The organism is Terriglobales bacterium, from assembly GCA_035651655.1.
Lineage (GTDB): Bacteria > Acidobacteriota > Terriglobia > Terriglobales > Acidobacteriaceae > DASRFG01.
The window spans coordinates 57,672-115,342 of the sequence record DASRFG010000002.1; the positions used below are offsets into that span (position 1 = coordinate 57,672).

The window sequence follows — 57,671 nt, forward strand, 5'->3', positions numbered from 1 at the left end:
TAGGCGCCGCGTCTTGGTCAGAAAGGAAAACGGAAAGCGGGTGGCCAGTCCGAACGTGTCCTGCAGGTAAAGTCCACGGCTCGCGAACACCAGTTGTACGTTGGCATTGACGGGGCTATGAGCGGGAATATACGGAAAATAAACTGGGCCCTCAAAGATGCGCGGCTGGTCAGGCGTTTCGTTCACCCGGCGGAGGACGCGATCGGGAAGCCTTATCCACTGCTGCTGCGGCGGCCGGTCCGCCGGAAATGCAAAAACGCCGGGTTCCCACCGCCACTGCTGGGTTGGTCTTTTCTTTGCCTTCGGAGGCACCACGCTCACCGAAAATGCCGGCAAGAACCGGCGGCCGTTCCGCACCACCATGCGGGCGAGCGCCGAACGTCCCGCGAAGATGTGTTCGGGCAGTCGGACATCCAATTCCAACCCGTTAAGTACCACTGCCGAAGCCACGCCGGAGATCAAAATCGCCGAGAGCATCGCGGAAACAATTACGAAGAGCAGATTGTTGCCGGTATTAAGCGCAGCCACCAGCAACACCAACGTCAGGGCGAGGTAGACAAGACCGGTACGTGTGACTTCGTACTCAAAAGCCCGGCGCACCCGTTCAAGCGCAACTCGCCTCGCAAGGTACGGAACCGTGGCCAGGCCAACTCCCCCAGCGAGCAACAACGAAACCGATGCCAGCACAGCCGTGGCCAGGACCTCGCCTGACTGGCGCGCCAGGGTGGAGAATATGGCCGCGGCGAATGCGAGGACCAGGCCGAAAATCGCTAATAGAAATCTTACCCAGACTTCAGGCAGCCCAAGCCATAATTTGGCGAGTGGTGACGAGTTCGAGCGCTGGCTCGAGAGAATACGCGGTGCAGTATTCGCCATCTAGTTCTTTGGGCGAGCGTAGCATCAGCGGCCACGAGGATCAACGTGTCTTTGGCCCGTCACTAGAACCAGCGTGCCAAATACTCTTTGGCGCGGGCGGTGCCCTCGTCGGCATATTTGCCGATTTTGGGAAAGCGAGTGCGCAATTTGGTCAACAGGCGATTCGCCCATGCATATTCCGTGGAGAGGATGACCAGACCGATAACGATGAACAGTATCCCCTGAAGAACCGGGAGAAACAGTCCCACGATTCCGATCAGAATGAAGGCCCAGCCCACGATTAAAAGCGCTACCTGCTTGAATCTGGTCTTCATAAGTAATGCGGAACTATCGGCCTGAGTTCTGCTGCGGGCTTCGCCGGCTGCGCAACCACAGGAAAATCATCGCCATAACCACCGCGGCTGCGATGACGAGATCTGCTCTCTTCAATATCTGGATGAGGGCGTCCCAGTGGCCCCCAAATACATAGCCCAAACTGGCGACTACCGTGACCCAGAGTGTGGCGCCTAGAAAATTGAAAAGTACAAACTTCCGCCAGGGCATTTCGAGGACGCCCGCCAAGGGACCGGCAAGGATGCGCATACCAAAAACAAATCGAGCGAAAAATACCGTGAATGTGCCATACCGCTGGAACAAGCGCTCTGCTTTCGCAAAATGCGCTTCAGAAACGTGGAAGAAGCGCCGGTGGCGCTCGAGCAAACGACGGCCACCGCGATGTCCGATGATGTAACCGAGATTGTCTCCCAAGGTTGCCGCGACGATTCCTACCAGGATTACGTAGGGCAGGCGCAAATTGTGCTCAGAAAAAGCAAGAAAGCCGGCCAAAAGAAGGACCGTCTCTCCAGGAACGGGGACGCCGGCGTTCTCCAGCAGCAACATCACTGCCACCGTGAGGTAGCCGTGTTGGTTGAAGTGCTGCCGGAGGATTGCTAAAAGGTGTTCTCCCATGCTTATTCCAGAACTGCATCTCGCAACAGCTTCTCATAGTTGCCGCGGCTTACTGTCTAATGTCTCGGTGCCGCTCTTGTTGACCACAAAATCAATCAAGGCGCGATTGAAATCGTGCGGCATTTCTTCATATGGTAAGTGACCCGCACCGTGCAGCATTATGAGATTACAATTTTCGAACTGCTCCCTGAGGCGGGACGCCGAACTGGGAAGAACGGCGCGGTCGGCCGAACCCCAGATCAGTAAGGTGGGGATGGATGCAATCTTTGGTAGAAGGAATTGCAATTCCTTCAGGTCTTTGCGCCAGGTACGCACCACCGACAGGGGATATTCGATTGCACCGGGAATTTCGAAGGGGGCGGAGTAGCCTTCCAACGTTCCCGGCGGGATGCGGCTAGTGTCCCCATACAATCGCTGGAGAACCCGTCCATAGGCGAATTGGCTGTGCGGAGCTACTGCGCGGACTAGCGACGCGCCAGTCGCGGTCCCCAGAACTCGCGTAATCCACCGCCCGTGTGACGACCAGGGATTCACTGGCGCGACCAGTGTTAGTCTCCCAACCTTTACACGATCTTGTTGGGCGCAGATGGCGGCAAGCATCATGGCAATCGCGCCTCCGTGGGAAGTACCGACTACACCACAGGCAGTAATTCGTAATGCCTCAAGGAACTGGAGCACCCGCAATGCGGTTGCGCGCAGGGAGCAATCGAGTCCCGGCGGGCGATCTGAAAAACCCGCACCCAGCAAGTCGGGAGCGTAGACAGTCCTGTGCTTCGCCAAGACAGGTAAATTAAAACGCCAGGAGAATGAGTACCCCAGAAGTCCGTGGATAAAGAGAAGCGCGGGACCAGTTCCGCCACACAGGTAGCGGATGTGCGAACCTTGAAGGTCCAGACCGAGTTCCTCTATGCCTTCCGGAAGGTTGAGCCCGGTATGCGAGTGGCCCGCGGGTGATGACATCAATTTCCGCGGGCAGCTGCGGCCTTTGCTGACTTGGCTTTGCCCAGGAGTTTGCGCAAGACGCGAATGCCGCGGTCTACATGCTTTTCCTGCAGCAGGAAAGAGGGCAGAAAACGCAACACCGTATCCTGGGTGCTATTGAAGACAACACTTTCCGCGAGCGCCTGTTCTACGATCGGCCTGGTAGGAACGTCCAATTCAATCGCCTGGATGAAGCCTCGACCGCGCACTTCCTTGATCATCTTGAACCGGTCTTTGAGTGCGGCGAGGTTTTGCTGAAGGTAATTTCCCACCCTGGTAACCTGGTCGAGCAGATGTTCTTCTTCGAGAACCGAGAAATACTCGAGCGCCACCCGGCAGGCGAGTGGACCACCGCCAAACGTGGTTCCGTGCTGCCCGGTAGGGATTGCGCCGGCAAGCTCTTCTCGCACAATAAATGCGCCTAGCGGTAGCCCGGCGGCAATGGGCTTGGCGACAAGGACGACGTCCGGCACCACTGGCGTCTGCTGAAAAGCAAATGTGCTACCGGTCCTTCCGAGGCCGCACTGAATCTCGTCGAAAATAAGTACGGCGCGGCTTCGGTCGGCCGCCGCCCGAGCGGCTTGCAGAAATTCCGGCGAGCACTCACGGATGCCACCTTCTCCTTGAATCGGCTCAAGGACAATGGCACAGGTGTCGGCATCGACCGCCCGATCCAGCGCAGCGGCGTCGTTCAACCGCACAAAGCTCACGCCGGGCAGCAGAGGCTCGAAAGGACCGCGATATTTCTCTTGACCGGTGAGTGAGAGCGCCCCAAAGGTGCGCCCGTGGAATGACCCATCCAGTGCAACGACCTTGCTTTTTTGGTCGCCGCCCCGACTGTGCCCCGCGGCACGCGCCAGTTTGAGTGCACCCTCCATCGCTTCCGTGCCGCTGTTTGCGAAGAATACCCGGTTCAGTCCGGAGAGTTGGCAAAGCTTTTCTGCGAGTCGGCCCTGAAATTCGTTGTAATAAAGATTAGAAACGTGAATCACACGCGCGGCCTGCTCGCGAATGACTTTTACAATTCTGGGATGAGCGTGGCCGAGTGCGTTGACCCCAAGGCCTCCGACAAAATCCAGGTAGCGCCGGCCATCCATGTCATAGACAAAGACACCTTTGCCACGTGCGATCGCCAGAGGATAACGGCTGTAAGTCGCCAGGAGATATCGGCGCTCAAGGTTGGCAATTTCTTCGAGAGTCGGCATAGGGTTGCAATTACCGGAGACTACGAAATTCGCAATCGCTAATCTTCTTCCACCCAACGACAATTAACTTCGCCGGCGCGCATCTCACGGAAGATCTTTTCTGCGATTCCATCCAACTCCGCCAAAGGGTGCTGCTCGCCCTCGTAGTAAACAGCGGGTGGGTTGGCAAAAGGCTCGGCCCAAACCTCGTAGGCGCCTCCTCCGGTTGAAATTTCGAGGTAGTCGCCCTCACGCAGTCGCTTCTTCAGTTCGTCAAGATTCAGGTCGGACGGCACGGGCGCCTCGCTTGATGGTTTACTGGTCGATTGTGATCCGCGGGACAATTCTAAACAGGGTTCGTTGAAACCGTCTACCCGCCAGCCACAATGGCGTAAATGGCGGGTGAAACGTCCTTCCAAGGACGCAAGTCTTTCAATTAGAGCATCATAGACATTTTTTGTGTTAAATCCAGAAACCCGAAGCAAGCTTCCAAATATTGTAGGCTCAGTCCCGAAATGGTTTTATAATCGGGTAACTGTTGTGATTGCACGGTTTAGCTAGTCTCCCATGGGAATGAAGCTGGCACCCGAGTTGCTTACCACAGATACGCCCGGCCCCAAAAGGCAGCGTCGGGTGGTTTCGGCGCCATCAGTCTGGCACACGAACGTTCGGCCCATGGATAAGCATCTCCAGGTTCGGTTTACGGCAGTTGTCCTTGCCCTCCTCACAGTAGCAGCGGCTACGCTGGCGGCGATCAATTTCCAGAAGGAAAGTGAATTTCAGGTCCCCTATGATGGTGTGTGGTGGGTGGAGCGCGACGGGCACCTAACCGCCCAACGAGTTGACTCCCAAGGTCCGGCACAACGGTCTGGGATCAAAGCGGGCGACGAGCTTCAGTCCATTGATGGCTACGAGGTCCGCACCGCGGCTGCACTAGAGCGGCAGCTTTATCGTCACGGAGTATGGACCCGGGCGCGTTACCAGTTAACGCGGGGGGCGATTTCGCTGGAGCCCGAATTGGTTCTAGCGCCGGCTGACCGCTCACTCAATACGGGGCTGCGCTTGATCGCCCTGTTTTTCCTGGGCATCGGGCTTTATGTGCTCTTGCGCCGTTGGACTGCGCCAAAATCCACGCATTTTTATGTGTTCTGCCTGGTTTCGTTCATCTTCTACTCGTTCCGCTACACCGGAAAGTTGAACGATTTTGACTGGATCATCTACTGGTCGAATGTTGTTGCCTGGCTGCTACAGCCGGCCCTGTTTCTGCATTTCGTGCTGACTTTCCCGGAGAGCAAACAGTTTATCCGGCGCCATCGCTGGGTGCAGGCCAGCATCTATTTTCCCGGTTCGCTGCTACTGGGGTTGCACATCGTGGCGCTGCGAAAGCTCCAGGCCAGCGAACTGCTGCGCTGGGACCTTGACCGCTTGCAAATGCTTTACCTGGCAGTGTTCTTCATCGCAGCAGCGGGCGTGCTGTGGCACAGCTATCGCAATGCCAGCACCATAATTCTGCGCCAGCAGATGAAGTGGGTGACGCGCGGCACCATCCTGGCCATCACTCCTTTCACATTGTTCTACGTCATTCCGTACCTGCAGGGCGCGCTGCCGACGATGGGGATGAAAGTGTCGGTGCTGTCGCTGGTGTTCCTGCCGCTGACCTTTGGCTACGCCATCTTCCGTTATCGCTTGATGGACGTAGACCTGATATTCAAGCGCGGTATGGCGTACACCCTGGCTGCGGCGGCGATTGCAAGTGTGTACTTTGCCATGGTCGCGGTGGTCGCTGAGCTAGTGCATCTGCGACTGCCGAGCACCGGAACGACAGGATTGATCGCCGCCATCGTCGTTACCGCGCTGTTGTTTGATCCGCTGAAGAACTGGATCCAAGACCGGATGGATAAAGTCTTCTACCACAAGCAATATGACTACCGCCGCACCCTGATAGCCTTTGGCCGCGAGCTCAGCTCCGAAGCTGATTTGGGCAAGATGCTGATCGCGGTGGTGGATCGGCTTTCGCGAACCTTGGCGGTGGATCGCATCGCCATCTTCCTGGCGAATGGAGAACAGCCCAGCCGCTTTGAATTGGCAAAATCGTTTGGTATCGCTCCCACGGGTAACCTGGACCTTAGCTTCCTGAGCACTCCGCGGCCGGAGAGCGGCGCTGGACACCTTTTCTTTGAGAACACGCACCAGGTACCGCGTGAAACTCCTGCGGCGCAGCAGACCATCGCTCGGCTCGATCTGAATTACTACATACCATGCACATCCCAACAGGGCACGGTGGCAATGCTGGGCTTGGGAAAGACCATGGACGGTGACTTCCTCTCCAGCGAGGACGTGGAGTTGCTGGAGACGCTGGCCGGGTATATCGGCATCGCGATCCAGAATGCCCACCTGGTAGCGTCACTGGAGCAAAAGGCCTCGCAATACGAACGGCTGAAGGAATTCAACGAGAACATCGTGGAATCCATCAGCGTGGGGGTGCTGGCGGTTGACCTCGCCGACCGCATTGAGTCCTGGAACTCGCAGATGGAGGTCATGTACGCGCTGCCACGCTGGCAGGCTTTGGGCCGGTCCTTGAGCGACGTATTCCCATCCGCCTTTGTGGAGGAGTACTACCGGGTGAGGCAAACTCCAGGAATCCACAATTTATACAAGTTCCGGCTGGGAACCCCTTCGGGCGAGAGCCGCGTGACGAATATCGCCATCGCGCCGCTGGTCACGAAAAAGTTCAACGTGATCGGACGGTTGATCATTGTTGACGACATCACTGAGCGTATCGAACTGGAGTCGCAACTCTCGCAGGCGGAGAAGATGTCTTCCATTGGGCTGTTGGCCGCGGGAGTGGCGCATGAGGTGAACACGCCGCTGGCAGTAATTTCTTCTTATGCCCAGATGCTGGGAAAGCAACTGCAGGGTGATGAGCAAAAGACCGCGCTGATGGAGAAAATTACCCGGCAAACATTCCGCGCCTCGGAGATCGTTAACAATCTGCTGAATTTCTCGCGCACTCAAGGCGCTGAGTTGGGCCAGGTTGACTTGAATAAGGTGATCCATGACACCCTGGCGTTGCTGGAACATCAGCTCAAAGTTGCTCGCGTGACAGTGGAACCAGATTTATTGGACGGCCTGCCGCTCATCCACGGCAATGGGGGCAAGCTGCAGCAAGTATTTCTCAACCTCTTCCTGAACGCCAAGGACGCTATGCCGGGAGGCGGGAGGCTGCGGGTCGAGACCCGGAATGGCTCCGGCGTGAGTGTGACTATTTCTGATACTGGCATGGGCATTGCGCAGGAGCACATCCAGCGTATTTACGATCCGTTCTTCACCACCAAAAACTCCACGCGGGAAGGTCAACCTCGGGGCACCGGGTTAGGTCTTTCGGTGACCTACGGCATCATTCAGGAACATGCAGGAAAGATCCAGGTATTAAGCCGGCCGGGCGAGGGAACCACGTTCTATCTTGAGTTTCCGCTGATAAGGAAGGCCGTGAATGCGTAAGTTAGACAATTTAGAAGACTCAAAGCGAGAGATATGCCATGGCTGAAGCTGCTCTTATTGCGCGCCGCCCGCTAGGCGATGCCCGCGAGTTTAGCTCCGGATCCGTCCTGATCGTGGATGATGAGGCGGAAATCAGGGAGTCCCTACAAACTCTATTGGAGTTGGAAGGCTACGACGTGGACTCGGCCGGCAGTGCTGAAGAAGGACTTCTACGGCTGGGCGAGCGCACCTTCGATCTGGTTTTGCTGGATCTTGCCCTTCCCGATCGCAATGGTATGGAAGTGTTGCAGCAGATCCGCTCGCGCGACCCCGAGCTTTCGGTGGTGATGATCACTGCTTACGGCACCCTCGAGAATGCGGTCAAGGCGATGCAGGCAGGCGCCACCAATTTCATCCAAAAACCGTGGGACAACGAGAAGCTGCTCGCAGATGTGCGCGCCGCAGTGGCGCGTCGTCGTGCAGAAGAAGAGAACGTTCAGCTCAAGCGGGCCCTCAAGCAGCGTTACAATTTTGAGAACATCGTAGGCAAGAGCGAAGCCATGCTGCGCATCTTCGATCTGATTGCGCAAGTGGCGCCTAGCCGATCAACCGTGCTGTTGCAGGGAGAAAGCGGCACTGGGAAGGAGTTGATCGCCAAGGCCATTCACCTGAACTCTCCACGGAGCGACCGCGCTTTTGTGCCGGTGAATGCCGGTTCCATGCCCACCGACTTACTGGAATCAACCCTGTTTGGTCACGTCAAAGGCGCATTCACCAGCGCCATTGCGTCCAAGAAAGGATTGTTTGAAGTTGCCGACCGGGGCACGCTTTTCCTGGATGAAATTGGCACCATGGGCGTTGACACGCAATCCAAGATCTTGCGGGTGCTGCAGGACCGTAAATTCATGCACCTGGGTGGAGTGCAGGAGCTCCAGGTTGATGTGCGCATCATCGCCGCCACCAACGTTGAGCTTAAGCAACTGGTGCGCGAAGGCAGGTTTCGCGAGGATTTGTTCTACCGCCTGAACGTCATCAGCATTGAGCTGCCACCTTTAAGGCGGCGGCGCGAGGACATTCCGCTGCTGGTGGACTTCTTCCTGAAAAAGTACGCCCAGGAAAATGAGCGGCCGGTGCGGCAGATCAGCTCGGAGGCCTTGCGTCCCTTGCTGAACTACTCGTGGCCGGGAAACGTTCGCGAATTGGAGAATGTGATTGAACGCGCCGTGGTGCTCTCCTCCGGTCCGACCATCGGACTCGATTTGTTGCCAGACCACATTGTGGGACGGGGCGCTACATTGCCGGTGTTGGAGCACCGTTCTGACGCCTCTCTGTTTGACATCATTGAAGATTGCGAGCGGCGGGTGATCAGCGAGATGTTGGAAAAGTGCGCGTGGAACCAGACCGAAGCCGCGGAGCGCTTCCGGGTGCCACTTTCCACGCTTAACCAGAAGATCAAGCGGCTCAATATCGAAATCAAACGGAAAAGCCGAGAATGAGTCACGCAGACTTCTCGGCCTCGAGGACGGCTCAGCTTTCCCGCAATAGCCCAGACTCTAGCCATACGATGGTTCCCTACCGGTAGCTCTGTTATATTTCGTTGCGGGACGCAAGTTGCGCCCCAACACGCATGGAGCTTATCTCCCCGTCGGATTACGCCAAGCAGGCAGTACTCGCAGTCCAAAATTATTCCATCCTTGCGGGTCGCTCCGTCGCCAATATCTTTCGACATCCCCGGTATGTTGCGGACACGGTTCAGCAGATGGACCTGGTGGGTGTGGGGTCGCTACCTATTGTGATTCTGACCGGTCTTTTTACCGGCGCGGTATTGGCGGTGAATGCGTCGCGGACGTTGCAGCAGTTTGGATCGCTGGCACTAACGGGAGAGCTGGTATCTATCTCCATGGTGCGGGAGTTGGGTCCGGTGCTGACCGGGCTCATGGTTGCCGGACGAAACGCCACCGGGATGGCCAGCGAATTGGGCTCGATGCAGGTAAGCGAGCAGATCGACGCCATGCGCGCCCTGGGCACGGATCCGACCAAGAAGTTGGTCACGCCGCGGGTCTTTGCCACGGTGGTGATGTCATTCTTTCTGACGGTTATTTCTGACCTGGTAGGGCTGTGCGGCGGGTGGGCGGTGGCTTACGGTTTTTTGCATCTCGACTCCCGGCAGTATTGGAACAATGCGTACCAGTCACTGGTTTTCGGGGACGTGTTTCTCGGCTTAGTCAAACCGGTTCTGTTCGGGTTCATAATCGCGACGATTGGGTGTTATTACGGCCTTTCCTCTCGAGGAGGCACCCAGGGAGTAGGCCGGGCCACTACCCAGGCGATGGTCGCGGCCTCAGTGCTCATTTTGGTGGTGAATTACTTCGTAGCGCAGTTGTTATTCCCCTTGCTCTACTAGACGATGCCGACGCTTGCCCCAACCGAAGTGTTGTCAAAGGTCAGGCAGGTTTCCCAGGAGCCTGCGATTGTGTTTGAAAGTGTCAGCATCAGCTTTGAAGGCAAGCAGGTCCTGGATGGAATTTCGTTTTTGCTGGAACGCGGCGAGACGAAAGGAATTTTGGGAGTCGCCGGCTCCGGCAAGAGCACAATTCTGAAGCTCGCGTTAGGGCTGATAAGGCCGGACAGCGGGCGCATCCGGGTGCTGGGTCAAGACGTGACCAGCATGAGTGAAGAAGAATTGTTTGAAGTGCGCCGCAATATCGGAATGGTTTTTCAGGAAAGCGCGCTTTTCGACTCACTCACGGTGAGAGAGAATGTGGGCTTCCGGCTGATCGAGGAGGGCGTTCCTGAAGAGGAGATCACCCAACGCGTCCAGGAAGCGCTCCGTTTCGTTGAACTCGAACACACGATGGATATGTTTCCCGCGGAGCTGTCCGGTGGTATGCGGCGGCGAGTGGCCATAGCGCGGGCAATCATCACCCGGCCGGAAATCCTGCTCTACGACTCCCCTACTGGCGGTCTCGACCCGGTGACCTCGACCACGATCATCGAGCTAATTCTCAAACAGCGTGATGTTTACAAAACGAGCTCGCTTCTGGTGAGCCACCGGCTGCAGGATGCGTTTACCATGGCCACCCATTATTTCGATCGTCGCTGCAATCAGATGCTGCCCATCCCACCCGGTGAGATTGATGTCCGCACTACGTTTCTAATGCTGCGCGATGGCAAGGTGATCTTCGACGGAACGGCGCAAGAGCTTGCCGCTTCGCGCGATGAGTACATCCGCGAGTACATTTCGTAATCTCGGCAGGTAAAGCAAAGCTCCGTCCTGCTTTACTTGCCGGTAATCGCTAGTCGGCAGCGCTGGTTTTGCTTCCGGCAGCCGCCTGCATGGCCGACAAGCGCGCAAAACGTTTTTTCATAGTCTCGACGCGCTCCCGACCCTCGGGCGTGCGCTCGGCGACTTTCTCGATGTTCCCCAGGAACTCCGGCATTTGCATCTTTTCCCGGATTTCCTTGATGAACGGCTTCAGCTTGGCATAAACAAACCAGAGCTCAGCGGAGTTGTCGAACATCAGACCCTCGTGCAGAGTCCCGCGAAGAACCAGGGATGCGACCATGTTCCAATATCCGAGAACCTGCCGGAGCCAGGCATTCTCCTGCGTGCCAAAAGCCTGAACGACTTTCAAGACGTCTTCTGTACTTTGAGGCCAAAAATTGGTGATAAAGGTTCGCGCCTTGCGCATTTCCGCTTCGCGGCGCAAATCGTAAAGTTGCAAGATCAATTCCGCGTCGTGATGACTTGCATTTTGGTGATCTGACATGACAACTCCTGTTCTGACTGAAATTCAGGTCAATAAATACAAAGAAAAAATTGGGGGCCCCCTATTATCGCCCGCGATGGCGCGGGTTTCAAGGTGAGGATAAACAATTCGGGGTAAAGGAAAGGTTGGAGGAGCAGAAAACTAAGTTCCGGCAGTTGCTGCTTTGGCTTTCCCGGGCGAGAGCGCGGCGTTAGCTTCCTGAATGCCCATCTGGATATTGGCTTCCAAATCCAGATGTGGAACGGGTGATGCCGAGGCTGCATGGAAAAGCTTGAGCGCATCCTGTGGGCGATTGAGCCGCTTCAGATATATTCTGCCGGCCGCAAGCTGCGCCATGAGAGCTTGCCGTTCTTTCGGGTAGGTAGCAGCCAGCTTTTCGTATTCGCCCACGGCACGCTCGAAGTTCTGCTGCTCCTCTGCTATCCGACAAAGATCGAACCAAATAGCCGGCGGAATCTGGGAGCCTCCAGAGGCAAGGAACTCTTCGTAGACCTCCCATGCCGCTTGTGATTCGCGAGCTTTCAGATACAGAGCACTCAGCTTAATGCTGGCATCTTGAAAGGCCGGGAGGTCATTCTTCTTCTTGTGGATCTGTCGCAACAGGCTGCATGCATCCACGGAATCAGGTTTCAAAGCAAGGTGGTTGTTCAGGATTGTGGCGGCCTGGTCAAGCTGGCCCTTCTCTATCAAATCGGTAGCCTGAACAATCTCAGGATCAGTTTTCCACTCAACCTTCGCTTCAATGGCCTTGGTAGCTTTCTGCTCGAAACCGGATTCGCGAAGGCCAACCGCCGCCAACGCACCAAAGGTGAACCCGCCCACGTGGGCCCAGTGCGCAACCCCGCTCAAGCTTCCAAATAGGGAACCGTATAAGATCTCGACTCCCAACCACATAGGCAGGAGCCAGTAAGCCGCCGCCTTGAAGCGGTATAGGCGGAACATGAACAGCCATGCCATTTCAATTTTCATCTTGGGGAAGCGGACTAAAAACGCTCCCATGAGTGCCGCCACCGCTCCCGACGCTCCCAGGGTCGGAATCACACTGCCGGGGTTCGACCATGCATAAAACTGCAAAGCTGCAACGCCAGCTATGAGATAGAACGCCGAATACAGAGCGCGGCCCCAGACGTCCTCCAATACGAACCCCGCCAGCCATAGGAACCACATATTGCCGATCAAATGCATCCAGCCACCGTGAAGAAAATTTGCCGTCAAATACGAGAGAGCCTTCGGGTGGGCGGGTATGAAGGCGTACTGTTGAGAAATAGATGCTGCGGAAAGTTCGGAGTACTTGGCTGTAAGTGAATCCATTTCAGATTGCAGCGCCTGTGGGTCTTCTACAAGGCGCATCTTTGCATCCCAGCCGTCAATTACCTCATGGTTCGGGTTCTGGAGTCGCTTCCAGGTATCCGGCTTTTGCCGACGAAAACCTTCCACCAGTTGCTGTTCTTCGGGGCGAAGATTAAGTTCAGGGTGGGCCGCCGCGAGTATCAGAATGTGAACCTTGACGCGTCCGAGTTGCGGCTCTTTTTCCTCCATCTCCCAGTGGGTTCCCAGAAAGACGAGAACGTTGATCGCAATCAACGCGATAGTGATCACCGGCCATCGCCGCGCGGACATATTCTCGTGCCGGATTGGGATGAGCATTCTGAGTTCCCTAAGTGCTATTCACAACGCCTTGCTGCAAAATTTCGTAAGTTTAGGCTGCATCAGGAACAGTTAGCCAGATAACAGGAGGGAAACAACCACTCTTTGGTAACCCGAATTCGTGTTAGGCGGGAGCTTTCAGCTTGCGGCGGGAGCGACTTCGAGCGGGCGCTCGTATTCGCACTCTTTATTGGGACAGGCAATTACCGGCCCGGCTTTCAATGTTTTCTCTACCAGATATTCGCCGCCACATTCCGGGCACTTCTCCGCGAGGGGCTTGTTGGCAGAGGTAAACTTGCACTTGGGATAGTTAGAGCAACCGTAGAAGGTGTTGCCCTTGCGGCGGGCACGCTTCTCCACTACTTCCCCGTCCTTGCACTCCGGACATTTCACGCCGATGAAGTTTTGCTTCACGTACTTGCATTCGGGGTAGCCGCTGCAAGATGTGAACTCGCCGTACCGGCCATGGCGCAACACCATGTTGCGACCACATTGGGGGCAGGTTTCGTCCAGCGGAATGTCGGGCACTTTGCGCCCTTGGTCGAGCCGGCGCGTGGTCTTGCAATCGGGATAGCCAGTACACGCCATGAACTGCCCAAAACGTCCGCGTTTGAGGACCATGGGCCGCCCGCAGTTCTCGCAGTATTCTTCCTGTGCGGTACCTTGCACATCTGCTGTATCGAGGTCCGGCAGATCAATAGGATTTTCCTTGGTGAAGGTGCAGGTGTTGGGATCCTCTTTGTCGTAAGAGCTGCACGCAAAGAAAGACCCATGCTTGCCCCACTTGATCACCAGCGGTGAGCCGCAGCGCTCGCACTTCTCTTCCGTAGGCTTCTCCATACGCTTGATGTTTTCCATGTGCTTCTCGGCGTAATGGAGGTCCTTCTCGAATTTTTTGTAAAACTCATGCAGGGCGTCAGTCCACTTCTCCTGACCTTCCTCGATTTCGTCCAGCTCTTCTTCCAGCCGAGCGGTGTATTGAGGATCAAAAATATCTTTGAAATTCTCGACCAGCAAATCCGTCACCACCAGACCGATTTCAGTAGGCGCGAACTTGCCTCCGGCCTTCTGCACGTACTGGCGCTCCTGAATGGTGCTGAGAATGGTGGCGTAGGTTGATGGACGGCCAATGCCGCGTTCTTCGAGCTCTTTGACCAGCGAAGCTTCGTTGTAGCGCGGAGGCGGTTCGGTGAAGTGCTGCTCCGGCTTGAGCTCGCGCAAGGTGAGTGACTGGCCCGTTTCCAGCGGCGGCAGCTTGTGCTTGAGCGCCTCGTCTTCTTCGTCCTTGCCTTCTTTGGATTCCTCGTAAATCTTCAGGAAACCGTCAAACTTCAGTACTGATCCGGTGACGCGGAACCAGAAAGTATCAGCCGCAGTTTTGGCGTCTATATCCACCGTGGTCTGATCGAAAACCGCCGGGTTCATTTGCGACGCAACGAAGCGTTGCCAGATGAGCTTGTAAACCTTGAACTCGTCTTCCTGCAGGTATTGCTTGACCTGGTCGGGATGGCGCAAGGCCGAGGTGGGACGAATCGCCTCGTGGCCTTCCTGCGCGCCTTTCTTACTCTTGTAAGTATTAGGCTGCTCCGGCAAATACTCGGGGCCGTATTGTTGGCCAATCATTTCGCGCAACTCCGCCAATGCATCCGGCGACACGCGCGTTGAATCCGTGCGCATATAAGTAATGAGGCCGACCAGGCCTTCGTCGCCCAGTTCAATTCCTTCATAGAGGCGCTGCGCGATCATCATGGTCCGCTTGACGCTGAAGCGCAGGCGTCGCGAGGAATCCTGCTGCAGCTTGCTGGTGGTGAATGGCGGCGTGGCATTGCGGCGGCGCTCTTTCTTTTCAGCCGAGCGGACAGTCCATTTCGCCGCTTCCAGCCCGGCGCGGATCTTCTCCGCTTCCTCACCGTTGGGAATTTCGATCTTTTCTTCGCCTCGACCCAGGAAGCGAGCGTCGAACGCCGGAGGCTTGTTCGCAGCCAGATGCGCGTCCAGGGTCCAGTATTCCTTCTTTTCGAATGCCTTGATCTCTCGTTCGCGTTCTACGATCAGGCGCAATGCCACAGTCTGAACGCGTCCGGCTGAGAGTCCGCGGCGGACTTTGTCCCAGAGCAGCGGCGAAACCTGATAGCCGACCAGGCGATCGAGCACGCGACGGGTCTGCTGCGCGTCCACCAGGTTCCAATCAATCTCTCGCGGATGATCAAAGCCATCGCGCACGCCGCGTTGCGTAATTTCGTTGAAGGTGACGCGATGAATCGGAATACCACCTTTTTTCTTCTTCTTGCCCCCGCCGTTTGGCCCGAGCTCTTCGGCCAGGTGCGCAGCAATGGCTTCGCCTTCGCGATCGGGGTCAGGCGCCAGGTAGATGGCAGCAGCGTCCTTGGCCAGCTTTTTCAGCCTGGCGACAACCTTCTCCTTGCCAGGAATGACAACGTATTCGGTCTCAAAATCATTGTCGATATCAACCCCAAGCTGGCTCTTCGGCAGGTCTTTGACGTGGCCGAGCGAAGCCTCCACGTCGAACCCTTTGCCTAGATATTTCTTGATGGTTTTCGCCTTGGCAGGCGACTCGACAATTACCAGATTATTAGCCAATATCTCCTCAAAATTAGCGCCGCACCAGTCGGCGGCGTCGTTCTACCTCTTTTGAAACTAGCACGGAACACCAACTCTCGCCATGCTGCTTGTGGGGGATCAGCGGATTCGATGCTCCACTCGGCCTGCCGGATGCAACCGGCAGCAAGTCACAGGCACTCCCTCTCCAGCCGGGGAACCGTAACTTCTGCTCGAGGCCACTTCGAGGTGAATTGCGGGTACTATAGCACGCCCGCCCTCCCGACACCCCGTGAGATGTCGTGACGAAGGTAAGTAGCTCAAAAGGCTTTCACGAAGTTCTTTCCCGGCAGTTGCCGAACCTTCCCCGCCAACTCAAGCTCGAACAGCGCTGCGAAGATTTCAGACGATGACAATTCAGGCTCGAGCTTTTCCACAATTACATCGATCTGAGTGGCCTCGTCCTTTTTAAGCAGGCTGAGGATACGGCGCTCGTGCGGCGCCATAGCGTGATCTTCAAACAGATTTCCCGTCCCAGGCACATCCGCCGCGGTTTCCGGTGGAGAGAGTTGAACCCGAATCTGTGTCGGCAAATCTTCCCAAACGTCCTCCCATGTCGCCACTAACTTGGCGCCCTGCTTGATCAAGGTATTGGGCCCCCAGGAGTTGCGGTTTGTGACGTTGCCGGGGACCGCGAAGATTTCACGGTTTTGCTCCAGCGCGCAGCGGGCAGTGATGCGGGTGCCACTGTACTCTCCAGCTTCGATGACTAAGACGCCCACGGACATGCCGCTGATGATGCGATTGCGAATGGGAAAATTCTGGGGCGCGGCAAACGTGGAAATGGGAAATTCAGAGACTTGCGCACCGCCGGTGGCCAGGATCTGCTCCGAAAGCCGCTGGTTTTCCCGCGGGTAAATCACATCTATTCCGGTGCCAAACACGGCGATGGTCTTACCTCTTGCGGCGATGGCGCCGCGATGCGCTGCGCTGTCAATGCCGCGCGCCATGCCACTGGCTATTGCCAGACCGCGCGCCGCAAGATCAGCACAGAGTCGCTCTGCCATGCCAAGGCCGTAAGGGCTGGGATGACGCGTGCCCACAACGGCAATGGAAGGCTGCGCCAGGACGGCTACGTCGCCGCGGGCATACAGTACCAGCGGCGGATCGTAAATCTCACGCAGGCGTTGCGGATATTGAGGATCGTCCAGCGTCAGAATCCTGATATTGAGCGCCGAGGCGCGGGCAAGTTCCTCCCCCGCCAGTTCCATGGACTTGCCCGTCGCCAGTGACTGGGCGGAGACGGCGGGTATGGCTGCGGCCTCCAGCTCCGTCAGGGAAGCCCGGAAGATGTGATCTACGCTTCCAAACCGTTCAAGCATCCGCCGCGCCCGAGTGGGACCAAGACCGGGTGTCAGGAGGAGCGCGAGCCATTGCTGGACACAGGTCTGCAGGACTTCGCCCGGGATGGGAATGGCGCTGGCCATACGTTCGGAGAATGGGCGGACTTTATACGGGAGGCAAAAAGAGTGTCAAGGAAGGAGGACACACACGATTGTGACCACGAGACCGGGCCCACCAGCAAAGCGGGGGCCATCTCACGGTTTAAGAGCGCCGGATAAGAGGGCTTCGACCAGCGCCGCCCATTCGGCTTCAAGGGCGGGGCGGTGAAAGCTGCGCCCGGCACGCTGGTACCAGTACTCAGCATTGGACGCCGACCCCTCCTTGCGGTGCAAGTAGGCGTGGACAGCCATGCCGTCTACGGTTTCCAGTTCGTCAATCAGGTCGTGAGCGCGAGCCCAATCACCTTTTGCGTCCCACCAGAGCGCCGCTAGCGGGGCTGATAGCCCTGGGCTCGGCGCCTCTCCCGTAACTGAACCTCTGAATTCATCTGGATTCATGTGGGCCCACCTTCTCCTCCGGGTTGGCGATTGTCTGCCAGAATTATGGCAGCCGCAAGTGCCGCGTTTTTTTGATCTTTGGTCCAGGGCGGGCCCATAGAACGCCCCAGGGTTGAGATCCCACGCTGCACCTCGTTTGCCGCATTCCCGAATGCGGTGTTGATGCGCGCATCGAGGTCACGTTCTTTGATTGCTGTGACTGGAATTTTCAAATGTTCACAAGCTTGCCTTACGGCATTGCGAAAGAATTCGCCTTCCGCGGTATGAATCAGCGGGTGCGACGCGAGAATCTGTGAAACAGCCTGTAGAGGACGACCCGAGGCTAACAGAACAGCAGAACCTATCACTCGATACTGGTGGGCTTCCAATTCTCGCGCCAACTCTCCCACGGCCGCTAAGGCCAAGCGCTCTGAGACGGCGGCACAGTCAGCGAGGTATTTTTCTTTTTCTGCCAATCCAAGAAGTTCAGCACTCGCCGCGTAGTGATAGGGCTGCCTCGCACCGGGAACCTTCGAGTCGGTGATTTCGATTCGCCTCCGATCTATTAGCTCTATCGCGTTGGCATCTCCGGAAATTGCCACGAGCACTCCCCAACCCGAATGCATTCGAACCCCGAGGGCTGCGCGCTTCATGTTTAAAAGAATACTAACCCTCCGGATGACGTTCCGCGGTGTTGGCCTCTCACATCCGAGATTGTGCCCTGACTGTGCTGCTAGAATGAGCCTTCTGCGCATGCGCCGCTTCCGAATTGCCGCAATCTCATACCTGAACACGGCACCGCTGATGTGGGACTTTATCCACGGCAAGGCTGCGCGCGACTTCGATATTTCCTACACCGTGCCGGCGACTTGTGCCGCGGCATTGCGTGAAGGTTCAGCGGACATCGGCATAATCCCCGCTATTGCGTACACGAGTATTCCCGATCTGGTGATCATTCCTGAGGTCGCCATCGCTGCCAAAGGCCCGGTACGGTCAATTCTGCTGGTCAGCAAGGTCCGGCTGGAAGAAATAAGGACGGTGGCGACTGACCAATCTTCGTTGAGCTCGGTCGGATTAGCGAAAGTAATCTTCAACAAATGGCTGGGAGGCAACCGCGACTTCCGTTCCCTGCCGCCTGATTTGCCATCAATGTTGCAGGCTTGCGATGCCGCTTTAATTATCGGCGATCCGGCCCTGAAGGTGGATCGGTCTCGCTATCACGTGTTCGATCTTGCGGAGCAATGGCGGCAGTTTACCGGAAAACCATTTGTTTTCGCATTCTGGGCGGTGCGCCAAGATGCGCTCGCAGGCACAGAAACTTTGGAACTGGCCTCGATTTTTCAGCAGTCACGCGATCACGGCCTCGAGCCTGTACACCTTGATTCGATCGCCCGCGAGTGGGCGCCCAGAGTGGGAATCAGCGAAGATGAAGTCAGAGCATACCTGACCAGGAACATCCACTATGTGCTCGATACCGAATGTTTGGCCGGCATGCAGCTGTTCTTTCGCTATGCTGCCGAGTTAGGCGTCGTACATCGGGTGCCGCCGCTTCGCTTTCTGCAGCCGCTCACAGCGTCTTCCATTTCTCGTCTGGCATAGGCCCGAATGGCCGTCTGGCAAGGAGAAACGGCTGTTCTGAGTATCTTTCCGCGCGCTGAGCGCTTCTAAGCTGTGTCGGTCGCGTAAAGGCGCACATGCGAATTCTGCTCTCAGCGTTGCTGATCAACCCCATCTGGCAATGGGTTCACCGCCTGGGTGGCCCGGGTCTGATCCTGCTCGGATTGGCCGACAACTCCGTGGTTCCCCTACCGGGCAGTATGGACGTGTTCGTGGTGCTGCTTTCAGCCCGCAATCCTGAATGGTGGCCCTATTACGGAGTAATGGCGACATTGGGTGCGGTCTTTGGCGGTTACCTGACCTATCGCATCGCAGAAAAAGGCGGCAAGGAGACGCTGGAAAAGAAAGTCGGCGCACGCCGGGCCGCGAAGGTATACAAGAGGTTCGAGGAGCACGGATTCGTCACCGTCTTCATTGGGTCAATACTGCCTCCGCCATTTCCCATGGTCCCTGTGCTGATGACCGCCGGGGTGTTGCAATATCCTCCGAGAAAGTTCCTGTCTGCACTCGCCGCAGGCCGCGGCTTGCGTTACTTTGCTCTGGCTTTTCTGGGCCGCAGCTATGGCGGAGCGATTATCGGCTTTCTTTCGCGGTACTACATGCCTTTGTTGTATACGCTGCTGGCGCTGGCGGTGATCAGTGGAATCGGCGCGCTGCTCTACTTCAGGTGGTATCGCCCGAAGTATCGCGAGCAGAACCAGGTCGACGATCGCCTGCCGCGCCGCGAAACCAGACGCACGGCATGAGTTCCTCTTGGGCTGCCAACGGCCGCCACGATACAATTACAGGTTATGTCGCTGACCAACGCACAGGCCATAGAGCTGTTCCGTTCCGATGACCTGATCGGCATTGGCATGGAAGCGGACGCGGTGCGGCGAAAGCTGCACCCCGAAGGCGTGGTCACCTACATCATTGACCGCAACATCAATTACACCAACTTCTGCACCGAGTACTGCACTTTCTGCGCCTTCTACCGCCCCCTGAAAGGCCCTCAGGCCAAAGAGGGTTACATTCTGGATTTCGAAACCATCTACGAGAAGATCCGCGAGACGGTAGAACTCGGGGGGACGGGTGTGCTGATGCAGGGCGGACTGCATCCTGACTTAAAGATTGACTGGCATGAGCAAATGCTGCGCGGCATCAAGCAGCGTTTTCCCAAGGTTCACCTGCACTGTTATTCGGCGTCTGAGATTATCGCGATCGCGGAGTATAGCGGTCTCACTATCCGAGACACCATCGCACGGCTGCGCGATGCCGGCCTGGATTCGATTCCCGGCGGTGGCGCCGAAATCCTCGACGACGAAGTGCGCTACAAGATCGCCCGCTTGAAGTGCCTTACAGACGATTGGCTCAACGTGCATCGCACCGCCCACCAACTCGGCATGCGCACAACGGCCACCATGATGTTCGGGGTTGGTGAAAAGCCTGAGCACCGGGTCAACCACTTCAAGCGCTTATATGATTTGCAAGAAGAGACCGGCGGCTTCACGGCGTTCATTCCCTGGAGTTTCCAGCCGGCGAATACGGCATTGGGCGGGCGTCACTGGGATGAAGCAACCTCGGTTGAGTACCTGAAAGTCCTGGCGATTTCGCGAATCTTCCTTTCGAACTTCCTGAACGTGCAATCCAGCTGGGTCACTCAGGGTTTGAAGGTCTGCCAGATGGGGCTGCGATTTGGTGGCAATGACGTCGGTTCCGTGATGCTGGAAGAAAACGTCGTCCGCGCCGCCGGGGTGAATAACTGCACCACGGAAGAAGAGTTGCGGCGCATTATCCGCGATGCAGGCTTCCGACCTGCGCAGCGAGACACTCTCTATCGTGCCTATTTCCTGAACTGAGTTTTGGGCCTCAGGGGCTAAAGCCCGCTTCTCTCTTGCGCTTTATCGTGGGCCTGAAGGCCCACGCTTCCACGGTGTTCCAGGCTTTTCGAATTGTATGCGACAAGGCTAGGCCGCTACTTTGTTGGAAACTCTTCGGAAGTTCGTGTTCCGCGCCCCTTAGGCACACGTCCGACGTAGTTTCCCGCTCCTCCGAGTTATTCCGGAACCTTTTTGTCCGCGTCCTGCAGGATCGATCGCCCTAACGTGGAAGAGCACGGCTTTAGCCGTGCGGCTAGCAGCAAGGGATGAGGCCTTTAGCCCCTGTGCACTAAAAATCCGCAGGGGCTAAAGCCCCGCTTCTTTCGTGCGCTTTATCGTGGGCCTGAAGGCCCACGCTTCCACGGTGTTCCAGGCTTTTCGAATTGTTTGCGACAAGGCTAGGCCGCTTGCCACTCATTGGAGACTCTTCGGGAGTTCGTTAACCGGGAGTGCCTTCTTGTAGGTACACGTCCGAAGTCGCTCCCCGTAACTCCGAGTTATTCCGGAACGTTTTGCTTCACGTCCTTAAGGCTTGCCCTAACGTGGAAGAGCACGGCTTTAGCCGTGCGGCTAGCAGCAAGATCATGAGGGCTTTAGCCCCTGTGCACTCAAACTTTGGTCCCCGTACAGAACTCAGGTAAAATGAATAGTTTGCTCCGCTAGTTGCAAGAGAACATGTTAGCCAGCCCTTTTTTTCTTGATAAGTCCATTTCGGGAATGGCCCTGCTGCTACAGCCGCGCGGGCCGATGCAATACATCCGCTCCCATTTGCTTGATAAAACTTTCCTGGGGCTTTACCACGCCAACGCCTTTGACTTGGCTTTGCTTATACCTTATTTCATTGTCTTAGTGTGGCTCGCCTCGTACGGAATCCATCGCTACACGCTGGTATATCTCTATTACAAGAACAAGAAGAATCGCGCGAATGGTCCGGCTGGACGTTTTGCCGATCTACCGTCTATTACGGTGCAACTGCCGATTTTCAATGAGCAGTACGTGGTGGAGCGCTTGCTAGATGCCGTGTGCAAGCTGAACTATCCGCAGGACAAACTTGAGATCCAGCTGCTCGATGATTCGGTGGACGAAACCAGAGTGGTCGCTCATAACTTGGTGCAGCAATATGCCAAGCAGGGACACCCGATCACCTACCATCATCGAACCAATCGCGAAGGGTTTAAAGCGGGGGCTTTGCGCGAGGGGATGAAAACGGCGAAGGGCGAGTTCATCGCCATCTTTGACGCCGACTTTGTTCCGCGTCCGGACTTTCTGCTACAGATGGTCCACTACTTTACCGATCCAAAAATTGGTATGGTGCAAGGCCGCTGGGAGCACATTAACCGCAATTATTCGTTCCTCACCAACGTCGAGGCCATTCTTCTGGACGGGCATTTTGTCCTTGAACATGGCGCCCGGTCGCGCTCAGGCGTGTTTTTTAACTTCAATGGCACGGCGGGCATGTGGCGACGCGCCACCATTGAAGAAGCCGGCGGATGGCAGCACGACACGCTCACCGAAGATACCGATCTTTCTTACCGCGCGCAATTAAAGGGATGGAAGTTCGTTTACCTGGAGGACGTAGGCTGCCCGGCGGAGCTTCCGGTTGAGATGACCGCATTCAAGACCCAGCAGGCACGCTGGGCGAAGGGGCTGATCCAGACGGCGAAGAAAATCCTGCCGCAAGTGATGAAGAGCGATGCGCCGCTAAGGGTGAAGGTAGAGGCGTGGTATCACCTGACGGCCAATATCAGCTATCCACTGATGATTGCGCTTTCCGTGCTGCTGCTGCCGGCCATGATCATCCGCTTCTATCAGGGCTGGTTCCAGATGTTGATAATTGACCTCCCACTTTTCCTGGCGTCCACTTTTTCAATTTCCAGTTTTTATCTGGTCTCGCAAAAAGTGCTGTACCCGAAAACATGGTGGAAATGCATTATTTATTTGCCGTTTCTGATGGCGCTGGGGATCGGGCTCACGGTCACCAACTCAAGAGCGGTGTTGGAGGCACTGTTTGGCCACCAGTCGGCCTTCGCGCGGACTCCCAAGTATCGGGTGGAATCGAAGAAAGACCGAGTGCGGGCCAACAAATATCGGCGACGCCTGGGTTGGGTGCCCTGGGTGGAAATGCTGATCGGCGGCTATTTCGCCCTGACCGTCTACTACGCCATACAGAACGAGAATTTCATCACTGTACCTTTTCTGCTGCTGTTCGTCATCGGCTATTGGTATACGGGAGCGATGTCGTTGTTCCAGGGAATGCTCTCCGGGTTCTCGTTGAGCGCGGAGCCGCAGAGCAGCAAGCCGTATCCGGTTGGGGTATAGCCCAGCGTATAGTTTGATATTCTAGTCGGCTGAAAGTCTGGCTCGAAGCTGAACATTTCAAGTTTTCGTCAAGAGACCATACAAATGGTTAAATCTGCTGTTGGACGTATCGAGAGAAACTTCCCCGATCAGGTTCTCGCCACCGTACACCAGGGCGCGATCATCGTCGCCGCCAGTTTGTTTGTCGCACTCTGCGCCCGGATAACGCTACCGCTGCCCTTCACCCCTGTACCGCTGAGCCTGCAGAACTTTGGTGTGCTGCTGGTGGGATTACTTTTAGGAAGCCGGCGTGGGTTCGCAGCAGTGGCGCTCTATCTGGTGGAAGGTGCTTGTGGCCTGCCGGTCTTCACTCCGGGGTTGGGTGGCATTGCGCAGCTACTGGGACCAACCGGCGGCTACCTGATCGCCTATCCGGTAGTCGCGTTTTGTGCCGGGTGGATCTGGGAACGCGGCAGCAAGACTTTCGGCCGAGCGCTTGCCGCGACGCTCTCAGCGGAAGTCATTCTGTTCGCAGGTGGAATCTCCTGGCTGATGCTGCTCACTCACACTTCTTTCGTGCAGGCGAGCCGTTTCGCGCTCTACCCGTTCGTCTTTGGTGAAGTCATCAAGATTCTGTCGGCCTCCGGCATCGCCAATCGGGTACGTCGTTATCGGACCCAGTCGTGAACCCACTCCCCCGACCATCCGCAGCTCCAGCGCTCGACGACGCGGATGCAGTGCGCGAAATCAGCGTCGCGCACAGTCCGGACTCCGATGATGCCTTCATGTTCTACGGGCTGGCGACGAATAAGGTGCGCGTGCCGGGAGTTCGCTTTGCTCACACCTTGTGTGACATTGAGACGTTGAATCGTAAGGCGCACGACCGAGTTTACGATCTCACTGCGATTTCGTTTCACGCTTATCCCTACATTCAAGATGATTACGCTCTGCTCTCCAGCGGCGGCAGCGTGGGCGAGGGCTACGGGCCAATGATCGTGGCCAGCCGTCCGTTTTCGCCCGAGGGTGTCAAGAACGCGCGTATTGCAGTTCCCGGCACATTGACCACGGCTTATCTGGTATTGCAACTTTTTGCTCCCGGCGTAGAGACGGTGGTCGTGCCTTTTGACCAGATCATTCCGCAGGTCGCTGCCGGAAACTATGAAGCCGGACTGATCATTCATGAAGGTCAGCTGACATACGAGAAGGCCCGTTTGCACCGGGTGGTTGACCTGGGACAATGGTGGCACCAGACGACGGGGCTGCCCCTGCCGCTGGGAGGCAATGCTATCCGGCGTGAACTGGGACCGGAGCTGATCGCAAAGGTTGGCTCGGCGATGCGCCAGACTATTCAATACGCTCTTGACCACCGCGAAGAAGCGTTGGAATACGCCAAACAGTTTGCACGCGACCTGGATTCGCAAACCGCCGACAGGTTTGTGGGTATGTACGTTAACCAGCGCACGCTCGATTACGGTGACGATGGCCGCGAAGCCGTGAGAAGGCTTTTGGAAATGGGTAACCGTGCGGGAGTCATTCCTCATCCCGCTAAAGTGGAGTTTGTGGGTTGAGTGTAGGGCGGACTCTTTTGTCCGCCAGATGTTCACGCGCAGGAGCGCCCACGCCACATTTACTGGATCTTCTCTTCGAACGAAAACACAGGGTCAATATCCACCGGTACGTCACTCGCCGCTTTCAGCGAAGACCGCAATTCTGCCGGCATCGAGCCGTACTTCATGAACCAAGCCTCTGTACGCGCGCGATCTCCAGTGGCTTCCTGCTCCAGTAACTCCTTCGCTAGGTCTTGGATTGCCAGCGGCATCTGCACATAGTCGATGGAATAGCGCCCGGTGGCTGGATCACGACTGATGGCTTTGCGCTCGTTCAGATAGTTGAACTCCATCATCTCGGCGCGGCCGTGGGCTTCGCCAATTCCAAAGCGAACGGTACGAAAAATTCCCGCCACATAGGACGAGTAGTATTCCTGTAGCCGGGTCTTGGGCAGCGCGCCATGGTTCACCAGCCAGTTCAGAGCAAACATGCCCACGACGTCAGCTTTGGCCTCTTCGAGTCCGCTGAATGCAGGCCCAATGGCTTCGCGAATGCTCCCCTTGCCTTGCGCCATACGGGCAAATACTGGACCCAGCCCATGGCAAATCTCGTGCATCATCACGTCAGCAAGATAGCCTTCGCCAGATGCCTTGGCGGCCTGGTCGGCCTGCATCAGGCGTTTTGCAACCGGAAGAATTACGTACTGCACCCGGGCATCCATGAAGTTCTTGAAGAAAATCTTCTTGCTGCCTTTTGCCTCGTGAATTCGGGGATCGTTTGGCAGATTGTCGGCGACGGCCTGATAGCCATGCCGCAAGTCGCCGGCGCGAAAAGGCGCGTCCATCACCTCCATTGGACTGGCCAGACCTTGCTTTGAGGGTCGGCCCTCTGGCGCAAGTGGTAAAGCTTCCTGAATTTCGGGCACGTATTTCTGGAACAACGCCAGCTTCTGACTCTCAGATTCATTGCGGACCAAGACTGCAGCGCCGTAGGAGCCTTTCACGCCGAGCAGGCCATCCATGTAGGTTTCGTACGGAGCAAAGATGATGTCGAACTTTGGATTCTTCAAATCGAGCCAGGCAAGGTCGCTTTTGTAGTAGTCATCCGTCAGCAGTGCGTCCGCTCGTAAGCGAAGAAATTCGGCAAACTGCTTATCGTCGCTGAGGTCAGCGGCAGCACGAAGATCGCGTGCCGCTGCCTCAAGAAATGACCGATAGGCCACATGGTAGGGTACTGCCGTCAAATCACTTCCCTGCCAACGCACAATTGTGGTCGGGCTGTAGATCTCAGCTTTGGAGTCAGGGTGCTGCTTGACATATTCCTCGATCTGCTCCCGCGTAGCACCCTGCGGATAGAAGCCGCGGCCCGGGGGCATCGGCTGCGTCCCCACGAAAGGCTTGTTTTCTTCGAGTAAATCGAAACGTGAACCATTGATCAGCAACATGCGGCGAACCCTCGCATCCCGTGGGTCCGTACTTCCCTTTAGCTGTTGATACAGGGTGAGCGCCTCGGGATCGTTCTGCCGCCAATAGATGGCGTCCAGGTGGCGGCAGGCGTCCACTAGCTTGGCGAGCAACTTCCGCTCACGCAGGCTGAGTTTCGCGGCGTTGGACGGCATCTTTACGACACGCCATTTCGCCAGCTGCTGCGACAGATCGGAAGACACACCAAGGGTGGCGGAGATCGGTTTCTTCTCCCGAGGCGGCAGCTTAGGCCGGCTTTTCTTCTGGGAGAAAGTAAAGGTTGAAGAAAGCACGATTAGTAGAACGAATAACAGGCGATTTGAAACTCTCATTTTCTAGATTCTAACAAACGGTACTGCTCAGCCGCGCAGACCACTCTCCCGAAATTGGGGATAACCGCTATCATTGAGAGGCCATGGTGGAGAGATTCCGATCTAACGGTGCGCAGACCTTACTGGTGGACGCCGATGACACACTCTGGGAGAACAACATTTATTTCGAGCGCGCCATCGCCCAGTTTATTTCTTTCCTGAATCACCAGGACTTCTCACCACAGCAGGTGCGCGAGGTGTTGAACCAGGTTGAGCGGGAATCCATTCTCAGCCACGGGTACGGGTTGCATAGTTTCGCGCATTCCCTGGTCACCACTTTTGAGCGGCTTTCCGTCGAGCCGATCACGCCGTTATTACATGAGACCATCCATGGATTTGCCCACACCATTGCCGAACGCCCCGTGGAACTCCTGCCAGGAGTTCTGGAAACCTTGGGATATCTTGCCGAAAAACATCACCTGATTCTGCTCACCAAAGGCGCAATGGCTGAGCAGACAGGGAAGGTCGAGCGTTCAGGGCTGAAGGAGTATTTTGCCGCGGTGGAGATCGTGGCCGAGAAAAACGAGTCAACGTACCGCAGTATAGCTATCAAATACGCTCTGACTCCCGAGAGCACGTGGATGGTGGGGAACAGCCCACGCTCGGACATCAATCCTGCACTCTCGGCCGGCTTGAACGCGGTGTTCGTACCTCACGACAATACGTGGGTGCTGGAACACGAGGACCTCGCCCCGGCGCCGCCGACAGCACGGTTGCTGGTACTGGAGAAGTTCCCCCAGCTAAGGGAGCATTTCTAGATTCCCCACGCGCGTTTCAACGCACCAAACTAACCAACAACTCTGCTCTCCTGAGTGCAGGAAGCGCATGGTACGCTGTTTTTGCTCTGTGCTCGTCCGCACGCCCGCGTGGCGGTGACGAAAAACAATTTCCGGCAGCTGCTGCTGACGGTAGAAGCGCTCTCCGACTTGGGTCCGCAAATGACCTCGGAGCGCGGCTTTCCCCAGATCGCGCGCGATGTTCTGGCGGCGCTGGTGGACGCGGCCGGGGCCCGCGAGGGCGCACTCTTCACCTTCAACGATAAACCAGCCTTGATGGCCTCCGTGGCCGCTCAAGGTTTCGCGCTGCTGCCCGAACCGGCGCTGATTCCGCTGCTTCCTAAACATGTTCACGCCCTGACTGTCGCTCGCAAGCCGCGCATTCTCGATGCGCAAACCTCGCAGCAATATCTGAGCTCGAATGGCAACGTCGCGCCCGAACTGTTCAAGTGCATCGCCCCGCTGACCGTATCTGGGAGGTTGGTGGGCATGGTGGCGTTAGGCCGTCGCGAAGGCGATGCTCCATACAGCGAAGAGGAACTGGAAGCAGTTGGGCTGCTTGCCAACTACGTCTCACTGGCAGTACACAACCACGCTCTGCAGCAGACCCTGGCGCAGCGCGTCTCCGAAAACTTGCGGCTCCTGGCCTCCATGCACGGCTTCTACGATCACACTCTCGAAGCCTTTGCCGCTGCCATTGATGTAAAGCACATCAATATTCATGGGCACTCCCTCCGCGTGGGACGCTATTCGTCGGGCATTGGTGAGGCGCTCGGCATGGATCCGACCGAGGTCGCTGCTTTACGCTCGGCGGGTTATCTGCACGACATCGGCAAGGTCGCGGTGGACAAGCGCCTGTTCGCAAAGCCGGAGGCGCTCAGCTCGGACGAATTTCAGGAAATGGCCGACCATACCACCGTTGGGCATCAGATCGTCACTGGAGTGCAGTTCCCCTGGCCGCAGATCCCTGAAACCGTCCGCTGGCACCACGAGCGCGCCGACGGTTCCGGCTACCCGGATGGGCTGCAGATGAACGATGTCTCTGCCCCGGTACGAATTGTGGGGCTCGCCGACACTTTCGACGCAATGACTAGCGAACGGCCGTACCGGAATCCTCTATCAGTGGGGGAGACGCTGAGCGAGATTGTGCGTCTGACGCCCCAGAAATTCGACCCTAATGCGGTCCATGGACTCCTTATTCAGTTGCGGCGCGATGCTGTGGGCAGCAATCGTACGGTATTCCTGCAAGAACGCATCACTTGCAACCTCGCCCCCACTGACATAGATAACCTGGCTGCCACCCTGCAGCATAAAATCACCAGCGGACGTGTCTACCTGACCTAAGAGTTGCGACAGAGTCCTCACCCGACCCGAAACCTGAAACTCAAAAACCGCTCACGCTCCCACCACCGCCTGCGCAATGCGGTTTTTTCCATTGCGCTTGGCGGTGTACATCAGATCGTCAGCGCTTTGGATCATCTGCTCGAGCGATTCCGGTTCGGCGATAAACGTGGCCGCGCCGATACTGAAGGTCACCGGCCAGTTATTCTTCTCCATCAGGTCAAGCAGTACGCGCTGCAGTTTGTAGAGCACGAATTGGCCGGCTTCGGCGCCCGTTTCCGGCAGAAGAATGGCGAACTCGTCGCCGCCGACGCGGGCAACAAAGTCGGTGGCACGCAGATTGCGATTGATCATCTTTGCTACCCATACCAACAGTACGTCTCCAATCTGGTGCCCGAAGCGGTCGTTGATAACCTTGAAATTATCAATGTCCATGTAAGCCAGGGTGAGCGGATGCTTATAGCGGCGGACCCGGTTCTTCTCGCGATCGGCCACCTCGCGAAAGGCGCGCAAATTAGGAACCCCGGTGAGGAAATCTACGCGCGAAAGTTCCTGCTCCTGGCGATAGGCTGCCTTCAGCCGAGAGAGAATGACCGCCGTCACCAGAAAAAAGCCAAACAGGATGACGGCGTTCCAATAGCGGACAATGAGGTGCGGATTTCCGTAGGAAGTTGCGTGCACCAGCATGTCAGTGTGTAACCAGGCTGCCGCCGAAACTGCCGATCCCAGGATCCCGGCCCACGGCCCCACATACCAGCTCAACAGCGCCACCGGCAGCAAATACATGATGGAGAAGGAAATCTCAGCGTGGACGGCGCGCGACAAATAAACAGGTATGGCGATCAGAATTGCCGCCAGGGCGATGAGTTCAAGCTTGGAGCGGCGATTTAGAAATTCGTCCATTGTGAATCTTCGCTCAGGTGCTGGCCCGAACTGTAGCCGTCCCTGGCCACAGCACCGCCTCGGCCAGGAAATGCCAGCCTTCAATATAGTAGCTCCAGGCAAGAAAAGAGATGGTGACGAAGGGGTGTCGCAGAAGGGAAAAAGGGTCAAATTTCAACTAAGACGTCGTCGCCCTCAACTTTAATCGGATAGACAGATACCCGGGCAGCGGGATTATGCGCTGCCTGTCCGGTTTTGGGGTCCCATTGCCAGCCGTGCCAGGGGCAGACGATTTTGTCGCCCTCGATCGCGCCCTGGCCTAGCGGCCCACCCCGGTGCAAACAAACGTTATCCATTGCGGAGATGGTTCCGTTCACATTAGCGATGCAGACCACTTGCTGGCCCACGGGAAATTCCTTGGCCTGGCCCTCGGCGGGAAGATCGGACTTACTGGCGATCTTGACGAATTGAGACATTAAATTTTTGGACGAAGGCTATTTCGGCTGCAATGTTTGCGCGATCATCACCTGGCGCTTGAAGTTCTCTACCATGCTCTCGTCCAGGCGGACCTCGGTGGGCCGCTTGGCAAGCGACATCTGATCAATTTTGTCCTGCAGTTTCAGGAGCGCGTAGAAGAGGTTCTCTGGGCGCGGGGGGCAGCCGATCACGTACACATCCGTCGGCACAATGCGGTCCACGCCTTGTAGTACGGCGTAGGTATTGAACGGCCCGCCAACGGATGAGCACGCTCCCATGGAAATGACCCATTTGGGGTCGGGCATCTGGTCGTAAATTCGTTTCACCACCGGCGCCATTTTCAGGGTCACTGTGCCGGCGACGATCATCAGGTCGCTTTGACGGGGACTGGGACGAAATACCTCAGACCCGAAGCGCGCGATATCGAAGCGCGACGTTGAGGAAGCGATCATCTCAATGGCGCAACAGGCCAGACCGAAGGTCATAGGCCAGAGCGCCGATTTGCGGGCCCAATTGAAGACGTAATCTACGGTGGTTATAAGGAAGTTCTTCTCAAACTTGTTCTGTAACCAGCCCATGTGCCCCCTGGATGAAAAATTGCCAGTTGCTGAATCAGGCTTTCAGTCTAGGTCTGGTGAGAGCGAGTGTCAATTACGACCAGGCAGCCCGCTCCCAGCTGCGCCCGACTCACATCCTCCGCAATAACCTGTTGCCGAATCGAGCGTTTGTCCTTTCCTGCTTGCTGAAACGGTTGCCCATCGGCAAGAATGACAGCAGAATCTTCGGTTCCACGCGCAACATGGCTGTGAACATACCCACCTCGGAGTCCGCCGCGCAAACACGCGTGCAGATCGCTCCCCAGCGACAAACCGGAGCTCATTTCTCTTTCCCATGGGACTCGCTGCCATGGATGGTCGGGATTGCCTTCCTGTTGCGATTAGGGGCGATTGTTCTGCTGCACACGTACCGGTTCCGCTCGACTGAGGCGCACTTCGAATTCGGCTACGAAATGGGCCGAATCGCGCAGGCGATTGCATCGGGTCACGGTTTCAGCAATCCGTTTCAGGTCCCCACGGGTCCCACCGCTTGGGAGCCGCCGCTCTATGCTTATCTGACCGCGGGCATTTTCAAACTATTCGGGATTTATAGTCACGGCTCGGCGTTTGCGCTCTTGACCATTAACAGTATTTTCTCGGCGCTGACCTGCGTGCCCGTATACCTGATCGCCAAACGCACTTTTGGGGAGAAGGTGGCGCTCTGGTCCGGCTGGTTGTGGGCGGTGCTGCCGTTCGTGATGTATTGGTCCACGCGATGGGTCTGGGAGACCAGTCTTTCTGCACTGCTGTTGGCATTGATTTTTCTGGCCACCTTGCGGCTGCAGGACACACGGCGGTGGGGCTGGTGGCCCGCACTTGGCGCGCTTTGGGGTGTGGCAGCACTCAACAATCCGGCGTTGCTCTCTTTCCTGCCGGTGTCGTTAGCATGGTTATGGGTGCAGAGAAGAAGGGGTGGACTGGCGTCGCTGCTGCCAATGGCCACAACTCTGGCCTGCTTCGCCCTCGTCCTGACGCCTTGGGCGTTGCGCAACTACCACGTCTTTGGAAAATTTATTCTGGTGCGGGACAACGCAGGCGCGGAACTCCGCATGGGCAACGGTCCCCACGCCGATGGCACCTGGATGTGGTATCTGCACCCCACGCTCAATGTTTTAGAGATGTTGAATTTTCAGCGCTTGGGCGAGATCAATTATATCGCCGCCCGACGGAGCGAGGCGTTCGAGTTTATTGCTGCCCATCCGGGCACGTTTGTGCAGTTGAGCCTCAAGCGCTTCGTGTACTACTGGGCTGGCCTTCCCAGATCGTCGGCAATTCCGGTCTTGGCGCCGCTGAAGAACTCTCTGTTCCTGGCGTCCTCTGTGCTCGCCTGGTGGGGAGCTTTGCGGGCAATGCGACGCCGCGCGCCAGGCGCCACTCTATTCGTCTTGCTCCTGGCGGTTTATCCAGTAATCTATTACATAGTTTTCCCGCATCCTCGTTACCGGCATCCGATCGAGCCGGAGATGCTAATTTTGGGGGTGTATCTGATTACGCAAGCTGAAAGCAGGACGCGCCAAGCCAACTTCCCAGGATTGCAGCAGCGAATGGGCGAGCACGCGCCACCTATAACAACTCTCTCCATCGTCGTGCCGGTTTACAACGAGAAGGCAACCATCGCGCAGGTGGTGCGCACAGTACTTCAATCCAAACCTGGCTTGGAAAAGGAATTGGTGATTGTGGATGACTACTCCACCGACGGCACCCGGGAAATCCTCCGCGAACTTGAGCAGGAGGCGCGTGGCCGCATAAAATTGGCGTTTCACGAACAGAATCGTGGAAAGGGTGCGGCCTTACGCACTGGCTTTGCTGAAGCAACCGGCGACGTGGTGGTCGTACAAGATGCGGATCTGGAGTACGACCCCAGCGACTATCCCACCTTGTTGGAACCGATCCTGAGTGGGCGCGCCGATGTGGTATTCGGTAACCGCTTCCACGGGGGCGCGCATCGCGTGCTGTATTTCTGGCATTTTCAGGCCAATCGCTTTCTGACCTTTGTGTGCAACATGCTAAGCAACCTCAACTTGACCGACATGGAAGTGGGCTACAAGGCCTTTCGGCGCGAGGTGCTGCAGGCCATCACCCTACGTGCTGACCGATTCGGCTTTGAGCCCGAGGTCACGATCAAAGTGGCCAAGCTCGGCTGCCGCATTTACGAGGTACCTATTTCATATCACGGCCGAACTTATGAAGAGGGCAAGAAGATCGGATGGAAAGATGGTGTTGCAGCGCTTTACCACATGTTGAAGTACCGGCTCCTTGATTAAAACGTTCCGCCCGGAGTGCTCCCGTGCCCATTAAAGTCACAGTTTCTCTGATCTGGCTGGTGCTGGCCGTTTCCGGATTTGGACAAGGCCTGCAGCCGACCAACGACACCAGCCAATCCAAACATGAAGACACCAAGAAACTGATGCAGGCGGTGGGAACTGCGGAGCTACTTCAGGACATGCTCGACCAGTCCATTGAACAGCAGGTCAGTAGCGTGCGCCGGTTGCGGCCCGACGTGCCTGCACAATTCTGGACGGAGTTCGGGGGCGAGATGAAAAAGGAGATCAATCCCCAGGAACTAATGGACATGATCGTGCCCATCTACGACAAGCACTTCAGCCACCAGGAAATCCGGCAGCTCATCGCTTTTTACCAAAGCCCGTTAGGCAAGAAGATCAGCGCTACATTGCCAGAGATCCAACGGGAATCGCTCGAAGCCGGCCAAGAGTGGGGGCTGCATTTGGGCGACCGGATTACCGACGAGCTGAATCGGCGCTTGGCAGAGAAAGGCTACAAACTGATGGTCCCGCGATCTGCATTGCCGAGTCGCGATTAGCCGCCATCCGGCAACTCATCCGCAGGTGCGACCCTCGCTCTTACCAACATAATCACCAGCTTTGCGGTTCTTTTCGTGATATCGTTCTGGCGCAATCGGCCAAAGCTAAACGAAATAAGGAGAGGCTAGGTCTATCCTGCGCTGCGCCGGGCGGTTCAACACTGGTCTTCGCGCAGGCCGGCTCGCGGTCGCTCCGAGGAGGAATTATGTTCAACTCCTGTGGGCCGAATCCCATAGTTGTATTTGTTCGAGCCACATGCGTTGCGATCTTGTTCAGTTCTGTCTGCATCGCACAAGCTGAAAAACCTGCGAACTCCTGGCCCAAGTACGACCTGAAATCCGAAACCAAGATCAAGGGAACAATCGGAGAACTTAAGCCGATTTTGAACCTTGCCAAACCAGCCATGGAAGTAACGCTGAAAAGCGATAGCGGCACCGTCGAGGTTTACCTGTGTCCCAAAGAATATCTCAAGGACATGGGTATCGAACTGAAATCAGGTGATGAGCTGGAGATCAAAGGATCGAAGGTAAAGCAAGGCGAAACCGATGTCATCCTGGGACGCGAAGTAATCAAGGGAAACGACACGATCATCCTGCGCGACGATAAGGGTGCCCCCGTTTGGAGCTGGCGAAAGACCTAGCGCATAGCAGTCTCGCGCGGCATCTAAAGGCTGGGAGCACGCGATGAAAATCTCGCAGCTTGTACTCTTGATGGTGATTACCGCGACCGCTTTGGCCCAGGAAAACCAAGCCGCGGCACGGCCGCATACAAAAAGCCCACCGAGGTCGCTGGCTTCGTGCGATTGCGAACAAACATGGGACCAGCTGATTCAGGTACAACAGGCTGAACTGACCGATCTCAACAACGAGATAGGCGGCTTGCGCGCGTTGACGACCATGCTGCGTTCCGATGCCGGTACCGTCCCCGACACAAATGTGAGAGATGCGCTACAAGTCAATGCCGACATGTGGGAGACGCACATCAGCAATCTGCAAAAGCACGTGGTGCGGCTGCAAGGGCTCATCGAAGAGGAAAAGGCGAAGCAGCAGATACAACAACATGGGAAAACGAGCGCACCGCGCGACTATCGCTGATCCCCGGCGGGCTTAGTCCGAGCCGCCGCTTGGGGATTCCTGATGATGCGGCAACGGCGGCGGCATCTCAGAAACATTCCAAGACCAGCCCGCCAGCAGCGCCGCCCCCTCGTTAATCTCCTCGGGTACGACTTTGTCGAAAGTGTCGGTCTGGCTGTGGTGGGCTTCCCGATAGTGGGCGGGCTTCTGCAAACAGAAGTATGCCGGCACGCCCTTCTTCATGAACGGAACATGATCGGATGCGCCGAAAACGCGCGTGCTCAGAGGTTGAAGGTCGAGCACCTCCTGGAGCGGCGCGTAGACTTCGGTCATTAAGGATGCTGTCTCGTATTCATCTTCGAGGGCGATGCTGAACGCTTTGCCGGTGCCGGTATCGTGAATGAGCAGGCCGTCCATTTTTGGAATTTCGGCGGAATGATTCTTGAGAAAAGTATCGGCACCTATGCCGCCCTGCTCCTCGCCGGTAAACAGGATGAAGGTTATGGTTCGCTTAGGCGCGAATCCGAGCGCTTTCAGAGTACGGGCGGCCTCCAGCACCGCCATTGCACCGGTACCGTTGTCGAGTGCGCCTTGCCCCAAGTCCCAGGAATCGAGGTGGCCGCCAATCATGACCCGTTCTTGCGGGAACTGCGTACCTTTGATTTCAGCCACGGTGATTGAAACTGGTACCGGTCCCGAGCTGAACGTCCCGCCGAGAGTAACCTTGAGCATGACCGGGCTGGTCTGCTGCAAACGATAGATCTGGTCGTAGTCCTCATGAGTAATAAAGGCGACTGGCAGGTCGGAAGGCTGGTAACGATGGAAGCCACCGCCCATGTTGAACAGGTTATCGGTCTTGCCGCTATCCAGAATCACTGCGAGGGCGCCTTCTTCCGCCGCCATCTTCAGGAACTGCAAGCGATCGCGCCATGAAAGATGGGGTTTGGGAATTCCATGAGAAGGTGCGATCACGGCATCGTATGCATTCTCTGGCGCCTCGGCTTCGGAAGGCAGTTCTCTCGGCTTGCCGTCGAATACTATCGCTCCCTTCAGTTGTCCTTTGTACTTGTCGAACTCCTGCAATGATTCAACTTGCACAACTTTGACCGGGCCGCTGATCGGGCCATTTGTGGCTACACTCCACCCCGCGGAACGGATCTCTATCTTCCGGGCGACAGGACTGGTGATCTCGGCACTGTCGCTGCCACGGGTCCAGGAGTGCGGAATTTGTGCCGTTTCCAAATGCGCGTCAATACCGTAATCGCGGAAACGCTTCAGCGTCCACTCACTGGCGGCCTGCATCTGGGGTGACCCGGTCAGCCGCGGTCCGATTCGGGTGGTGAGATATTCGAGGTTCTTGATCAACTCGGAATGGGCCTTAACTTCAGCAGCAATTTTCTGGTCGGCTTCCTCCATGGCCTTAAGGTATGCGCGCTTCTCTTGTTCGCTGCGAATCGGAGCAGACGCTGGTGTTTGGGAAGAAGCAGCAATGCTGAAAAAGAGCAGGATCGGTACAAGAAAGTGAACTGAATAAGGTTTCATGCGCCTCTTGTCTGCGAAAAAGTTCCGAGCAAGCCGCACATTCTAACAGGCCGGGAAGCTGGACTTTGTACGCTTTGCTTAATAAATCTGATACGCCGGGCCGGGATTGCGAACGTCCGGCTTATTCGCCATGAGCAACAGCGCGCCGATGCGCTTAAAGTCGCGCAGCTCTTCCGCGTTCTTGAACCATTTTCCTGAGTATTCGTCGGGTGTCGGAGTCTCGTCGGGGATCCTTCGTGCTTCGACATTTTCAAAGGCGTGCGCTTTCAGCAAGCGAACGTACTCTTCCTCGGAACGGGCGTGCACCGGCACTTTCAGCTCATCCACCCAGCGCAGAGAATAAGGATTGTCTTTATACAGATTAATAAGGATGAACAGCCGGCCGCGCGGCGCCATCACACGGAACAGTTCGGCCAAGACGCGGTCCTGATTGGGGTAGTAGTAAAAGGACTCGACTGACAGCACTTTCTCGAAAAAGTTTTCTTCCCACGGAATTTGTTGCGCTGATCCCCAGACGAACATAGTGTTCTCAAAATCTCTTGAGGATTCTCGGGCGCGGCGGATCATCTCATCGGAAACATCAAGCCCGACCACCTGGCCGAAGCCTTGCGGCCCCTCACCTACCATGCGGGCCAGCAGTCGAGTTGCCCAACCGGCGCCACAGCCCAGATCCAGCACACGCTCACCAGCCCGCAGGTCCATTAAGCGGATGGTCTTCTCGGTGATGTCGAGATGATGGCGTTCCATCTCCTCGCCGCGGCCATCTTCGGCCCAGCGGTTGAATTCGTTCTGCAGTCGCTCGTCAGGAGAGAGTGGCTTTTCTGAAGGCATATTTGATCCCGTCGGCATCGCGCTCACTTCTATGCTACATTTGCCGTCCTCTATGGCTCAAATGCCCGAGCCGAGGCGGAAATCAGTCCCGGTGCTGCTCTACTGTCCCAAGTGCGCCCGCGAGGTCACCGACCCGCTTTCCTGCGGAGACTGCTCAGCGGTAATCTGCCGCCAATGCGGCACTCCGCTGGAATCCCCAGACGAACTGGGCATGGGATGAAGCGATGAGCCTGCCCTCGGTTAGCCCGCAACTGGACACTCCGGCAGTAACGTCGAAGTCGCAGCCGGGTTTAGTGCGCGGGCTGTCACTTCTTGATTCCGTGCTGCTGCTGGTGGGCGGCGTCATCGGTTCGTCCATTTTTCTGACGGCAAAAGACATTGCCGGACCTTTGCCGCATCCAGTTTTGTTCCTTATGGTTTGGGTGGTTGGCGGCGTGGTTTCTCTTTTCGCATGCTTTGCCTTTGCCGAGTTGGGCGCAATGTTCCCGGACTCCGGTGGTCACTATGTCTATTTGCGCGAAGCTTACGGCGACCTGCCCGCGTTCCTTTACGGTTGGATGCTCTTCTTTATCAGCAACGGTGGCACCATCGCCGCCCTGGGCGTGGCTTCAGCCGCGTACCTCGGCGAGGCCATCCCAGCGATTTCAAAAGAACACGTGGTGTGGGCTGCATTCGGCCTTCAACTCACCCGCGCGCATCTAGTAGCCCTTGCCGGAGTGGCGCTGGTCACCGTGACCAACATGATCGGCTTGCGGCGTGGCGCCATTCTGCAAAACATCGCGACCTGGATGAAATTCGCCGCCATGGTTGTGTTCGTGCTTTTCGGGCTCACCATTGGCAAAGGCTCGTGGTCGCACTTCAGCGCTGACCCGAATGCGGGCGCCAGAGGCTCTGGCCTGCTGATGGGATTGGGCCTGTGGCAAATGCTGCCCGCCTTCGGGGTCGCACTCATTGCCGTTTTCTGGGCGTATGACGGTTGGGTTTACATAACCTGGGTATCGGGCGAGATGAAGGACCCGCAAAAAAATCTGCCGCGGGCGATCGTATTCGGCGTACTGATCGTGGGTGCGATTTACGTCGCCATGAACCTGGTTTATTTGTATGCCCTGCCGATAAAAGAGATCGCGTCTACCGAGACAGTAGCTCGCGCCGCCGCTGCACGTCTGTTTTCGAGCGCGGCGGCAATCTGGCTTTCGATCTTGATTGCAATCTCGTGCTTTGGCGCCAACGCCAGCTGCATCCTCACCGGCGCGCGGGTTTACTTCGCGATGGCGCGCGACGGGGTCTTTTTTAAGAGGATGGCGGAGGTGCACCCCGTCTGGCGAACCCCCGCGTTCAGCCTCGCGGGACAAGGGCTCTGGGGTGCGCTGCTGGTTTTCAGCGGGCGTTACGACCAGCTATACACGTATGTAATGTTCATGATGGTGTTGTCGTACCTGGCAGGAGTGGGTGCGATGTTTCTATTGCGCTTTAAACGGCCGCTTGCTCCCCGCCCCTACCGCTGCACCGGTTATCCCTGGCTGCCGGGGATCTATATGCTGATCGGCGGAGCTTGGGCAGTGAACACGCTGCTGCAGCGGCCTAAAGAATCATTCGGCGGCCTGGCAATTTTGCTGGTGGGAGTGCCCTGCTACATCTATTGGAAGAGGGCACACAAAAAAAGTGTAATCGGGTAATTGGCGAGTTCGAACTGAAGATCTCGCTACCGCTCACATGTCAGCTTTACCGCAGATTACTGAATCGCCGGCGTCTTTCTTCTGGCTTCCATTCCATCCAACGCATTCCACAGCGCTCTGGCGGAATTCTCCGCAGCGGTGAGGGCTTCTTCAGCACAACTCGGATCGCCCGCCACAACTTGGCCCAGTGCATCCCGCCACACCCGAGAATGATGAACATCGGCAGCTTTGTGAACTACGAAGTAGCGGCAGGCTTGTTCACTGGCGCTGTATAAGTCGCGAAGAGCGCACTCTTTGAACTCGGCGACCCGTGGTACCTGAGATTCGTAGGCGTAGAACGCGGACAGGGCTGCCGCTGGTGAAGCAGTGCCTGCGATTGACCGAAAATGTGCGATCAACGCCGCGGTTTCGCCGCTCGGCCGGCTGTTTTTCACCGCTGAGCGCTGGTTTCCGAAGGCCCCTGCAAAATCCAGCCACAGTTCGGAATGTGCGGTGCCGTCGATCTCCTCGTCGGCCAGGTTGCGCAGCACTGCGCGGCGCAATTCCCCATCAGCCAGTCGAGAATGCAATGCGCTCAAATACGTTGGGAATGCAGCGACATGATGATAATAGTCGGCCGAGTAGGCGCGAAGGTCCTCCGCAGTCAGCTCGCCAGCCGACCAGGCCTGATAAAACGGGTGACTTAGAAGATCATACTTCGCGATGCGGCGCTCCAACTGCTCGAAGAAATTTTGCACTTGCATTTTTGTCCTCGCTTGATGATTGCCAAGTTTAGCAGTTTACTTCACCGGCGTGGCGGTCTTCCGCGGTGGATTGAAGAATGGCATCTTCACCACGGTGGCCGTGACGGTGTGGCGTACTGCCTCGACCGTGAGTTCGTACTTTAGCTTCGTCCCGGGCTGCGAAGATTCTGCCTGCACGCTGGCGAGGGCGATCATTTTTTTGAGTAGCGGCGACCAGGTGGTCGAGGTCGCTTTGCCAATCTGTCGCCTTCCGTTGTACACCGGGACCGCAACCCGCGAAGCCGTGCTGGGGGTCTGGGGCGCCATGCCGGCGTCGTCGAACAGGCGCTCGACTTCGTTCCAGTCAATTTCTAGCCCCACCAGTTGCCGCGGCGTGCCGTCTTTCTGTTCTTTTAAGAGGGCAGAGCGTCCGATGAAATTCTCTTTATCGAGGTGCACCAGCTTGCCGAGGCCGATTTCCGATGGCGAATACTTCTGCTCGGGAATCAAAGCTTTTTTGCTGCTGGTGTAATCCACTTCGATCAGGATTAGCCCGGCTTCGATGCGGGCCACGTCGAGGGCCAGCATGCCGGCGGCATGAATATCGAAGCGGCGGCCGCCTTCCATCAGCGCGTCCCAGACTTTCACCGCGTCGTTCCACGGTATCCAGATCTCGTAGCCGAGATCGCCGGTGTAGCCCGTGCGCGAAATGTCCACCGGCACTCCGCCGATCTTTCCTTTGGTGACCCGGAAGTATTTCAAGTTCTCCAGATTGTCAGCTTCGGCGACGGCCTTCAATAGGCGGCCAGAGGTTGGGCCTTGAAGCGCAAGTGCCGCGACTTTTTCTGAAATGTCTTCGATCTGCACATCCATGCCGAGCGCATTTTGGCGAAACCAACGCAGGCTGGGATCGGCGGCAGTCCAGCGATAAGTGTCCTCGCCCAGGCGGGTAATGGTGCCATCGTCAATGACCTTGCCTTCTTCGTCGCACCAGCAGCAATAGATCACCTGATTGACGGAAACTTTGTTGATGTCGCGAGCAATTACTCGGTTCACCAGGCGGGTGGCGTCTTTGCCGGTGACCATGTACTTGAACAGCGGAGTGATGTCGATGAGTGCGGCGGCATTGCGGATGGCGTTGTACTCGTGCTCGTGATGTGTCTCGTAAACGCTGACCGTGTAGTATCCCGACCACTCGCGATAGCTGAGGCTCTGGCAGAGGGGAAAAGTGCGCTCGTGGAATGCGGTTCCGACCGGCAAGGGAGCTCCTGGATTGTATGAGACTGCGAAGCCGGATTATAGCGCAGCGCTGTGGGAGGAATCCGTGACCGAGAGATGGATTGCGGATGCGCAGGTCGAGCGTACGTCGGCTACAGACAAAATTTCGGCCTGTCGCTTACAATGTGACTGCCTTCTTTCACGAACAACTTTTTCTAATGCCTTCCGGCTCAAACTCGAACTACGACGTAATTGTGATTGGCGGCGGCCACAACGGCCTGGTGAACGCCGCCTACCTGGCGCGCGCCGGAAAGAAAGTTCTGCTGCTGGAGCGCCGCCATGTGCTCGGTGGCGCCGCTGTGACCGAAGAGATCGTGCCCGGGTTTAAGTTTTCGGTTTGCTCTTACGTGGTCTCACTGTTACGGCCGGAGATCATTCGGGACCTCGATCTGCCCCGTCATGGGCTGGAAATTCTGCCGCTGGATGGAACCTTCACCCCAATGCCCAACGGCGATCATCTCTGGCGGGTGAACGATCATGCCAAGACGCGGCGCGAAATCGCGCGCCATTCCAAGGTGGACGCGGAAGCTTACGAAGAGTTCGGCAAGGCCATGTTGCAGATGTGCCGCTTCGTTAAGCCCATCCTGAACATGACCCCGCCCGACCCATCAACGCTGAATCCGCGCGAGCTGATGAAGTTTGTGTTCCTTGGACGCCGCTTCCAGGGCCTCTCCAGCGAGGACAAATACAATCAGGTCCAGTTGATGACCATGAGCGCGGTCGATTTCCTCGACCAGTGGTTCGAGACCGATGTGCTCAAAGCGACGATGTCGGCTTCCGGAATCATCGGCACGTTTCTGGGCGTGCGCTCGCCGGGGACTGCGTATGTTCTGCTGCACCATTACATGGGTGAGATTGACGGTGCGTTTCGGGCGTGGGGATTTGCCCGCGGCGGCACCGGCGCGATCTCCAATGCGATTGCCGATGCGGCGCGAGAGGCGGGCGTAGAGATCCGCACGAAATCGGCGATAGCGCAAATACTGGTGAAAGATGGCAAAGCCAGCGGGGTTGCGCTGCAGAATGGCGACGAATTTCATGCCGACATCGTTTCTTCCAGCGTCGATCCCAATCTGACTTTCCTGAAATTCATCGAATCGCAGCACCTGCCGGGCGAATTCCTGGACGAGGTACGGCGCTACAAGTTCCGTGGGTCGTCGGGCAAAGTCAATCTCGCGTTGGACGCGCTGCCCGAGTTCAAATGCATGCCGGGAGCCGGAGCGCATCTGCGGGGCGCGATTTCGATCTCGCCGTCGGTGGACTACATGGAGCGCGCCTATGACGATGCCAAGTACGGCGACTACTCGCGCCGGCCATACATTGACATGGTGATCCCAAGCCTTACTGATCCTTCAGTGGCGCCGCCGGGCAAGCACGTAATGTCGTGTTTTGTGCAGTACGCTCCCTACAAATTGAAGCCGGGCAGCACCTGGGATGCCGCCAAGCGTGAGGCCTTCGGCGATAACGTAATCAACACCATTGCGGAATACGCGCCGAATATTAAAAACATCATCGCGGGCCGACAGGTTTTGAGCCCGCTGGATATCGAACAAGAATTCGGATTGACCCAGGGCAACATCTTCCAGGGCGAGCTGTCACTCGAACAGTTGTTCTTTCTGCGACCGGTGCCCGGCTGGGCGCAGTACCGAACGCCGATCAAAAACCTTTATATGTGCGGCTCTGCAACTCATCCCGGAGGCGGCATCATGGGTGCGCCTGGGCGACTCGCGGCGCTTGAAATCCTCAAAGACTCCGGAAACGGGGCGCACTAGTCCATGGCGCGCGACGTCGTCATTCTGGGAGCGGGTCACAACGGACTGGTCACCGCGTTTTATCTTGCCAAAGCTGGTTTCAAGCCTCTGGTTCTAGAGCGTCGCGAGCAACCCGGTGGCGGCGCGGTAACGGAAGAATTCGCTCCCGGATTCCGCTGTTCAACCCTGGCTCACGCGGCCGGACCGCTGCGGCCGGAGATCGTGCGCGACATGCGATTGGAGCGGCACGGTCTAAAGATGGTGGAGCCTGAGCTGCGAGTATTTGCGCCGTCGCCGGACGGCCGCGCGCTATTTCTTTATGGAAATGCTGCGAAGTCGGCGGAATCGATTTCCCGGTTCTCGGCGAAAGATTCGGAACAATATCCAGAGTTTCAAAAATCCCTGAGCCGCATTGCGCAAGTATTTCAAAAAGTATTGGCGATGGCGCCGCCCTCCATCGATCACCCGAGCGCGGGCGATCTCTGGGAAATGCTTAAGGCCGGGAAGGGCATTCGTAATCTCGGCAAGAAAGATATGTACCGGCTGCTGCGTTGGGGGCCGATGGCGGTCGCCGATCTGGCAGCAGAATTTTTTGAGACCGAGCTGTTGCGCGCTACGGTTGCTGCGCGCGGAATCTTCGGCACGTTCCTCGGACCCTGGTCGGCGGGCAGCAGTACGGTGCTCCTGATGCGGGCAGCGTCCGATCCCTCGCCCGCTGGTTCAGCTTCCTTTGCGATGGGTGGAATGGGAGCGGTCACTCAGGCCATGGCAGTCGCCGCGCGCAAGGCCGGAGCCGAGATTCGCACCGGCGCCGAGGTAGCGCAGATCAAGGTGAAAGACGGCGCGGCTACGGGCGTGGTCTTGAAAGGCGGAGAAGAGATCGCTGCCAGCGCGGTGATCTCGAATGCCGACCCGAAGCGTACGTTACTCAACTTGGTGGATACTGCGCACCTCAGCCCCGATTTTGTCGTGAAGCTGCAGCACTATCGCTCCAATGGCACTGTGGCCAAGGTCAACCTGGCGCTTTCGGAGCTGCCGAGATTTACCGCGCTAGAAAAAGCGGGCACGAATGGCGCTGCGCTCTCTGGCCGCATCCATATTGGACCTGAGATTGATTATCTGGAGCGGGCGTTCGACGACTGCAAGTATGGTGCGTTCTCGCGCGAACCTTACCTGGAAGCGACGATTCCTTCTCTGACCGATCCGTCGCTCGCGCCGCGGGGCAAGCACGTGATGTCGGTCTACATGCAGTTTGCGCCGCGGCAGCTTCGGGACAAGGATTGGAATGGGCAGCGGGATGCGTTGGGGAATGCGGTGGTGAACACGCTGGGGCGCTACGCACCCAACATGAGCTCGATCGTTGAGGGTGGGCAGATCATCACGCCACAGGACTTGGAAGAAATTTATGGCATGACCGGCGGGCACATCTTTCACGGCGAATTGGCGCTCGACCAGATTTTTACCATGCGGCCGCTGCTGGACTGGGCGCGATATCGGACACCGATTCGAAATCTCTATCTGTGCGGCTCGGGCACGCATCCAGGAGATGGGCTGACAGGGGCGTCCGGTGCGATCGCGGCGCGAGAGATTTTGAAAGAGCTGAAGAAATAGACCTTTTCGACGCCGAGGACGCGGAGAATTGAATCTTCCATAAGTTCCCCTTATCTGAGTTATGCTTACGTTTCTTTTCCGGGCCATGATCGTGTGGTGGGTTTGAGGAGGAATTTTGAGAATTCTCGATCGTTTTCAATTCCTGGGGTTGCTCGCCATGCGCATCGTCCTTGGAACGATCATGATTGCACATGGTTTCCCCAAGGTTTTTGGCGGTGGGATGCACGGCACGATTCAGTTCATCAGCAGCCTGGGGCTGCCGTGGTGGTCGGCATACCTGTCTGCCTACGCTGAGTTCTTTGGTGGAGTGTTGGTCTTAGTGGGATTGTTTACGCGGGTAGCGGCATTGGCGCTGTTGATAGACATGATTGTCGCCATTCTCCTGGTGCATTTGCCGCACGGTCTCACCGGCGAAGGGGGATACCAATTTCCGTTGAGCCTGGCGGCCCTGAGTTTTGCGCTGCTTTTTCTGGGACCGGGGCCGATTGCGCTGGATCGGTTCGTGAGATTTGGTGGTGGTAGAGCGAAGAGCGCCAAGTAGCGCAGAGTTTGGTTGGGCAAGCGTCACAAGATTACCGATGCAACAGTCTCGGCCACAATACCTGCGGTTACTCAGGGGCTAAAGCCCACATTATTTTTGAAACCTATTCGCGGGCCTGAAGGCCCGCGCTTCCACGGTGGAACGCGATTTTGAAACCTATTCGCGGGCCTGAAGGCTTGCGCTTCCACGCTGAACGCGATTTTTGAAACTTATTCGCCGGCCTGAAGGCCCGCGCTTCCACGCTGGAACGCGATTTTGAAACTTATTCGCGGGCCTGAAGGGCCGCGCTTCCACGCTGGAACGCGATTTTGAAACTTATTCGCGGGCCTGAAGGCCCGCGCTTCCACGGTAGAACGCGATTCTTGAAACTTATTCGCGGGCCTGAAGGCCCACGCCTCCACGCTGGAACGCGATTTTGAAACTTATTCGCGGGCCTGGGTGGAGACGTAGCTTGCTACGTCGGCGGGCGCGGGCAAAAGAAAATGCGTTTAGAACGCGGCCAGATCGGCCATGGCTTTGTAGAGGTCTTCTACCTGCGGCAGGATCACGTCTTCCATCAAAGGCTGATAGGCGACGAAAGAATCCATGGCAGCTACGCGCCGCACTGGAGCATCAAGATTTTCGAACAGTTCGTCGGCAATGCGGGCCGCGATCTCGGCCCCGTATCCCCAGCTCAAAGTGTCCTCATAGGCCACCACAACCCGATTGGTCTTGCGAACTGAGTTGGCGATCGCTTCCCAGTCGTAGGGATTGAGGGTGCGCAGGTCAATCAATTCAACGCTGACGCCTTTTTCGCGCTGCAACTTTTGGGCAGCCTGTAGCGCTCGCGGTACCACCGCGCCATAGGTAATGACGGTGACATCGGTCCCGGCCTGCACCACTTTCGCCTTTCCGAATGGAACCATGTAATCCGGGCCGGGATACGGCGCGCGGCCAAAGGTCTCACGATACAGGCGTTTGTGTTCCAGAAACAAAACTGGATCGTCGCTGCGAATTGCGGTGCGCAGCAGCCCGTTGGCGTCAAGCGCATTCGAGGGAAACACTACCCGCAACCCGGGAATATGGGTGAAGACGCTCTCGCCGCACTGCGAGTGATAAATCGCGCCGCCGGTCAGATAGCCGCCGATCGCCACGCGCAAAACCAAGGGGCAGGAGAAGCCGTTATTGGAGCGCCAGCGGATCAGTGGCATCTCGTTGCGCAACTGCATCATCGCCGGCCAGATGTAATCGAAGAACTGGATTTCGGCCACCGGCTTCAGCCCGCGTATGGCCATTCCAATCGCCCGGCCGACAATGTTCGCCTCCGCCAGCGGTGAATTGAAGACGCGATCAGAGCCGTACTGTCCCTGCAATCCGGCGGTCAGCTTGAAAACGCCGCCTTTGCCCTTGATGAGCTTCTGTTGCAAGTACTGCTCGCGGCTGCAATCAGCCACATCTTCGCCAAAAATCACAATGCGCTCGTCGCGCTTCATCTCATCGCGCAAGGCGGCATTGATCAAGTCCGCCATCGTCTTCTGCGCCGAGGCCGCAGCGATAGTTGGCTGTGCGGCCGCTTTTAGATTGGCAAAGGCGGGCTGGGTTTCAAAAGCCTGTGATTTTGGATCGAGGTCAGGCGAATAGATAAACCGCGTCACCGAATCCGGCGAGGCCGGCGCCGCGGCGAGGGCGCGATCAGTGGCCTCCTGCAACTCTTCATTGACGCTTTTCTCGATACGATTGATACCTTCTTCGTCCAGTATTCCTTCGCGCAGCAGGAACAACTGGAACCGCGAGATCGGATCGAGTCGTGTCTCTTGCTGGCGCTCAGCCTCTGGCCGGTAAAGACGTTCGTCATCCGAGAGCGAATGCGAATACGGCCGCACCACGTGGGCGTGCACAAAAGCGGGGCCCTTGCCGGAGCGGATGTACTCCACAGCCTCGCGCATGGCGGCATAGGCGACGATCGGGTCGGTTCCGTCTACTTCGGCGAAGTGAAAGTTGGGAAAGTTGGCTACCAGGCGGGAAATATTGCCGCCCGGAGTCTGGGCTTCCACGGGGACGGAGATGGCATACTCGTTATCTTCCACCACCATCAACACCGGAAGCTTGCGGTTGGAAATCGTGTTGATGGATTCCCAGAACTCGCCTTCGCTGGTGGCGCCTTCGCCTAAGGAAACATAGACCAATTCGTCGTTATGGAATACAACATCTTTGAACTGCCGATAGTCGCCGGCACCCTTCTTTGCCGCTTCGGGGTGACAGTTGAAGTACTTTCCCGCCTCCGCAGCGCCCACCGCGTGCAGCACCTGCATTCCCGTGGGCGAGGACTGGGTAACAATGTGCAGTTCCTTATTGCTCCAGTGCGAAGGCATCTGACGGCCGCCCGATTGCGGATCGTCTGCGGCGCCCACCGCCTGCAGCAGCATGTCGAGCGGAGCCATCCCCAAAGCGAGGCAAAGCGCCCGATCACGGTAATAGGGAAAGAACCAATCGTAGGCAGGCTTCAGGGCCAGGCCGGCCGCAACACCCACGGCCTCGTGTCCGGCGCCTGAAATTTGGAAATAGATCTTCTGCTGGCGCTTAAGCAGGATTTCCCGGTCGTCGAGTCGGCGGGAGAGAAACATCAGCCGATAGATCTCGATCAGTTGCTTGCGGGTGAGTCCCTGGTAGGTCTTGTCCGCCTTCTTGCCCTGGTCCTCGAGGGCGGCCTTGGTCGGTTTAGGCTCTGCCTTAATGGTGGCCATCAGACTCCTTGGATGTTTCTGGCCGCTCTACAAGATGGCATTCTAAAACAGTCCCCTCAATCACGAATATACTGGATTTGACTCGCACAAACCTAGCCACACATGGACCACAAGAGCCGCAAAATCGACCCGGGAAGGATTCGACTGCTCATTTTTGACCTGGATGGCACCCTGATCGACTCACGCCTGGACCTGGTCCATTCGGTAAACGCGATGTTGAGGCATTTCCGGCGGCCCGAGCTACCTGCCGATGTAATTGCGACGTACGTGGGGGATGGGGCGCCGGTGCTGGTGCGGCGCGCGCTCGGCGACCCCGGCGATGAAAGCTTTGTCGCCCAGGCGCTGGAGTATTTCCTGGGCTACTATCGAGTGCACAAGCTCGACCACACCCATGTTTATCCCGGTATTCCGGAGGCGCTGAAGGGGCTGCGCAACGGGGGGAGCCGGGGCCAGGAACGGCGCATGGCTGTGCTCTCCAATAAGCCGGTTAATCCGTCGCGACAGATTGTGGAGGCGCTGGGATTGGCGCCGTTCTTCACCCACGTATATGGCGGAAACAGCTTTTCGACCAAGAAGCCTGACCCGCTAGGCGCAAAAACTTTAATGGATGAAGCTGGGGTACGCCCTGAAGAGACGATGGTCATTGGGGATTCGTCCGTTGACGTGCTTACTGGGCGGAATGCGGGAGCGTGGACTTGTGGGGTCACGTATGGCTTTGCGCCGCATACGCTTGAGGACGCTCCGCCGGATGTGCTCGTGCACTCGCCAGGGGAGTTGGGAAAAGTGCTTTCGATAGGCGAAAACCTTTAACCACAGAGGGCGCAGAGAGCACAGAGAAACGAGGTAATCACGACTATCCTCCGCGATCTGAGCGTTCGCTGCGGTTTAAAAGCTCTTGATTCTGTCGCAGCATTGACATCTCTTCCCTCGCACCGCACACTGCACCCAATCTATGGACAAGAGCTTCGGATTTACTCCCGCGGAATTGCGCAAGCTGCGCGCCCTCTCCACGCCAGCAAAAATCCAGCGATTCCTCGACGACATACCGTATCACCTGGCGGGAACGGCGTGGTCTCCCCGGCGGGTGCTGCGCGAGCGTACGGCGCATTGCCTGGAAGGATCGATCTTCGCCGCTGCTGCGTTGCGGGTGAATGGCTATCCGCCGCTGCTCATGGACATGGAAGCCGACAAAGACACCGACCACGTGATAGCTATTTACCGGCAGGGTGGAGCCTGGGGAGCGATCGCGAAATCTAATTACTCAGGCTGCCGAGGGCGCCAGCCGGTGTATCGGACGCTGCGCGAACTGGCCATTAGCTACTTTGAGGATTATTTCAACCTGCGGCGTGAGATGTCCTTGCGGACGTACTCTCGGCCGGTGGACCTGCGGCGCTTCGACCACCTGGACTGGATGACCAGCGAGAAGGCGGTGTGGTTCATCCCAGAGTATCTGTGCGAAATTCCTCACTACCGCCTGCTGAAGCCGGGAATGAAAGCTCGTCTGGCTCGCCTGGACCAGCGATCTTTTGATGCTGGACTGGTGGGGCACAAGCATTGAAACTTCTAGAAGCCTTCAATGCACAGGGCCCAGAGGGCCAAAATGGCCGCGCCCGGCCGGTTATAATAAAGGATTGCTCACCCGCTGATATTGGATTCTGTGCGGCCGGAGCGATTCCTGTCCGCACGCGGATAACAAGAAGCCATGAATTTTAAACTCGTCAGCGATTACAAACCTCGCGGTGACCAGGGGAGGGCCATCGAGCAACTACTCCGAGGTGTGTACGATCGCGAGCAGCACCAGGTGCTGCTGGGCGTCACCGGCTCCGGCAAGACCTACACCATGGCGAAGGTGATCGAGCAGGTGAACCGGCCAACGCTGGTGCTGGCCCACAACAAGACCCTGGCGGCGCAGCTCTATCACGAATTCAAGAGCTTCTTCCCGCACAACGCCGTGGAATATTTCGTTTCTTACTACGACTACTACCAGCCGGAAGCCTACGTTCCGGCAGCCGATCTCTACATCGAGAAAGAAGCTACGATTAACGATGAGTTGGACAAGCTGCGGCTGTCGGCGACCAAATCGCTGTTTGAGCGTCGCGATTGCCTGATCGTTGCCTCGGTGAGCTGCATTTACGGCTTGGGCTCGCCGGAAGCGTACTACGGCATGCTGCTCTTCCTGGAGAAGGGGCAAAAGATCAAGCGCGAGGACATCACGCGCAAGCTGGTTGAGATTCTCTACGAACGAACCGATGGCGAGTTCCGGCGCGGTACATTCCGGGTGCGTGGCGACGTAATTGAAGTTTTTCCCACTTATGACGACATGGCGTACCGGATCGAGCTCTGGGGAGATGAGATCGAATCACTCTCACAGATCGATCCTCTGTTTGGCACGATCAAGCAGAAATATGTGCGCCTGCCGATTTACCCAAAGACGCACTATGTGATGAGTCAGGAAACACGCGACTCCGCGGTAGAGTCGATCCTGAAGGAACTGGCGTGGTGGGAAGCGGAACTGGAGAAGCAAGGCCGCGTGGTTGAGGCCCAGCGCGTGCACCAGCGCACTCGTTTTGATCTGGAGATGATCAAAACCGTCGGGTACTGCCATGGTATCGAGAACTATTCGCGGCACTTTACGGGACGCCTGCCTGGAGAGCCGCCACCCACGCTGCTGGACTATGTGCCGCGTGATTATTTGATGTTCATTGACGAATCCCACCAGACGATTCCGCAGCTTCACGGCATGTATCACGGCGACCGCTCGCGCAAAGAGACGCTGGTGGAGTTTGGTTTCCGCATGCCGTCGGCGCTGGACAATCGGCCGCTGACGTTTGAGGAATTCGAGCACCGCGTGAACCAACTGATTTATGTCTCAGCAACACCCGGACCGTACGAGCTGACTAAAGCTGCGGGCGTGGTGGTTGAGCAGATCATCCGCCCAACCGGGCTGATCGATCCCGAGGTCGAGGTCAGGCCGGTGAAAGGTCAGATTGACGACCTGCTGCACGAGATTCGGCAGCGAGTGGAGCGCGGGGAACGCGTGCTGGTAACCACGCTGACAAAGCGGATGGCAGAGGACTTGGCGGAGTACTACAGCGAAGTAGGGGTGCGCTGCCGGTATATGCACTCTGAAATCGAGACGCTGGAGCGGGTAAAAATTCTTCGTGACCTGCGCAAGGGCGAGTTCGATGTGTTGATCGGGATCAACTTGCTGCGTGAAGGACTGGACCTGCCGGAAGTGTCATTGGTGGCTGTGCTGGACGCCGACAAGGAAGGCTTCCTGCGATCCAGCGGCTCACTCATCCAGACCGTCGGCCGCTGCGCACGGAACCTGAACGGCAGGGCGATCCTATACGCCGACGTAATGACCGATTCGATGCGCCGCGCAATGGATGAGACCGAGCGGCGGCGGGCCATCCAGCGCGCGTACAACATCGAACACAACATCACTCCGGAGTCGATTGTGCGGCCACTGGAGATGTCACTGGCCTCGATCGTCGAGGCGGACTACACCGATCTCACCAGCGAGGCGGATGGCATTCCCGAATTCAAATCCCAGGATGAACTGGACGCTTACATCGCCAAGCTGGAATCAGACATGCGCGAGGCCGCAAAGCGTTTTGAATTCGAGAAAGCGGCCAAGCTGCGCGACACCATCCGAGAACTCCGCACAAAGGAATTTTTGTTTGCGTGACTGAGGCCTGGGTCAGCTGTCCCGTCTGGACGCCGGCTTCTGATAAAAGCGATAGGATCCGTGCTTGCGCTCGTGGAATTCCATGCTGGTATTGGGCAGGGCTTCACCGGGAGCCAACAGTATGTACCCTCCCGGTTTGAGCGCATCATCAAAGCGCTTCAATGCAGAAGGACGAGCAGCACGCGCCAGGTAATGCAGCACGTCCACGAAAAAGATGCAGTCAAACGAACCGGGAGCGGCGGTCCGGCCCAGGTTGCCGGGAACGAAGCTCACCAGGTTGCGAACTTCCGGCTTGACCAGAAAGTGTTCTCCCACTTTCACAAAATACCGTTGCAGAAGTCGAAGCGGGATGCCATCCAAAGAGCGTCGTGAATACAGGCCCCGTTCCGCCTGGTGGAGGGCATGACGGCTCAGGTCAGAGGCGATCACCTGGATTTGCCATCCTGGCCCGACGTCGACGCACTCCGAGAGTGCGATCGCCATCGAATAGGCTTCCTCTCCGGTACCGCAGCCGGCACTCCACAGCCTCAGAGCGCGGGGCACCTCCCAGAATTTGCGCATGCGTAATTCCGGAATTACTACCTTTTCGAGGGTTTCAAACGCCAGCGCGTGACGGAAGAACCTGCTTTCAGTGACCAGCACTTGATCTTGCAGGGCATCGCACTCCATGGCAGACGAACGAAGGAGAGCCAGCAATTCAGCCAGTGATCCCAGCCCTCGTGATGCGGCATAGTCTGAAATACGCTGGGATAGAAACTCAGGATGTTGGTCGAGCAGGATGCCGGCCCGCTGTTCCAGCAACTGACGGATTTCCCCGAAATGGTTAAGGGCGGGAGCGGCGGCGCTGGAGGTCAATCCCTACACTCCTGATCGAGTAGCCGCTAAGGTGCGGCGACTCTAGAGGCTTTTACATTCGGCCGAGGCTGCTGTTGGCCTTGGGTGGCGCAACGCATTTCGCTTTCCAGGGAAGAAAAGCGTTGGATGATCTCGTGCATGCGCAGCGCCATGTTGCGGATGGTGTCTACCTGGTCGCGCAATTGTGCGGAGAGCGCGCCCGGTTCCAGGAGCAATAGTTCGGAATTGCCCAACACCGAGGTCAGAGCGTTGTTCAGGCTGTGGCGCATCTCCAGCATGTAGCGTCCCAAGGTAGCCTCGCGATGGCTCAGCGCAGCGGATTCCTCTGCCTTTTTCGCCCGGTTTATCGCTTCAGCGCGACGCAGGGCTTCACCGCCCAGAAGCACCAGGGCATCAGGCCAGCCTTCATGTTGCCGTAAGGCGAGCACTTTTGGAAAATTGTCGCGCGCAGCCTGCAGGCCGCTGGAATCCTGGCAAACGTAAATTACTGGCTTGTCCAGGCTCTCGGCTCTTTGTAGTGTTTCCTGCGGAAACTTTCCCTTAGCGGAGTTCACAATAGCAACGTCAAATGCGGTGGAGCTTCCGTGGTTCCAAATCTCACTGCTTACCAGCACAAAAGCCGGAACGCTGCGTTCGGTCTGCCATCGCGCCATTACCGCGCGGGCAAACTCGGCGTCGTCAGCGACGATTAATACGGTTGGTTGCTGCAACATGATGTCGTCGCCCATTTTGGGCTTTCTATCCTGTTCTCCACATCCCGCGCAAGCAAAGAACTGCTGACCTCTAGTATTGTTCGAGGCTCATGCCCGTCATTGCTTGATAATCCAGTTGGGCAAATCGTGGGCGAAGCGCGCCGCGACTGCCACATTGCCACTCTGGCATTGCACCGCCACAACCCAGGCCTCGGTATCAAGTGAGCGATCCGAATTCTGCAAATGGATCTTGTCTGCAAACTCCAGCGGAAGGCTGGACACAAACAGCACCTCTCGGGGGGTACCGAATTCGATGACCGTATCCTGCTGCCCACCGCCTTTTCTAGTGACCTGGACAGGAATGCGCACCGGTGTCGCATCCGGAAAAAACCTCGCCAGCCGACTAGCAAAAGACCCGTCCCGACACTCCGCCTGCTTGTGCGCCACTTTGGCCTTTCTCCGCTCAGAGTTTCCTTGTAGTGCCAACGACACAAGGACGCCGTCAGTAGCAATGCACGAGCCCGGCCAAACTGGAGGACAGCCCTCATGCTTCCAAGCTGTTGAATCTTAATAAGCTAAAGGTAAGGCGGCGAGAGCGCAGAGCGTCTCCGGTATCAAGGTGAGACGCTGTCTCAGGCGCCTGGCGAATCAATGCTCAGAAATGGACTGCGCGGCCCCGCTACTGTCCCCGTTGCCTACCGCTGCGGCTGCCGTTTTCATGCCGATGCCGTAGCGCTTCAGCTTACGGTAGAGCGTGGCCCGGCTAATACCCAACAATTGGCCGGCCATCGTCTTGTCGCCGTTGACCTGCTCAAACACACGTTGGATGGTGATGCGCTCAATATCTTCGAGATCGGTAGAAGAGACGACTGCCGGCGGGACTTCCGGAAAGCCGTCTTCCGGCACCGACAGGGAGCGGATAGCAGGGGGAAGATCGTGAAAATCAATACTCTGTTGGTCACCGAGCGCCACAGCTCTCTCTACGCAGTTCTCCAGCTCGCGGACGTTGCCCGGCCAGTCGTATTGCAGCAGAGCTTTCATGGCCGCAGGAGTCACTTTTATGGGCTGGGTGGGCGCATAGCGGCTTAGGAACCACTGGACAAGCTCAGGAATATCGGCACGCCGGTCGCGCAAACACGGCAAGTGCACGGTAACCACATTCAGCCGGAAATAGAGGTCCTTTCGGAAGGTACCGGCCCGGTAAGAGGCCTCAAGATCCCGATTGGTGGCGGCAATTATACGTACATCCACCTTGATCTTCTGATTGCTGCCGACGGGACGCACCTCTTTCTCCTGCAGCACACGTAACAACTTGGCCTGCATTTCTTGTGGAAGTTCGCCGATCTCGTCGAGAAAAATCGTGCCTCCATCGGCTGATTGAAATAGGCCCGCCTTGGAGCGCAACGCCCCGGTAAAGGCGCCTTTCTCGTAGCCGAAGAGTTCGCTCTCGATTAACGTTGGCACCAGTGAGCCGCAGTCAACCGCCACAAAGGGCTGCTTGGCCAGAGAACCTCGAAAGTGAATCGCGCGTGCAACCAGTTCTTTTCCGGTGCCGCTTTCGCCAGTAATTAATACCGGGGTGCGGGTGTCTTTAAGTCTGTCGATCAGCACCAGCACGTCCTGGATTACTTTGGAGGCGCCGACGATTCCTCCCATGGCCGTGCTTACACGCTCGCGCAACGAGCGGTTCTCCAGAACCAGCCGCACTTTTTGCGCCATGCGCTGTAGGATGAGCTTCATCTCTTCCAGCCGAAAGGGCTTGGTGATGTAGTCGTAGGCGCCAAGCTTCATTGCCTGCACGGCGTTGTCAATGGACCCATAGCCAGTGATGATCGCGACCTCAGTGCGCGGAGACTGCTTCTTCACGGTCTCCAGGAATTCGAGACCCGACATTTGTGCCATGCGCAGGTCCACCAGGATCAGATCAGGAAAATCCGTCTCCAGGCGGGACAGGGCTGTCTCGGCATTTTCGGCTTCGAAGCAAGCGAATCCCAGCGATTCCCCGATCTTCACGCAGAGCTTGCGAATGCTTTGCTCGTCATCAACGATCAGCAGGCGAATCCGAACGTCTTCAGTCATGGGCTTTTCCAATCGTTTTTTCGACAACTGCAATCAGCTGTTGAACTCGGAATGGCTTTTCGATACAAGGGGCTCCGGTCTTTTTCAGCGTGGCTGCGGTCTCTTCATTGGCTATGTCGCCGGTGATAAATACAACGCGTGCAGCAAGTTCAGGGCGGTGGCCGGAAATCCAGGCGTGCACATCGGCGCCGTCCACACCGCCCGGAGTCCGCATATCTGAAACCACTCCCAGAAAAGGTGTGCTTGCTAACAGGCGTATGGCCTCGACCCCGGAGCCGCTGGTGACCACTGGATATCCGCTGCGCTCCAGCGCCGCTTGCACGTAGGCCATGACCGAGGGCTCGTCCTCAATGACGAGTACCGGTAGCTTCCTAGGTTTTGCTGAAACATTGCTCATGTTGTAATCACTCCAGGCGCCGCTGCAATCTCTGTCCCGGGGGTTATTGGCAGCCGCACAGTGAAGGTCGCTCCTTCCCGCCCACTGTTGTTGTGGGACAATATTTCGCCCCCGTGTTCACGCACGATCCCGTAGCAGATACTCAGCCCAAGTCCAGTGCCCTTGCCTACTTCCTTGGTGGTGAAAAATGGATCGAAGATGCGCTCGGGATAAATAATTCCGTTTCCGTTATCGCGAAAGGTAATCTGGACGTGCTTGTTCTCCAATGAAGTTTCTACTTCGATGCGCGCCGGACGCCCCGTTTCACGCACTGCATCATAGGCATTATTCAAAATATTCAGAAATACCTGCTGCAACTGGTGCGAATCGCCAATTACTTCCGGCAGAGACCCGTGGAGACGCTCGATCACCTCTACGCCATGACTGGAAAAATCGTAGGAGCGGAGCTGTAACGTACGTCGCAGAATTGAATTGATTTGAAGCGACTTGCGCTGAGGCGGCATTTGCCGTGCAAAACTCAATAGGTTTTGGACAATCTGCTTGGTGCGTTGCGCCTCTTGCAGGATGACGCGCAAATCCTTCTTCACCCCGTCCGGCACCTCAGGATTTTCCATTAACAGGTCGGCGAAGCCTAGAATGGCGGTGAGCGGATTGTTGACCTCGTGCGCAACTCCGGACACCAATTGCCCAACTGCTGCCATCTTTTCGGTATGCATCAACTTGGCCTGAAGCATGGCGGCATCCGTAATGTCGGTCATCACGACCACGACGCTGGTGACCTGACCTTGTTCGTCGCGCATGGGACTCAGGTTGATGGAGAATTGCCCCACCCGGCCGTCGTAGAGCATGATGGGCAACTCCAGGTTATCTACCTGCTGTCCTGCCAAGGTGGCTTCCAGAGCGGTGGTCAGGGCACCGCGACGGGATGGCGCTACCAGTTCGGTGAGAGGTTCGCCCAGGACTTGTTGCGGGTTGTAAGTACCGCCTTCATACCAGCGGCGGTTGGCATATGTGATTTGGCCGGCGGTATCGGTAACCAGGATGATGCTTTGGGTGTTGTTGATGATCTTGGCGTTGAAATCGCGCTCGCGCTGCAGGTCGGCTTGCGAGTTCTTCAATTCGGTAATGTCTAAGATCAGGCCACGAAACTGCACGACCTTGCCCTGGCTGTCCCGCACGGCGAATGCATTTTGCAAGGTATGGATGGGGGTACCGTCCTTGCGCCGCAGAGTTTCTTCGAAATTGCGCAATTCACCGGTTTGCTCCAATCGGAAGCGAAAGGGATCGCGTTCCTGGGCCTTGAAATACAGTTCCGTAGGAATATCAATTTGCAACAGCTCATCACGGCTGTTGTAGCCAAGCATGCGAACCAGAGCGTCATTCACTTCGATAAACCGGCCGCTAGGAATGGAGAAGTACAGGCCTTCCTGAATATTGTCGAAGAGTTCGCGATACCGGCGCTCCGCCTCCCGCCGGTCCGTTATATCTTTTAGGACATGGATCGTCTGCAGGGCTTCGTTGTTGGCGCCGTGAATTCGAGAGGTTGAGACCAGGTAGGTACGGTCCAACACAGGATGGATGTATTCGTCCGTGGCCTCCATTCCCATGCGACAGAAGGGGCATGCCAGCGCTGACGATTCCGTGGTCATCGCCAGCAGGGCTCGCATATTGATACCGATCAGCTCTGAAGGCGGGGCTCCTATGAACTCCGCCAGCGAGCTGTTGACCCGCAGCACTTTGAATTGCTCGTCATGCACCACGATGTAATCTGTGATGGCGTCGAATATCTCCATCCAGTGGCGATTCGCCTGATCCATCCGCGTGAATAGGCGTGCGTTTTCCAGCGCCACGGAAGCATGTCCGGTCAGGGCTTGAAGCAGGTGTTGGTCGGCTTGGGAGAGCGGTTTTAGGCGGTCCGCGAGGCACAGCACACCAATGAGTTCGCCGTCACTTCCGTGCAGGCGCGCCACCGTAAGGTCACTCCAGCCCAGAGTGGTGGCCATTCCGTGACCAAGCAGCTCGGCAGCCTGTCCGGAGAAGATGGCCTGAGGCCGGCCAACAATTAGGTCAGTGAGCGCCAGACCGAGGCGCCTAACCACGCCTTTTTCCGGGGTGGCGCCGGCTCCGTGGGTGGCCATCACTTCCAATTGCCCACGCTGCGACAATGCCAAGGCTGCCGAAGGCGCTCCCAGCATGGCAGCGGCCCGGGCGGTGAAGTTCCGCACGAACTCAGGCAGCCGGAGTAAGGAGTTGAGCTCCAGCGCCATGCTCATGAGGTCTTCTGCCCGGTGGCGATGCTGCTCGGAAAGGTGGAGATTACGTGCCGCCTCCAGGGCCACGGCTACCTGAGCAGCCAGGGATCGGGCCCGGCGTATGTCCTCCGGCGAGATGCCCTGCTTATCAATCCGGTCGAGCACTCCGAACATGCCCAGCGCTTGTCCATCTGAGCCGAGCAAGGGCACGCTTAGAATTTGACGCACATTGAATTGGGCGGCGCTCTGCTGATCGGCTTCAGGAACCTTGCCGATGTCATCGGTCCAAAACACTTCTTTATTGGCCAGTACACTGCTGGCTACCGAGATAGGAAACGTGGCCTGCATGGGGCGGGCTACGCCATTCTCGGCCGCCCAGCGCACGGCGCAGACGTCACCTTCTACCAGGGCAATATAGGAACGTCCAAAGCCTAGAAACTCGGCCGCGCGCACGACGAACTTCTGTAGAAATTGATCAAGATTGTTGATGCTGCCAAGCTCGGACGAAATCTCCAGCAACTGATGTAATTCCTGGGCGTGAGCCGTGGAGGTGGCAAACAATTCGGCATTGGCGATGGTCAGGTT

General features: G+C 57.0%; 50 protein-coding genes (2 of these 50 cut by a window edge). 23 read left to right on the forward strand and 27 right to left on the reverse strand.

All coding sequences use genetic code 11. The features are described from left to right. The 6 genes from VFA76_01240 to VFA76_01265 form a co-directional block, all read right to left on the reverse strand. On the reverse strand, positions 1-876 hold the 5' portion of the coding sequence (locus tag VFA76_01240; GenBank protein HZR30461.1) for a DUF58 domain-containing protein. 564 nt of this gene lie to the left of the window's left edge; only the first 876 of its 1,440 coding nucleotides appear in the window; it begins with the start codon at positions 874-876; the stop codon falls past the left edge of the window. Between the two features lie 62 nt (positions 877-938). Then, complete coding sequence (locus VFA76_01245; GenBank protein HZR30462.1) at positions 939-1,190, reverse strand: PGPGW domain-containing protein; 252 nt, start codon at positions 1,188-1,190, stop codon at positions 939-941. A gap of 13 nt (positions 1,191-1,203) precedes the next feature. Then, complete coding sequence (locus VFA76_01250) at positions 1,204-1,824, reverse strand: DedA family protein (protein ID HZR30463.1); 621 nt, start codon at positions 1,822-1,824, stop codon at positions 1,204-1,206. A gap of 33 nt (positions 1,825-1,857) precedes the next feature. Further along, the gene (locus VFA76_01255; GenBank protein HZR30464.1) at positions 1,858-2,784 is read right to left on the reverse strand and encodes an alpha/beta fold hydrolase; all 927 of its coding nucleotides are present in this window, start codon (positions 2,782-2,784) and stop codon (positions 1,858-1,860) included. Beyond that, positions 2,784-4,010 carry an aspartate aminotransferase family protein gene (locus VFA76_01260; GenBank protein HZR30465.1) on the reverse strand — a complete coding sequence of 409 codons (1,227 nt, stop codon included), beginning with the start codon at positions 4,008-4,010 and terminating at the stop codon, positions 2,784-2,786. The genes VFA76_01255 and VFA76_01260 overlap by 1 nt, the downstream gene beginning before the upstream one ends. 38 nt (positions 4,011-4,048) lie before the next feature. Continuing rightward, positions 4,049-4,285, reverse strand: a complete 237-nt coding sequence (locus tag VFA76_01265) for a hypothetical protein (protein ID HZR30466.1) — start codon at positions 4,283-4,285, stop codon at positions 4,049-4,051. Positions 4,286-4,556: 271 nt separating this feature from the next. Between VFA76_01265 and VFA76_01270 the strand changes: the two genes are divergently transcribed. The 4 genes from VFA76_01270 to VFA76_01285 all read left to right on the forward strand — a co-directional run bounded on the left by VFA76_01270 (position 4,557) and on the right by VFA76_01285 (position 10,716). Beyond that, positions 4,557-7,490 carry an ATP-binding protein gene (locus VFA76_01270; protein ID HZR30467.1) on the forward strand — a complete coding sequence of 978 codons (2,934 nt, stop codon included), beginning with the start codon at positions 4,557-4,559 and terminating at the stop codon, positions 7,488-7,490. Positions 7,491-7,528: 38 nt separating this feature from the next. After that, entirely contained in the window at positions 7,529-8,965 is a 1,437-nt protein-coding gene (locus VFA76_01275) for a sigma-54 dependent transcriptional regulator (protein HZR30468.1), read from the forward strand. 131 nt (positions 8,966-9,096) lie between these two features. Then, complete coding sequence (locus VFA76_01280; protein HZR30469.1) at positions 9,097-9,873, forward strand: ABC transporter permease; 777 nt, start codon at positions 9,097-9,099, stop codon at positions 9,871-9,873. 3 nt (positions 9,874-9,876) lie between these two features. Further along, on the forward strand, positions 9,877-10,716 hold the full coding sequence (locus VFA76_01285; protein HZR30470.1) for an ATP-binding cassette domain-containing protein: 840 nt from the start codon (positions 9,877-9,879) through the stop codon (positions 10,714-10,716). Positions 10,717-10,765: 49 nt separating this feature from the next. Here the strand turns inward: VFA76_01285 and VFA76_01290 are convergent, their stop codons facing one another. The 6 genes from VFA76_01290 to VFA76_01315 form a co-directional block, all read right to left on the reverse strand. Then, positions 10,766-11,239 (reverse strand): hypothetical protein, encoded by a 474-nt coding sequence (locus VFA76_01290; protein ID HZR30471.1) that lies wholly within the window; start codon positions 11,237-11,239, stop codon positions 10,766-10,768. 141 nt (positions 11,240-11,380) lie between these two features. Continuing rightward, a complete protein-coding gene (locus VFA76_01295) occupies positions 11,381-12,886 on the reverse strand; it encodes a rhomboid family intramembrane serine protease (protein ID HZR30472.1) in 1,506 nt (501 codons plus the stop codon). 138 nt (positions 12,887-13,024) lie between these two features. Further along, positions 13,025-15,487, reverse strand: a complete 2,463-nt coding sequence (gene topA / locus VFA76_01300) for a type I DNA topoisomerase (GenBank protein ID HZR30473.1) — start codon at positions 15,485-15,487, stop codon at positions 13,025-13,027. 278 nt (positions 15,488-15,765) lie between these two features. After that, positions 15,766-16,932, reverse strand: a complete 1,167-nt coding sequence (dprA, locus tag VFA76_01305) for a DNA-processing protein DprA (protein ID HZR30474.1) — start codon at positions 16,930-16,932, stop codon at positions 15,766-15,768. A gap of 111 nt (positions 16,933-17,043) precedes the next feature. Then, positions 17,044-17,346 (reverse strand): hypothetical protein, encoded by a 303-nt coding sequence (locus VFA76_01310; protein HZR30475.1) that lies wholly within the window; start codon positions 17,344-17,346, stop codon positions 17,044-17,046. Beyond that, on the reverse strand, positions 17,343-17,927 hold the full coding sequence (locus VFA76_01315; protein HZR30476.1) for a hypothetical protein: 585 nt from the start codon (positions 17,925-17,927) through the stop codon (positions 17,343-17,345). The genes VFA76_01310 and VFA76_01315 overlap by 4 nt, the downstream gene beginning before the upstream one ends. Before the next feature lie 136 nt (positions 17,928-18,063). Here VFA76_01315 and VFA76_01320 point away from each other — a divergent pair, with 136 nt between their 5' ends. From VFA76_01320 to VFA76_01345, 6 genes are all read left to right on the forward strand, one after another. Beyond that, positions 18,064-18,924: a menaquinone biosynthesis protein gene (locus tag VFA76_01320; protein HZR30477.1), complete on the forward strand. Its 861-nt coding sequence runs from the start codon at positions 18,064-18,066 to the stop codon at positions 18,922-18,924. A 95-nt stretch (positions 18,925-19,019) separates the two neighbouring features. After that, on the forward strand, positions 19,020-19,688 hold the full coding sequence (locus VFA76_01325; protein HZR30478.1) for a VTT domain-containing protein: 669 nt from the start codon (positions 19,020-19,022) through the stop codon (positions 19,686-19,688). A gap of 45 nt (positions 19,689-19,733) precedes the next feature. After that, positions 19,734-20,780 (forward strand): cyclic dehypoxanthinyl futalosine synthase, encoded by a 1,047-nt coding sequence (mqnC, locus tag VFA76_01330; protein ID HZR30479.1) that lies wholly within the window; start codon positions 19,734-19,736, stop codon positions 20,778-20,780. A gap of 768 nt (positions 20,781-21,548) precedes the next feature. After that, positions 21,549-23,120, forward strand: coding sequence for a cellulose synthase family protein (locus VFA76_01335; protein ID HZR30480.1), 1,572 nt, complete (start codon positions 21,549-21,551; stop codon positions 23,118-23,120). Positions 23,121-23,204: 84 nt separating this feature from the next. Further along, positions 23,205-23,786, forward strand: a complete 582-nt coding sequence (locus VFA76_01340) for a biotin transporter BioY (protein ID HZR30481.1) — start codon at positions 23,205-23,207, stop codon at positions 23,784-23,786. After that, positions 23,783-24,667, forward strand: a complete 885-nt coding sequence (locus VFA76_01345; GenBank protein ID HZR30482.1) for an MqnA/MqnD/SBP family protein — start codon at positions 23,783-23,785, stop codon at positions 24,665-24,667. Before VFA76_01340 ends, VFA76_01345 begins: the two co-directional genes overlap by 4 nt. 59 nt (positions 24,668-24,726) lie before the next feature. Here the strand turns inward: VFA76_01345 and VFA76_01350 are convergent, their stop codons facing one another. After that, positions 24,727-26,442, reverse strand: coding sequence for a Zn-dependent hydrolase (locus VFA76_01350; protein ID HZR30483.1), 1,716 nt, complete (start codon positions 26,440-26,442; stop codon positions 24,727-24,729). A gap of 83 nt (positions 26,443-26,525) precedes the next feature. Between VFA76_01350 and VFA76_01355 the strand changes: the two genes are divergently transcribed. Together VFA76_01355 and VFA76_01360 are read left to right on the forward strand one after the other, a co-directional pair. After that, positions 26,526-27,239, forward strand: a complete 714-nt coding sequence (locus VFA76_01355) for an HAD family hydrolase (protein ID HZR30484.1) — start codon at positions 26,526-26,528, stop codon at positions 27,237-27,239. Between the two features lie 108 nt (positions 27,240-27,347). Beyond that, the gene (locus VFA76_01360; GenBank protein HZR30485.1) at positions 27,348-28,601 is read left to right on the forward strand and encodes an HD domain-containing phosphohydrolase; all 1,254 of its coding nucleotides are present in this window, start codon (positions 27,348-27,350) and stop codon (positions 28,599-28,601) included. Positions 28,602-28,652: 51 nt separating this feature from the next. Here the strand turns inward: VFA76_01360 and VFA76_01365 are convergent, their stop codons facing one another. The 3 genes from VFA76_01365 to VFA76_01375 form a co-directional block, all read right to left on the reverse strand. Then, positions 28,653-29,501, reverse strand: coding sequence for a diguanylate cyclase (locus tag VFA76_01365; GenBank protein ID HZR30486.1), 849 nt, complete (start codon positions 29,499-29,501; stop codon positions 28,653-28,655). A gap of 146 nt (positions 29,502-29,647) precedes the next feature. Further along, complete coding sequence (locus tag VFA76_01370) at positions 29,648-29,956, reverse strand: Rieske (2Fe-2S) protein (GenBank protein ID HZR30487.1); 309 nt, start codon at positions 29,954-29,956, stop codon at positions 29,648-29,650. 18 nt (positions 29,957-29,974) lie between these two features. Beyond that, positions 29,975-30,535 carry an NADH-quinone oxidoreductase subunit B family protein gene (locus VFA76_01375; protein HZR30488.1) on the reverse strand — a complete coding sequence of 187 codons (561 nt, stop codon included), beginning with the start codon at positions 30,533-30,535 and terminating at the stop codon, positions 29,975-29,977. 11 nt (positions 30,536-30,546) lie between these two features. Between VFA76_01375 and VFA76_01380 the strand changes: the two genes are divergently transcribed. The 4 genes from VFA76_01380 (at position 30,547) to VFA76_01395 (ending at position 34,469) form a co-directional block, all read left to right on the forward strand. Further along, positions 30,547-32,817 (forward strand): glycosyltransferase, encoded by a 2,271-nt coding sequence (locus tag VFA76_01380; GenBank protein HZR30489.1) that lies wholly within the window; start codon positions 30,547-30,549, stop codon positions 32,815-32,817. A gap of 23 nt (positions 32,818-32,840) precedes the next feature. Then, entirely contained in the window at positions 32,841-33,374 is a 534-nt protein-coding gene (locus tag VFA76_01385; GenBank protein HZR30490.1) for a DUF2059 domain-containing protein, read from the forward strand. 206 nt (positions 33,375-33,580) lie between these two features. Then, a complete protein-coding gene (locus tag VFA76_01390; protein ID HZR30491.1) occupies positions 33,581-34,015 on the forward strand; it encodes a hypothetical protein in 435 nt (144 codons plus the stop codon). A gap of 43 nt (positions 34,016-34,058) precedes the next feature. Beyond that, positions 34,059-34,469, forward strand: coding sequence for a hypothetical protein (locus tag VFA76_01395; GenBank protein ID HZR30492.1), 411 nt, complete (start codon positions 34,059-34,061; stop codon positions 34,467-34,469). 12 nt (positions 34,470-34,481) lie between these two features. Here VFA76_01395 and VFA76_01400 read toward each other — a convergent pair whose 3' ends face one another. Together VFA76_01400 and VFA76_01405 are read right to left on the reverse strand one after the other, a co-directional pair. Next, positions 34,482-35,990: a M20/M25/M40 family metallo-hydrolase gene (locus VFA76_01400; protein HZR30493.1), complete on the reverse strand. Its 1,509-nt coding sequence runs from the start codon at positions 35,988-35,990 to the stop codon at positions 34,482-34,484. Positions 35,991-36,068: 78 nt separating this feature from the next. Next, the gene (locus VFA76_01405) at positions 36,069-36,821 is read right to left on the reverse strand and encodes a methyltransferase domain-containing protein (protein HZR30494.1); all 753 of its coding nucleotides are present in this window, start codon (positions 36,819-36,821) and stop codon (positions 36,069-36,071) included. A gap of 224 nt (positions 36,822-37,045) precedes the next feature. Here VFA76_01405 and VFA76_01410 point away from each other — a divergent pair, with 224 nt between their 5' ends. Continuing rightward, positions 37,046-38,497: an amino acid permease gene (locus VFA76_01410; protein HZR30495.1), complete on the forward strand. Its 1,452-nt coding sequence runs from the start codon at positions 37,046-37,048 to the stop codon at positions 38,495-38,497. Positions 38,498-38,553: 56 nt separating this feature from the next. Here VFA76_01410 and VFA76_01415 read toward each other — a convergent pair whose 3' ends face one another. Beyond that, positions 38,554-39,240: a CADD family putative folate metabolism protein gene (locus VFA76_01415; GenBank protein ID HZR30496.1), complete on the reverse strand. Its 687-nt coding sequence runs from the start codon at positions 39,238-39,240 to the stop codon at positions 38,554-38,556. Between the two features lie 36 nt (positions 39,241-39,276). Beyond that, a complete protein-coding gene (locus tag VFA76_01420; GenBank protein ID HZR30497.1) occupies positions 39,277-40,479 on the reverse strand; it encodes an aminomethyltransferase family protein in 1,203 nt (400 codons plus the stop codon). A gap of 176 nt (positions 40,480-40,655) precedes the next feature. On the opposite strand from VFA76_01420, the gene VFA76_01425 reads away from it, so the two are divergent. From VFA76_01425 to VFA76_01435, 3 genes are all read left to right on the forward strand, one after another. Then, positions 40,656-42,266 carry an NAD(P)/FAD-dependent oxidoreductase gene (locus tag VFA76_01425; protein ID HZR30498.1) on the forward strand — a complete coding sequence of 537 codons (1,611 nt, stop codon included), beginning with the start codon at positions 40,656-40,658 and terminating at the stop codon, positions 42,264-42,266. 3 nt (positions 42,267-42,269) lie between these two features. Then, positions 42,270-43,856, forward strand: coding sequence for an NAD(P)/FAD-dependent oxidoreductase (locus tag VFA76_01430; GenBank protein HZR30499.1), 1,587 nt, complete (start codon positions 42,270-42,272; stop codon positions 43,854-43,856). A 115-nt stretch (positions 43,857-43,971) separates the two neighbouring features. After that, positions 43,972-44,397 (forward strand): DoxX family protein, encoded by a 426-nt coding sequence (locus VFA76_01435; GenBank protein ID HZR30500.1) that lies wholly within the window; start codon positions 43,972-43,974, stop codon positions 44,395-44,397. 488 nt (positions 44,398-44,885) lie between these two features. Here VFA76_01435 and VFA76_01440 read toward each other — a convergent pair whose 3' ends face one another. Further along, a complete protein-coding gene (locus VFA76_01440) occupies positions 44,886-47,120 on the reverse strand; it encodes a dehydrogenase E1 component subunit alpha/beta (GenBank protein ID HZR30501.1) in 2,235 nt (744 codons plus the stop codon). A 102-nt stretch (positions 47,121-47,222) separates the two neighbouring features. Here VFA76_01440 and VFA76_01445 point away from each other — a divergent pair, with 102 nt between their 5' ends. The 3 genes from VFA76_01445 to uvrB all read left to right on the forward strand — a co-directional run bounded on the left by VFA76_01445 (position 47,223) and on the right by uvrB (position 50,811). Next, positions 47,223-47,930: an HAD-IA family hydrolase gene (locus tag VFA76_01445; protein HZR30502.1), complete on the forward strand. Its 708-nt coding sequence runs from the start codon at positions 47,223-47,225 to the stop codon at positions 47,928-47,930. 142 nt (positions 47,931-48,072) lie between these two features. After that, on the forward strand, positions 48,073-48,678 hold the full coding sequence (locus tag VFA76_01450) for a hypothetical protein (GenBank protein ID HZR30503.1): 606 nt from the start codon (positions 48,073-48,075) through the stop codon (positions 48,676-48,678). Between the two features lie 144 nt (positions 48,679-48,822). Further along, positions 48,823-50,811 (forward strand): excinuclease ABC subunit UvrB, encoded by a 1,989-nt coding sequence (gene uvrB / locus VFA76_01455; protein HZR30504.1) that lies wholly within the window; start codon positions 48,823-48,825, stop codon positions 50,809-50,811. A gap of 12 nt (positions 50,812-50,823) precedes the next feature. On the opposite strand, the gene VFA76_01460 is transcribed toward uvrB, so the two are convergent. From VFA76_01460 to VFA76_01485, 6 genes are all read right to left on the reverse strand, one after another. Next, positions 50,824-51,666, reverse strand: a complete 843-nt coding sequence (locus tag VFA76_01460; protein HZR30505.1) for a protein-glutamate O-methyltransferase CheR — start codon at positions 51,664-51,666, stop codon at positions 50,824-50,826. Between the two features lie 26 nt (positions 51,667-51,692). Next, on the reverse strand, positions 51,693-52,394 hold the full coding sequence (locus VFA76_01465) for a histidine kinase dimerization/phospho-acceptor domain-containing protein (GenBank protein ID HZR30506.1): 702 nt from the start codon (positions 52,392-52,394) through the stop codon (positions 51,693-51,695). An 81-nt stretch (positions 52,395-52,475) separates the two neighbouring features. Beyond that, positions 52,476-52,805 (reverse strand): hypothetical protein, encoded by a 330-nt coding sequence (locus tag VFA76_01470; protein ID HZR30507.1) that lies wholly within the window; start codon positions 52,803-52,805, stop codon positions 52,476-52,478. A gap of 201 nt (positions 52,806-53,006) precedes the next feature. After that, positions 53,007-54,437: a sigma-54 dependent transcriptional regulator gene (locus VFA76_01475; protein HZR30508.1), complete on the reverse strand. Its 1,431-nt coding sequence runs from the start codon at positions 54,435-54,437 to the stop codon at positions 53,007-53,009. Beyond that, the gene (locus VFA76_01480) at positions 54,430-54,834 is read right to left on the reverse strand and encodes a response regulator (protein HZR30509.1); all 405 of its coding nucleotides are present in this window, start codon (positions 54,832-54,834) and stop codon (positions 54,430-54,432) included. Before VFA76_01480 ends, VFA76_01475 begins: the two co-directional genes overlap by 8 nt. Continuing rightward, positions 54,831-57,671, reverse strand: the 3' portion of a protein-coding gene (locus tag VFA76_01485) for a PAS domain S-box protein (protein ID HZR30510.1). Its footprint extends 996 nt past the window's final position; 2,841 of the gene's 3,837 nt are visible here — the last part of the coding sequence; its start codon lies beyond the right edge, outside the window — the gene reads right to left on this strand; it ends in the stop codon at positions 54,831-54,833. The genes VFA76_01480 and VFA76_01485 overlap by 4 nt, the downstream gene beginning before the upstream one ends.

Bases quoted from the DNA above. Each gene is read 5' to 3' on its own strand.
- VFA76_01250 (HZR30463.1), bottom strand. From the start codon at position 1,824: ATGGGAGAACACCTTTTAGCAATCCTCCGGCAGCACTTCAACCAACAC.
- VFA76_01365 (HZR30486.1), bottom strand. From the start codon at position 29,501: ATGGACGAATTTCTAAATCGCCGCTCCAAGCTTGAACTCATCGCCCTG.
- VFA76_01275 (HZR30468.1), top strand. From the start codon at position 7,529: ATGGCTGAAGCTGCTCTTATTGCGCGCCGCCCGCTAGGCGATGCCCGC.
- VFA76_01390 (HZR30491.1), top strand. From the start codon at position 33,581: ATGTTCAACTCCTGTGGGCCGAATCCCATAGTTGTATTTGTTCGAGCC.
- VFA76_01405 (HZR30494.1), bottom strand. From the start codon at position 36,821: ATGCCTTCAGAAAAGCCACTCTCTCCTGACGAGCGACTGCAGAACGAA.
- VFA76_01340 (HZR30481.1), top strand. From the start codon at position 23,205: ATGGTTAAATCTGCTGTTGGACGTATCGAGAGAAACTTCCCCGATCAG.
- VFA76_01480 (HZR30509.1), bottom strand. From the start codon at position 54,834: ATGAGCAATGTTTCAGCAAAACCTAGGAAGCTACCGGTACTCGTCATT.
- VFA76_01445 (HZR30502.1), top strand. From the start codon at position 47,223: ATGGACCACAAGAGCCGCAAAATCGACCCGGGAAGGATTCGACTGCTC.
- VFA76_01280 (HZR30469.1), top strand. From the start codon at position 9,097: ATGGAGCTTATCTCCCCGTCGGATTACGCCAAGCAGGCAGTACTCGCA.
- VFA76_01350 (HZR30483.1), bottom strand. From the start codon at position 26,442: ATGAGAGTTTCAAATCGCCTGTTATTCGTTCTACTAATCGTGCTTTCT.
- VFA76_01285 (HZR30470.1), top strand. From the start codon at position 9,877: ATGCCGACGCTTGCCCCAACCGAAGTGTTGTCAAAGGTCAGGCAGGTT.
- VFA76_01395 (HZR30492.1), top strand. From the start codon at position 34,059: ATGAAAATCTCGCAGCTTGTACTCTTGATGGTGATTACCGCGACCGCT.
- VFA76_01475 (HZR30508.1), bottom strand. From the start codon at position 54,437: ATGACTGAAGACGTTCGGATTCGCCTGCTGATCGTTGATGACGAGCAA.
- VFA76_01400 (HZR30493.1), bottom strand. From the start codon at position 35,990: ATGAAACCTTATTCAGTTCACTTTCTTGTACCGATCCTGCTCTTTTTC.
- VFA76_01380 (HZR30489.1), top strand. From the start codon at position 30,547: ATGAAAAATTGCCAGTTGCTGAATCAGGCTTTCAGTCTAGGTCTGGTG.
- VFA76_01255 (HZR30464.1), bottom strand. From the start codon at position 2,784: ATGTCATCACCCGCGGGCCACTCGCATACCGGGCTCAACCTTCCGGAA.
- VFA76_01440 (HZR30501.1), bottom strand. From the start codon at position 47,120: ATGGCCACCATTAAGGCAGAGCCTAAACCGACCAAGGCCGCCCTCGAG.
- VFA76_01370 (HZR30487.1), bottom strand. From the start codon at position 29,956: ATGTCTCAATTCGTCAAGATCGCCAGTAAGTCCGATCTTCCCGCCGAG.
- VFA76_01375 (HZR30488.1), bottom strand. From the start codon at position 30,535: ATGGGCTGGTTACAGAACAAGTTTGAGAAGAACTTCCTTATAACCACC.
- VFA76_01260 (HZR30465.1), bottom strand. From the start codon at position 4,010: ATGCCGACTCTCGAAGAAATTGCCAACCTTGAGCGCCGATATCTCCTG.
- VFA76_01355 (HZR30484.1), top strand. From the start codon at position 26,526: ATGGTGGAGAGATTCCGATCTAACGGTGCGCAGACCTTACTGGTGGAC.
- VFA76_01425 (HZR30498.1), top strand. From the start codon at position 40,656: ATGCCTTCCGGCTCAAACTCGAACTACGACGTAATTGTGATTGGCGGC.
- VFA76_01450 (HZR30503.1), top strand. From the start codon at position 48,073: ATGGACAAGAGCTTCGGATTTACTCCCGCGGAATTGCGCAAGCTGCGC.
- VFA76_01325 (HZR30478.1), top strand. From the start codon at position 19,020: ATGCGAATTCTGCTCTCAGCGTTGCTGATCAACCCCATCTGGCAATGG.
- mqnC (HZR30479.1), top strand. From the start codon at position 19,734: ATGTCGCTGACCAACGCACAGGCCATAGAGCTGTTCCGTTCCGATGAC.
- VFA76_01290 (HZR30471.1), bottom strand. From the start codon at position 11,239: ATGTCAGATCACCAAAATGCAAGTCATCACGACGCGGAATTGATCTTG.
- uvrB (HZR30504.1), top strand. From the start codon at position 48,823: ATGAATTTTAAACTCGTCAGCGATTACAAACCTCGCGGTGACCAGGGG.
- VFA76_01295 (HZR30472.1), bottom strand. From the start codon at position 12,886: ATGCTCATCCCAATCCGGCACGAGAATATGTCCGCGCGGCGATGGCCG.
- VFA76_01270 (HZR30467.1), top strand. From the start codon at position 4,557: ATGGGAATGAAGCTGGCACCCGAGTTGCTTACCACAGATACGCCCGGC.
- VFA76_01335 (HZR30480.1), top strand. From the start codon at position 21,549: ATGCAATACATCCGCTCCCATTTGCTTGATAAAACTTTCCTGGGGCTT.
- VFA76_01245 (HZR30462.1), bottom strand. From the start codon at position 1,190: ATGAAGACCAGATTCAAGCAGGTAGCGCTTTTAATCGTGGGCTGGGCC.
- VFA76_01465 (HZR30506.1), bottom strand. From the start codon at position 52,394: ATGGGCGACGACATCATGTTGCAGCAACCAACCGTATTAATCGTCGCT.
- VFA76_01430 (HZR30499.1), top strand. From the start codon at position 42,270: ATGGCGCGCGACGTCGTCATTCTGGGAGCGGGTCACAACGGACTGGTC.
- VFA76_01410 (HZR30495.1), top strand. From the start codon at position 37,046: ATGAGCCTGCCCTCGGTTAGCCCGCAACTGGACACTCCGGCAGTAACG.
- VFA76_01415 (HZR30496.1), bottom strand. From the start codon at position 39,240: ATGCAAGTGCAAAATTTCTTCGAGCAGTTGGAGCGCCGCATCGCGAAG.
- VFA76_01320 (HZR30477.1), top strand. From the start codon at position 18,064: ATGAGCCTTCTGCGCATGCGCCGCTTCCGAATTGCCGCAATCTCATAC.
- dprA (HZR30474.1), bottom strand. From the start codon at position 16,932: ATGGCCAGCGCCATTCCCATCCCGGGCGAAGTCCTGCAGACCTGTGTC.
- VFA76_01310 (HZR30475.1), bottom strand. From the start codon at position 17,346: ATGAATCCAGATGAATTCAGAGGTTCAGTTACGGGAGAGGCGCCGAGC.